Source organism: Brevibacterium sp. CBA3109 (assembly GCF_040256645.1).
In the GTDB taxonomy this organism is placed as follows: domain Bacteria; phylum Actinomycetota; class Actinomycetes; order Actinomycetales; family Brevibacteriaceae; genus Brevibacterium; species Brevibacterium koreense.
Genome location: NZ_CP158281.1, coordinates 2405989 through 2463659, shown reverse-complemented (window position 1 = coordinate 2463659; position 57671 = coordinate 2405989). Strand labels below are relative to the sequence as shown.

50 protein-coding genes and 2 tRNA genes (2 of these 52 only partly in view) are annotated in these 57671 nt (G+C 63.0%); 29 read left to right on the top strand and 23 right to left on the bottom strand.

Features of this window, described 5'->3' with window-relative positions; translation table 11 throughout:
- Both AAFP32_RS11285 and AAFP32_RS11280 read left to right on the top strand, forming a co-directional pair.
- On the top strand, positions 1 to 1372 hold the 3' portion of the coding sequence (locus AAFP32_RS11285; protein WP_350269219.1) for an ABC transporter ATP-binding protein. 734 nt of this gene lie to the left of the window's left edge; 1372 of the gene's 2106 nt are visible here — the last part of the coding sequence; the start codon falls outside the window, past its left edge; its stop codon occupies positions 1370 to 1372.
- Positions 1373 to 1432: 60 nt separating this feature from the next.
- Positions 1433 to 3130: an ABC transporter family substrate-binding protein gene (locus AAFP32_RS11280; protein ID WP_350269218.1), complete on the top strand. Its 1698-nt coding sequence runs from the start codon at positions 1433 to 1435 to the stop codon at positions 3128 to 3130.
- A 140-nt stretch (positions 3131 to 3270) separates the two neighbouring features.
- On the opposite strand, the gene AAFP32_RS11275 is transcribed toward AAFP32_RS11280, so the two are convergent.
- Positions 3271 to 3834, bottom strand: a complete 564-nt coding sequence (locus tag AAFP32_RS11275; protein ID WP_350269217.1) for a hypothetical protein — start codon at positions 3832 to 3834, stop codon at positions 3271 to 3273.
- A 104-nt stretch (positions 3835 to 3938) separates the two neighbouring features.
- On the opposite strand from AAFP32_RS11275, the gene AAFP32_RS11270 reads away from it, so the two are divergent.
- Complete coding sequence (locus AAFP32_RS11270) at positions 3939 to 4880, top strand: D-2-hydroxyacid dehydrogenase family protein (protein ID WP_350269216.1); 942 nt, start codon at positions 3939 to 3941, stop codon at positions 4878 to 4880.
- Positions 4881 to 4972: 92 nt separating this feature from the next.
- On the opposite strand, the gene AAFP32_RS11265 is transcribed toward AAFP32_RS11270, so the two are convergent.
- Together AAFP32_RS11265 and AAFP32_RS11260 are read right to left on the bottom strand one after the other, a co-directional pair.
- Positions 4973 to 5794: an aldo/keto reductase gene (locus tag AAFP32_RS11265; RefSeq protein WP_350269215.1), complete on the bottom strand. Its 822-nt coding sequence runs from the start codon at positions 5792 to 5794 to the stop codon at positions 4973 to 4975.
- Positions 5795 to 6030: 236 nt separating this feature from the next.
- Complete coding sequence (locus AAFP32_RS11260; RefSeq protein ID WP_101619640.1) at positions 6031 to 6549, bottom strand: adenine phosphoribosyltransferase; 519 nt, start codon at positions 6547 to 6549, stop codon at positions 6031 to 6033.
- Positions 6550 to 6604: 55 nt separating this feature from the next.
- Between AAFP32_RS11260 and AAFP32_RS11255 the strand changes: the two genes are divergently transcribed.
- Positions 6605 to 6985 carry a hypothetical protein gene (locus AAFP32_RS11255; RefSeq protein WP_350269214.1) on the top strand — a complete coding sequence of 127 codons (381 nt, stop codon included), beginning with the start codon at positions 6605 to 6607 and terminating at the stop codon, positions 6983 to 6985.
- A gap of 407 nt (positions 6986 to 7392) precedes the next feature.
- On the opposite strand, the gene AAFP32_RS11250 is transcribed toward AAFP32_RS11255, so the two are convergent.
- The 4 genes from AAFP32_RS11250 to AAFP32_RS11235 form a co-directional block, all read right to left on the bottom strand.
- Positions 7393 to 7815 carry a hypothetical protein gene (locus AAFP32_RS11250; RefSeq protein ID WP_350269213.1) on the bottom strand — a complete coding sequence of 141 codons (423 nt, stop codon included), beginning with the start codon at positions 7813 to 7815 and terminating at the stop codon, positions 7393 to 7395.
- A 60-nt stretch (positions 7816 to 7875) separates the two neighbouring features.
- Positions 7876 to 8121, bottom strand: coding sequence for a hypothetical protein (locus tag AAFP32_RS11245; protein ID WP_101619642.1), 246 nt, complete (start codon positions 8119 to 8121; stop codon positions 7876 to 7878).
- 168 nt (positions 8122 to 8289) lie between these two features.
- Positions 8290 to 10128, bottom strand: coding sequence for an ABC transporter ATP-binding protein (locus AAFP32_RS11240; protein ID WP_350269212.1), 1839 nt, complete (start codon positions 10126 to 10128; stop codon positions 8290 to 8292).
- On the bottom strand, positions 10125 to 11933 hold the full coding sequence (locus AAFP32_RS11235; RefSeq protein ID WP_350269211.1) for an ABC transporter ATP-binding protein: 1809 nt from the start codon (positions 11931 to 11933) through the stop codon (positions 10125 to 10127). Before AAFP32_RS11235 ends, AAFP32_RS11240 begins: the two co-directional genes overlap by 4 nt.
- A gap of 335 nt (positions 11934 to 12268) precedes the next feature.
- On the opposite strand from AAFP32_RS11235, the gene AAFP32_RS11230 reads away from it, so the two are divergent.
- From AAFP32_RS11230 to ilvC, 3 genes are all read left to right on the top strand, one after another.
- Entirely contained in the window at positions 12269 to 14206 is a 1938-nt protein-coding gene (locus AAFP32_RS11230; RefSeq protein WP_350269210.1) for an acetolactate synthase large subunit, read from the top strand.
- Positions 14203 to 14715, top strand: coding sequence for an acetolactate synthase small subunit (gene ilvN, locus AAFP32_RS11225; protein WP_101619646.1), 513 nt, complete (start codon positions 14203 to 14205; stop codon positions 14713 to 14715). The genes AAFP32_RS11230 and ilvN overlap by 4 nt, the downstream gene beginning before the upstream one ends.
- 134 nt (positions 14716 to 14849) lie before the next feature.
- On the top strand, positions 14850 to 15881 hold the full coding sequence (gene ilvC / locus AAFP32_RS11220; protein WP_350269209.1) for a ketol-acid reductoisomerase: 1032 nt from the start codon (positions 14850 to 14852) through the stop codon (positions 15879 to 15881).
- A 66-nt stretch (positions 15882 to 15947) separates the two neighbouring features.
- On the opposite strand, the gene AAFP32_RS11215 is transcribed toward ilvC, so the two are convergent.
- The 4 genes from AAFP32_RS11215 to AAFP32_RS11200 form a co-directional block, all read right to left on the bottom strand.
- Positions 15948 to 17765, bottom strand: coding sequence for an ABC transporter ATP-binding protein (locus tag AAFP32_RS11215; RefSeq protein WP_350269208.1), 1818 nt, complete (start codon positions 17763 to 17765; stop codon positions 15948 to 15950).
- Between the two features lie 3 nt (positions 17766 to 17768).
- On the bottom strand, positions 17769 to 19445 hold the full coding sequence (locus AAFP32_RS11210) for an ABC transporter substrate-binding protein (RefSeq protein ID WP_350269207.1): 1677 nt from the start codon (positions 19443 to 19445) through the stop codon (positions 17769 to 17771).
- Positions 19446 to 19587: 142 nt separating this feature from the next.
- Positions 19588 to 20586: an ABC transporter permease gene (locus tag AAFP32_RS11205; RefSeq protein WP_350269206.1), complete on the bottom strand. Its 999-nt coding sequence runs from the start codon at positions 20584 to 20586 to the stop codon at positions 19588 to 19590.
- On the bottom strand, positions 20583 to 21563 hold the full coding sequence (locus tag AAFP32_RS11200) for an ABC transporter permease (protein WP_420883395.1): 981 nt from the start codon (positions 21561 to 21563) through the stop codon (positions 20583 to 20585). The genes AAFP32_RS11205 and AAFP32_RS11200 overlap by 4 nt, the downstream gene beginning before the upstream one ends.
- A 410-nt stretch (positions 21564 to 21973) precedes the next feature.
- Here AAFP32_RS11200 and AAFP32_RS11195 point away from each other — a divergent pair, with 410 nt between their 5' ends.
- Positions 21974 to 23266 (top strand): GNAT family N-acetyltransferase, encoded by a 1293-nt coding sequence (locus AAFP32_RS11195; protein ID WP_350269204.1) that lies wholly within the window; start codon positions 21974 to 21976, stop codon positions 23264 to 23266.
- Positions 23267 to 23377: 111 nt separating this feature from the next.
- Complete coding sequence (gene serA, locus AAFP32_RS11190) at positions 23378 to 24970, top strand: phosphoglycerate dehydrogenase (protein ID WP_101619652.1); 1593 nt, start codon at positions 23378 to 23380, stop codon at positions 24968 to 24970.
- A 44-nt stretch (positions 24971 to 25014) separates the two neighbouring features.
- Here the strand turns inward: serA and AAFP32_RS11185 are convergent, their stop codons facing one another.
- Complete coding sequence (locus AAFP32_RS11185) at positions 25015 to 25719, bottom strand: phosphatase PAP2 family protein (RefSeq protein ID WP_350269203.1); 705 nt, start codon at positions 25717 to 25719, stop codon at positions 25015 to 25017.
- A gap of 10 nt (positions 25720 to 25729) precedes the next feature.
- Complete coding sequence (locus tag AAFP32_RS11180) at positions 25730 to 26584, bottom strand: CoA ester lyase (protein WP_350269202.1); 855 nt, start codon at positions 26582 to 26584, stop codon at positions 25730 to 25732.
- 189 nt (positions 26585 to 26773) lie between these two features.
- Between AAFP32_RS11180 and AAFP32_RS11175 the strand changes: the two genes are divergently transcribed.
- The 12 genes from AAFP32_RS11175 to AAFP32_RS11120 all read left to right on the top strand — a co-directional run bounded on the left by AAFP32_RS11175 (position 26774) and on the right by AAFP32_RS11120 (position 38731).
- Positions 26774 to 27811 (top strand): 3-isopropylmalate dehydrogenase, encoded by a 1038-nt coding sequence (locus AAFP32_RS11175; RefSeq protein ID WP_350269201.1) that lies wholly within the window; start codon positions 26774 to 26776, stop codon positions 27809 to 27811.
- Between the two features lie 160 nt (positions 27812 to 27971).
- On the top strand, positions 27972 to 29063 hold the full coding sequence (locus tag AAFP32_RS11170) for a branched-chain amino acid aminotransferase (protein WP_350269200.1): 1092 nt from the start codon (positions 27972 to 27974) through the stop codon (positions 29061 to 29063).
- A gap of 195 nt (positions 29064 to 29258) precedes the next feature.
- Positions 29259 to 30698 carry an MFS transporter gene (locus tag AAFP32_RS11165; RefSeq protein ID WP_350269199.1) on the top strand — a complete coding sequence of 480 codons (1440 nt, stop codon included), beginning with the start codon at positions 29259 to 29261 and terminating at the stop codon, positions 30696 to 30698.
- Positions 30699 to 30783: 85 nt separating this feature from the next.
- Positions 30784 to 32262, top strand: coding sequence for an HNH endonuclease (locus AAFP32_RS11160; RefSeq protein ID WP_350269198.1), 1479 nt, complete (start codon positions 30784 to 30786; stop codon positions 32260 to 32262).
- 173 nt (positions 32263 to 32435) lie between these two features.
- Positions 32436 to 32645, top strand: coding sequence for a hypothetical protein (locus AAFP32_RS11155; RefSeq protein ID WP_350269197.1), 210 nt, complete (start codon positions 32436 to 32438; stop codon positions 32643 to 32645).
- Between the two features lie 21 nt (positions 32646 to 32666).
- Positions 32667 to 33074, top strand: coding sequence for a GNAT family N-acetyltransferase (locus tag AAFP32_RS11150; RefSeq protein ID WP_350269196.1), 408 nt, complete (start codon positions 32667 to 32669; stop codon positions 33072 to 33074).
- Positions 33075 to 33192: 118 nt separating this feature from the next.
- Positions 33193 to 35457 (top strand): prolyl oligopeptidase family serine peptidase, encoded by a 2265-nt coding sequence (locus AAFP32_RS11145; protein ID WP_350269195.1) that lies wholly within the window; start codon positions 33193 to 33195, stop codon positions 35455 to 35457.
- Between the two features lie 46 nt (positions 35458 to 35503).
- Positions 35504 to 36592 (top strand): biotin/lipoate A/B protein ligase family protein, encoded by a 1089-nt coding sequence (locus AAFP32_RS11140; RefSeq protein ID WP_350269194.1) that lies wholly within the window; start codon positions 35504 to 35506, stop codon positions 36590 to 36592.
- The gene (locus tag AAFP32_RS11135) at positions 36589 to 36882 is read left to right on the top strand and encodes a hypothetical protein (protein ID WP_350269193.1); all 294 of its coding nucleotides are present in this window, start codon (positions 36589 to 36591) and stop codon (positions 36880 to 36882) included. The genes AAFP32_RS11140 and AAFP32_RS11135 overlap by 4 nt, the downstream gene beginning before the upstream one ends.
- Before the next feature lie 41 nt (positions 36883 to 36923).
- The gene (gene thyX, locus AAFP32_RS11130) at positions 36924 to 37709 is read left to right on the top strand and encodes an FAD-dependent thymidylate synthase (protein WP_350269192.1); all 786 of its coding nucleotides are present in this window, start codon (positions 36924 to 36926) and stop codon (positions 37707 to 37709) included.
- Position 37710: 1 nt separating this feature from the next.
- Entirely contained in the window at positions 37711 to 38289 is a 579-nt protein-coding gene (locus AAFP32_RS11125) for a maltokinase N-terminal cap-like domain-containing protein (protein WP_350269191.1), read from the top strand.
- A gap of 7 nt (positions 38290 to 38296) precedes the next feature.
- A complete protein-coding gene (locus AAFP32_RS11120; RefSeq protein WP_350269190.1) occupies positions 38297 to 38731 on the top strand; it encodes an HIT family protein in 435 nt (144 codons plus the stop codon).
- Positions 38732 to 38751: 20 nt separating this feature from the next.
- Here AAFP32_RS11120 and AAFP32_RS11115 read toward each other — a convergent pair whose 3' ends face one another.
- From AAFP32_RS11115 to AAFP32_RS11085, 7 genes are all read right to left on the bottom strand, one after another.
- The gene (locus tag AAFP32_RS11115) at positions 38752 to 39804 is read right to left on the bottom strand and encodes a zinc-binding dehydrogenase (protein WP_350269189.1); all 1053 of its coding nucleotides are present in this window, start codon (positions 39802 to 39804) and stop codon (positions 38752 to 38754) included.
- Positions 39805 to 39871: 67 nt separating this feature from the next.
- Positions 39872 to 40747 carry a 3-methyladenine DNA glycosylase gene (locus tag AAFP32_RS11110; protein WP_420883394.1) on the bottom strand — a complete coding sequence of 292 codons (876 nt, stop codon included), beginning with the start codon at positions 40745 to 40747 and terminating at the stop codon, positions 39872 to 39874.
- A 107-nt stretch (positions 40748 to 40854) separates the two neighbouring features.
- On the bottom strand, positions 40855 to 43647 hold the full coding sequence (gene hrpB, locus AAFP32_RS11105) for an ATP-dependent helicase HrpB (protein ID WP_350269188.1): 2793 nt from the start codon (positions 43645 to 43647) through the stop codon (positions 40855 to 40857).
- Positions 43648 to 43659: 12 nt separating this feature from the next.
- The gene (locus tag AAFP32_RS11100; protein ID WP_350269187.1) at positions 43660 to 44430 is read right to left on the bottom strand and encodes a GMC family oxidoreductase; all 771 of its coding nucleotides are present in this window, start codon (positions 44428 to 44430) and stop codon (positions 43660 to 43662) included.
- Positions 44431 to 44919, bottom strand: coding sequence for a GMC family oxidoreductase N-terminal domain-containing protein (locus tag AAFP32_RS11095; protein ID WP_350269186.1), 489 nt, complete (start codon positions 44917 to 44919; stop codon positions 44431 to 44433).
- Between the two features lie 36 nt (positions 44920 to 44955).
- On the bottom strand, positions 44956 to 45195 hold the full coding sequence (locus AAFP32_RS11090) for an NAD(P)-binding protein (protein ID WP_350269185.1): 240 nt from the start codon (positions 45193 to 45195) through the stop codon (positions 44956 to 44958).
- Between the two features lie 51 nt (positions 45196 to 45246).
- On the bottom strand, positions 45247 to 47010 hold the full coding sequence (locus AAFP32_RS11085) for an aldehyde dehydrogenase family protein (RefSeq protein ID WP_350269184.1): 1764 nt from the start codon (positions 47008 to 47010) through the stop codon (positions 45247 to 45249).
- Positions 47011 to 47184: 174 nt separating this feature from the next.
- Here AAFP32_RS11085 and AAFP32_RS11080 point away from each other — a divergent pair, with 174 nt between their 5' ends.
- The 6 genes from AAFP32_RS11080 to AAFP32_RS11055 all read left to right on the top strand — a co-directional run bounded on the left by AAFP32_RS11080 (position 47185) and on the right by AAFP32_RS11055 (position 52552).
- Positions 47185 to 48318 (top strand): helix-turn-helix domain-containing protein, encoded by a 1134-nt coding sequence (locus AAFP32_RS11080; protein ID WP_350269183.1) that lies wholly within the window; start codon positions 47185 to 47187, stop codon positions 48316 to 48318.
- A gap of 199 nt (positions 48319 to 48517) precedes the next feature.
- A complete protein-coding gene (locus tag AAFP32_RS11075; RefSeq protein WP_101619664.1) occupies positions 48518 to 49324 on the top strand; it encodes a fumarylacetoacetate hydrolase family protein in 807 nt (268 codons plus the stop codon).
- A 151-nt stretch (positions 49325 to 49475) separates the two neighbouring features.
- A complete protein-coding gene (gene gltX / locus AAFP32_RS11070) occupies positions 49476 to 50888 on the top strand; it encodes a glutamate--tRNA ligase (protein WP_226830009.1) in 1413 nt (470 codons plus the stop codon).
- A gap of 50 nt (positions 50889 to 50938) precedes the next feature.
- The gene (locus AAFP32_RS11065; RefSeq protein ID WP_420883372.1) at positions 50939 to 52159 is read left to right on the top strand and encodes an alpha/beta fold hydrolase; all 1221 of its coding nucleotides are present in this window, start codon (positions 50939 to 50941) and stop codon (positions 52157 to 52159) included.
- A 210-nt stretch (positions 52160 to 52369) separates the two neighbouring features.
- Positions 52370 to 52441 (top strand) — tRNA-Gln (locus tag AAFP32_RS11060).
- Positions 52442 to 52479: 38 nt separating this feature from the next.
- Positions 52480 to 52552, top strand: a tRNA-Glu gene (locus AAFP32_RS11055).
- A 291-nt stretch (positions 52553 to 52843) separates the two neighbouring features.
- On the opposite strand, the gene AAFP32_RS11050 is transcribed toward AAFP32_RS11055, so the two are convergent.
- The 3 genes from AAFP32_RS11050 to AAFP32_RS11040 form a co-directional block, all read right to left on the bottom strand.
- Positions 52844 to 53686, bottom strand: a complete 843-nt coding sequence (locus tag AAFP32_RS11050; protein ID WP_350269182.1) for a DUF4282 domain-containing protein — start codon at positions 53684 to 53686, stop codon at positions 52844 to 52846.
- Positions 53687 to 53757: 71 nt separating this feature from the next.
- Positions 53758 to 54738, bottom strand: a complete 981-nt coding sequence (locus tag AAFP32_RS11045) for an aldose epimerase (protein ID WP_350269181.1) — start codon at positions 54736 to 54738, stop codon at positions 53758 to 53760.
- A 126-nt stretch (positions 54739 to 54864) separates the two neighbouring features.
- On the bottom strand, positions 54865 to 55581 hold the full coding sequence (locus AAFP32_RS11040; protein ID WP_101619669.1) for an IclR family transcriptional regulator: 717 nt from the start codon (positions 55579 to 55581) through the stop codon (positions 54865 to 54867).
- 196 nt (positions 55582 to 55777) lie between these two features.
- On the opposite strand from AAFP32_RS11040, the gene leuC reads away from it, so the two are divergent.
- Entirely contained in the window at positions 55778 to 57268 is a 1491-nt protein-coding gene (gene leuC / locus AAFP32_RS11035; protein WP_350269180.1) for a 3-isopropylmalate dehydratase large subunit, read from the top strand.
- Positions 57269 to 57281: 13 nt separating this feature from the next.
- Positions 57282 to 57671: the 5' portion of a 3-isopropylmalate dehydratase small subunit gene (gene leuD, locus AAFP32_RS11030; RefSeq protein WP_350269179.1), read on the top strand. The gene runs 210 nt beyond the window's last position; 390 of the gene's 600 nt are visible here — the first part of the coding sequence; its start codon is at positions 57282 to 57284; its stop codon lies beyond the right edge, outside the window.

Genomic DNA, 57671 nt, shown 5'->3' with positions numbered 1-57671 from the left:
TCGCCTGGTGGAGACCGGGCCGGTCGAACAGGTCTTCGCCCGCCCGCAGATGCCCTACACGACCGGGCTGCTGCGCTCGGTGCCGAACCTGGCGACAGCCGGAACCCAGCGACTCGTTCCGTTGGAGGGCAAACCGCCATCACTGTCGAACATGGTCCCGGGGTGTCCCTTCGCTCCGCGCTGCCCGATCGCCCTCGACAAATGCCGTGAAGTCGAGCCTGAGCTCATCGTTCATGGCACGCCCGGCGTCGCCGCTGCATGCCACAGGGCCGATGAGATCGCCTCGGGGAAGCTGTCCGCCGGCACCATCTTCCCGCGGCCAGAACCTGTTGAGAAGCGAGTGAAGAACGATGAAGCCGAACGGGTCCTCGAGATCACCGGGCTGCAGAAGCACTTCCCGCTGCTCAAAGGAGCCGTTTTCAAACGGCAGATCGGCACCGTCAGAGCCGTCGACGGCATCGACCTGGAGATCAGGGAGGGACAAACCCTCGGCCTGGTCGGAGAGTCAGGCTGCGGCAAGTCTACGAGCATTGGTGAGGTTCTCGAGATGGTGGCGCCCCAGAAGGGCAAGATCGTCATCAATGGAGTCGACGTGTCCGAGCTGTCCAAGCGCGATCGTTTGGCCATGCGCAAGGACGTCCAGGTCGTGTTCCAGGATCCGATGGCCGCGATCGACCCGCGGTTGCCGGTCGGCGAGGTGATCGCGGAACCGCTGACAGTCCACAAGGTCCCGGCCAAACAGCGCACTGACACCGTCGCCGAGATGCTCGAACTGGTGGGCCTCGACGCGAACATGGCCGATCGGTATCCGCACGAGTTCTCAGGCGGGCAACGTCAGCGCATCGGCATCGCCCGGGCGCTCGTGACCAACCCGAAGCTGCTCGTCCTCGACGAACCGGTTTCGGCCCTCGACGTGTCCGTACAGGCCGGTGTCATCAACCTGCTCGAGGACCTGCGCGACTCACTCGGGCTGTCCTACCTCTTCGTCGCCCATGACCTGGCAGTCGTGAGGCAGATCGCCGATCACGTTGCGGTGATGTACCTGGGCCGGATCGTCGAATTCGGCGCCTCCGAAGATCTCTACGACAATCCGCAGCATCCCTACACTCGAGCGTTGATGTCGGCGATTCCGGTGCCCGACCCGGTGGTCGAACGATCGCGTGAGCGAGTGCTCCTGTCCGGCGACCTTCCGAGCCCGACCGACGAGATCTCCGGGTGCAATTTCCGCACTCGGTGCCCGCTCTTCGCGCTGTTGCCCGAGAGCGAGCAGGACAGATGCACACACGAGGATCCCCAGCCTCGGCGGGCGGAGGCGAACCTGGTGGCCTGTCACTTCGCTGAACGGATCCATGAGCTCGACCACTCGGACTGAACGAACCCGACACAGTACTCATCCATCGATCACCACACAGAGAACAGGAAAGAGGAACTCATGAAGATGAGAAACAAAGCGACAGTGGTTGTCGCTGCGACTGCGGCATTGGGGCTGGCCCTCTCCGGTTGCCAACAGGACAACAAGGACTCCAAAGGAGTCGACAGCGACAAGGCGAACGAGGAGATCTCAGGCTTGCCGTCCGTTGACTACCAGAAGGCCGGCTACGATGAGATCGCCGATGGCGGAACGCTCACCTATCCGATGACCGAGATCCCGGCCAGCCTCAACTATTACCACGCTGACGGCGCGCACGTGGACAACAACAATCTCTACGGCACCTCACTGGGTGGGCCGATCAAGATCAAGGACGATGGCAGCTGGGAAGTCGATAAGAACTACGCCGAGAGCGTGGAGATCGCCAGCGAAGATCCGCTCGTCATCGACGTCAAGCTCAACGAAGACGCTGTCTGGGAAGACGGCACCCCGATCGACGTCGAGGACTACAAGGCATTCTGGAAGACGCAGAGTGGTGAGAACAAGAAATTCGAGGTCGCCTCGACCAAGGGCTACGAGGACATCGAGAGCATCAAGTCCGGTGACGACAAGTACGACGTCGAGGTGACGTTCAAGACTCCCAACATCGACTGGCCCAACTACATCGGCGCCTTCGTGCCCAATGAGATCGCAGAAGACCCCAAAACGTTCAACAAGGACTACGTCAAAGACGTGCTGCCCTCGAACGGACCGTTCAAGGCTGACAAGGTCGACAACAAGGCCGGCGTCATCACCATGGTCAAGAACGACAAATGGTGGGGCCAGGAACCCAAACTGGACAAGGTCATCTTCAAGGTCGTCTCCCAGGCGCAGCAGGCCCAGGCCTATGCGAACAAGGAGATCGACCTCGTCGACATCGGCACCGACGGTGACTCATATGAGACGGCCGGAAAGCGCGAAGACGGCGAAATCTTCAAGGCGCAGGGCATGCAGTGGACTCACGTGACCCTGAATGCGGAGAAGGGCGCGCTCAAGGAGCAGGAGGTCCGCGACGCGATCGGTCACGCCATCAATCGTGAGGCCATCGCCCAGGCAGCCATCGGGCCTGTCGAAGCACCGGTGACACTGGTCAACAACGTCACCTTCATGCCGGGCCAGGACGGATATCAGGACAATGCGGACGGAAGCCTGGATTTTGATCCGGAAGCGGCAAAGAAGATCCTCGACGACGCAGGCTGGGCCGAGGGAGACGATGGAATCCGTGAGAAGGACGGTGAGAAGCTGAAGTTCAACATCGTCGTTCCCGCCGACACGGCTTCGAATGCCCAGCGCGCGGAGCAGGTGATGAAGGACCTCAACGAGATCGGCTTCAAGATCAAACTCGAGACCGTCCCGGTGGCCGCGTACTTCGCCGATCACGTGCTCAACGGCAACTTCGACATGGCTACGTTCACCTGGCAGGGCACAGCCTTCCCGATCTCCTCGGGTTCGAATCTGTTCTACCCGGCCGATTCCGAGCAGAACCACTCGAAGATCTCCAGCGACGCGATCGGTGAGAAGTTCAAGGCCGCCTCGGCGACACTGGACCAGGAGGAAGCCAAGAAGCTGGCAAACGAGGGCGATGCCGAAGTGCTGAAACTCAAGCCCCTGATCCCGTTCTACCCGACCCCGTATGTCTGGGGCGTCAAGGACGACATTGTGAATCTCGGGCCGCGTCAGCTCGAAACTCCCGATTGGACGAGCATCGGGTTCAAGAAGTGACCCTGAGACTCCTCGTCTGATCCGAAAGATGTGATCGCCACGATCACCCTCAGTCGCCGGCCCCGTGGACTCACGTTCTCCCACGGGGCCGGCTCTTCTTGTGCCCTCAGGCCGCCTTGGTTCTCGAGACCGCTTCAGCGCTACAGGCGGCTGAAGATGTCGAGCAGTATGAGGACGAGAGTCACGCCCACGACGCCGAGGTTCCACACCGTTGTGGTGGTGCCGGTGGTGTTGGTTGCGGTGGTCGAGTCCTGATGCTGATTCTCCCAGCGTCGGAGCAGTTCGAAGGCAGGGTGGTTGTCGACCGACTCCGGTCGTGTGCCACCGGTAAGCCCCGAGTCGACTTTGCGGCGCGGCATCCCGGGCGCATTCCACGGACGGTATGTGCGTGCAGCCCCGTTCGGTGCGATCGCCGAGATGGAGACGACCGTGCTCAGCCTGATGTCGGTGATGTCGGAGAAGGGCACTGTGGTGGTGCGCAGGATCTCGCGGATCACGACCTGCTCGGACCCGACGATGACAGCGGGGCGCCACAAAAGGATGAAGACCAGCCAACCCACCAGTGCCAGCGGTGGGAGGAACGCTCCGACGGTGTCCCAGGAGCCGCGCATGATCGCATCGATGAGAAGCAGTGCGAGGAACGCCCAAACGATGATGGTGATGATGGGGCCGCTGCGTTGTCTGAGGATGATCGGTGCGCTCACCGTCTTAGCCTATCGGCTATACGATGAAAGACAGGGACCGCTCCGGACTCGTGCGGCTTCGGTGCTCTGCTCCCGACCAAAGCACCGAGGATGGAAGGACAGGCATGCACATCGTTGTGCTCGATGACTACCAGAATGTGGCGGCAGACTATGCGAATTGGCAGGCGCTTGGGGCGCAGGTCGAATTCGTCTCCCGTCCGATCCTCGACACCGCGGATCTGGTGCAGACAGTGGCCGGCGCCGAGATTGTCGTCGCCATGCGTGAGCGCACCCTCTTCTCCGCTGAGCGTTTGTCGCGGCTGCGAGACCTGCGGCTGCTGGTGACCACGGGCAGGGTCAACGCCTCGATCGATCTGGACGCTGCACGAGCGCAGGGGATCACAGTCTGCGGGACCGAGTCGACCGCCTCGGCGACTCCGGAGCTGACCTGGGGGCTCATCCTCTCCGTTCTGCGCAGCATCCCAGCCGAAGATGCCGCGATGCATTCCGGCGGCTGGCAGTCCACCGTGGGCGGTGACCTCTTCGGGCACAGGCTCGGCGTCATCGGACTGGGCAGGCTGGGCAGCCAGGTCGCTCGTGTCGGTGCCGCCTTCGGCATGGACGTCGTGGCCTGGAGCCAGAACCTGGATGCGGCGCGTGCAGCCGATGTCGGGGCACATGCTGTGAGTAAGGAGGAGCTCTTCGCCACCTCCGATGTGGTGACCCTGCACTACAAGCTCAGCGAGCGCAGCCGCAGGCTCGTCTCTGCCGAGGAGCTGGCGCTGATGAAGCCGACGAGCATCTTCATCAACACCTCGCGGGCGGGCCTCGTTGACATGGAAGCACTGCAAGACGCACTGGCAGAAGGTCGTATTCGCGGCGCGGGGGTCGACGTGTATGACACCGAACCGCTGCCGGCCGACCACCCTCTGCGCAGCACTCCGAGGACCGTGCTGACCCCGCACCTGGGCTACGTCACCGATGACACGTACCGAATCTTCTTCACTCAGGCAGTCGAGGACATTGCCGCGTGGATGGCGGGGGAGCCGGTTCGTCAGCTCACCTGACGCGAAAAGGCCCGCCAGAGAAAACGACAAGGCCCGCCGGGAGCAAAGATGCTCCGCGACGGGCCTTGAACGATCAACGTCAGGTCAGAACTTCAGTTCACATCGGCCGGGTCACCGGAGACGCGACCGCCGTTCTCCAGCGAATCGATGGAGGCCACCTCGGCGGCGGTGAGTTCGAAGTCGAAGACATCGAAGTTCTGGGCCATGCGGTCACGGTTGTTCGACTTCGGGAAGACGACATGTCCGCGCTGCAGGTGCCAACGGATGATGGTCTGCGCCCAGGACTTGCCATGGGCCGACGCGATCTCGCCGATGACGGTGTCTGCGTAGTCGACCTTGCCCTGTCCCAGCGGTCCCCAGGCCTCGACCTTGATGTCGTGCTCGGCCAGCAGCGGACGGGTCTCGATCTGCTGGAACTGCGGGTGGCATTCGATCTGGTCGACGGTCGGGATGATCCCTGTGTCGAGGATCTGGGGCAGGTAGCGGTGGTCGAAGTTCGACACGCCGATCGAGGTGGTCAGACCCTGCTCGCGGTAGGAGGGGAAAGCTTCCCAGGTCTCGACCGAGTTGTTGTTCTCCGGTGTCGGCCAGTGGATGAGGTAGAGGTCGACGTGGTCGAGGCCGAGCTTCTCGAGGCTCTCGCCCAGGGCGCGCTTCGATTCCTCGGCACCGTGACGGTCGTTCCACAGCTTGGTGGTCACGAAGAGTTCATCGCGGGCGATGCCGGAGTTCGCGATCGCGCGGCCGACACCTTCCTCATTGCCATAGACAGCGGCTGTGTCGATGTGGCGGTAGCCGACCTCGAGAGCGTCGGTGACGATGCGCTCGGTCTCCTCGGGATCGACCTTGAAGACGCCGAAGCCCAGCTGCGGGATGGTCTTGCCGTCGTTGAGTTTGAGTGTGGGAACCGTCAAGGTGCCGCCTTTCGTCACGGGTTTGATGGTCTGTCGTTCTGCGGTCTGGCGGGCGCCGCGGTGGCGGTGCCTCTGCGAGCTTATAACGCCGTGAAGGTGCCTGTGCATTCCTGACAGCCGGATCTGACCGGCGTGATCCGAGTCTCGGGCGCTCTGTCGAAGAGTGAGACCGAGGATTGAGCCGCCTCGGTGTGGGAGCTCAGGGTGGCCGGCGGAGCCGTCAGTCTGTGGAACCGTCAGTCGGTGAAGACTGTGTGCACATCCCCGGTCAGCGAGCGGCCGTCGAGCGCTTCGAGCTCGAGGACGACTGCCGACCCGATCACATCGGCGCCGAGTTCCTTTACGAGCGCCTGAGCAGCAGTGAGCGTCCCACCTGTGGCCAGGATGTCATCGACGAGCAGAACGCGCTCGCCCTCTTTCAGAACGTCTGGGCCTTCGATCGTGGCCGTCCCGTACTCGAGCGAGTACGACACTGCTGCCGCCGGTCTGGGAAGCTTGCCGGCCTTGCGAATCGGCAGAATGCCCACGCCGGTCATCGCCGCGATCGTTCCGGCGAAGAGGAAACCCCGAGCCTCGAGACCGCCGACGATGTCGAACTGTCCCTCGAACGGTGCGATGAGCGCCTCGGTGACGGCACGCATGGCGGCACCATCTGCAAGCAGGGGAGAGATGTCACGGAAGTTCACCCCTGGCTCCGGATAGTCGGGAATCGAAGCGATGAGGGTCTTCGCGCGGTGGAGATCTGTATTCGTCACGGGCCAACGATACTCGGTGGGCCGTATCGTAGTGGACACCGGAATGGAGGACTCCATGGGAACCGATCGACAGCCTGAGTCACTCGCCGAGGCCTTCGCCCAGGTGCCTCGCGAATTGTTCCTGCCTGAGGATGAACGACGCTTCGCCTCCAGCAATGTGGCGCTGCAGATCGGCGATGGACAGATGCATTCTCAGCCGAGCACGGTCGCCGATATGCTCAAGCTCCTTGGCCCACGACCGGGTGACCGCGTTCTCGATCTGGGTTCCGGTTCGGGATGGACGTCCGCTCTCCTCGGTGTCCTCGTCGGCCCTCGCGGGCGCGTGACTGGTGTGGAGCGTCACCGTCAGCTCATCGAGCGCGCGCGGGCGTCGCTGGGTCATGGTCATTCCGGTGCAGGGCGTGATGCTGCGTGTCGTGGTCACCGGATCCGGTGACCACAACGTCTCCATCACGCAGCACGGACAATATCGATTCGTCCCATTCATCCGCGACTGATCGCGTTACTCCTTGGGCAAGTCGTAGACTTCGTCAGCCACCAGCTACGTGAACCCACAAAAGCACAGTGCAGGCGGTGTGCTTTTGCAGGTTGGGGTATCTGAAGTGAAGTAATCCGTTGTAGTTTATTGTCATTTAATGACGATAGGTGCAATATTGACGCATGTACCAAGTATTCGACACTGCTCGGTTGCTCAGGCTCGGACTTTCTGAGCGTGATATTCGCAAGGCGGCAGCATGTTGCTTGGAACGCGTCGCCCGCGGTCGATTCGCTGTCCGACGAAGATGTGACAACGAACGGCATCGGCGAGTTTGGGAATCTGTCGACCAGGAAGATGCAGATCTTCTAGTGAATAAGAACGATTTTCGCGATGTCCTCGAACGACTGAAAGTTCTCATCAGAGCTCGCGCAGATAGAGTGAGTGACCGCCAGCAGAGCGCGGGTGGCCGAGTGCGAAATGAAGTCTTCTCCCATATTTCGGCCGCTCTCCTGTGGACGCTTGAGGTCGCTCGGCCGGTCGAGGGGCGCGTAGAAGTGATTCGGCCGGGCATCAGCCGGCGCCACGCAAATCTGATCGTCAGGAGACGAACGCTCCCGCCGGAGCATGTTGCCAGAATCGGAGATGTCGCCGTCACCACTCTTGCTCGGACCCTCATCGATGTCGCCCGAGACTACGGCTTGGACGTGAGTGTTCCTATGCTCGACGATGCATTGCGACGAAGCCAAGTGTCGAAGGCTCAGCTCTTCGACGTGGTGCAAGCTGCCCATGAGGTGAGGAACGAGAATCGTGTCTCTGAGGCGATCAGCTTGACGGATCCCCTCAGAGAGTCACCTGCCGAATCGATTGTCGCAGTTCGGTTCTTCGAAAACGGAATCCTCGATTTCGAGTCTCAGGTCGAAGTCCGCGATGCGCAGGGTCGCTTCATAGCCCGTGTCGATTTCCTGCATCGAGGGGCGATGATCATCGTGGAGTTCGACGGACGAGGCAAGTACTTCCTCGACGATCGTGATCACAGAGCGGCCTTTGACAGAGAGCGTGAGCGTGAGCGGCAGCTGAGAGCGCTTGGCTATCATGTGGTGAGGATCTTTTGGAAAGATCTATTTCGTCAGCAGAAGTTCACCGAGCTGGCTCGACTCCTAAGGGCACGTATGGCTCGGCCACCAGCTACGTGAACCCACAAAAGCACAGTGCAGGCGGTGTGCTTTTGCAGGCTGAGGTAGCTGAGAGCAAGCAACTGCCAATCACACCAGCGAGTCCCGCCACGCCTTGTGCAGCTGGGCGAACTTGCCCGCCCCTGAGATCAGCTCGTCCGGCGTGCCGTCTTCGATGATGCGCCCGGAGTCCATGACGAGGACACGGTCGGCGATCTCCACGGTCGAGAGCCGGTGGGCGATGATGATTGCGGTGCGTCCTTCAAGCACTGTCGCCAGAGCCGTCTGGACCAGCCGCTCGGAGGGGATGTCGAGGTGAGCGGTCGCCTCGTCGAGGACGACGATGTCCGGGTCGGCTAGGAACACGCGGGCGAAGGACACGAGCTGACGCTGTCCCGAGCTCAGTCCTCCGCCGCGTTTCTTCACATCCGTGTCGTAGCCGTCGGGCAGATTGCGGATGTAGGGATCCAGGCCGACGGCCGTGGCCGCGGCGAGTACCTCGTCATCTTCGGCATCGGGATTGCCGATGCGGATATTGTCCGCGATCGTGCCCGCGAACAGGAACGACTCCTGGGTGACCATGACGACGCTCTTACGCAGCTGCGCATCGTCGAGGTCACGCAGGTCCACCTCGTCGATGGTGATCCGACCTTCGCTGGGATCGTAGAAGCGGGTGACCAGCTTGACCAGAGTCGATTTGCCCGCGCCCGTGGCTCCCACGAGTGCCACGATCTGGCCGGCTGGGATGCGCAGGTCGAACCTGGGGAGGACATCAGGGCCGTCGCCGTAGGAGAAGCGGACGTGGTTGAGGTCGATCGAGCGCCCGCTGGGTGCTTGAGCCGATTCCTCCGCCGAGGCGGTGTCCGAGGCGTGTGCGGGCAGGGGCTTCGGACTCACCGGTGCGACCACCTCGGGGTCGGTGTCGAGGACGGCCGCCATCTTCTCCAGCGCCGCCGAGGCGGACTGGTAGAGGTTGAATGACTGAACAAGTTCATCAAGGGGACCATAGAACCGGCGCAGGTAGAGGATGAACGCCGCGAGCACTCCGATCTGAGTCCATCCCTCGATGACGAGCCACGCGCCGACGATGATGATGACCGTCTGAGTGACATTGCCGACCAGCCGCGTCCAGCCCGCGAACCAGGCGACGCCGCGCAGGGCATCGGTGTTGGCGTCACGGTACTGTGTGTCCTCGTCCTTGAGCGTGCCTCGGCGATCGGGCTGCCGGCGATAGGCCTGAACCGCACGGATCCCGCCCATGGTCTCGACGAAGTGGACGATGACCTTTGCGATCGAGGTGCGAGTCCGACGGTAGGCATTCCGCTGCGAGCTGTGCGCAGATTTCGTGATGAAGAACAGCGGAATGAATCCGAGGAAGACCACGAGTGCCAGGGGAACGTCGAGGACGATGAGGGTGACGGCGATGAACGCCATCTCGAACAGAGCCAGCGCCGTGTCGAAGAGAGAGTAGGTGAGGAACTGCTGCACCGACTCCATGTCAGAGGTCTGCCGCGACACCAGCCGGCCCGAGGTCGACCGCTCGTGGTAGCCCAGATCGAGACGCTGGATATGTCCGAACAGGCGGGAGCGGAGACTGTAGACGACCTTCTGGGCAGTGATGCCGACCAGCCTCGTCGAAGCGAAAGCGAGCACCGCCGAGGCGATCGCGGAGATGACGAAGGCCGATACCGCACGAATCAGCGGTCCCGGATCGCCCTCGATCGCTTTCGGAACACCAGTGTCGAGTGCATCGGCGATGAAGATCGGACCGATGACGAGGAACAGTGCGGTGAGGATGACGATGACGAGCAGGAAGATCGCCATCGGAAGATGGGGGCGGATCAATGAGAGCAGAAGTGCACGGGCCTTGATCGCGATGTCTGGCGGAAGTGCCTCGACCTCGTCCTCATTGAGACGTGGAATGCTCAAAGCGCGCCTCCTTCCGAGGTGTGCCTGGCCGAGAAATGCTCTGACGCAGAGTGCTCGGACGATGAGTGCCCGGCCGTCGCAGCCGCACCCATGAGTTCACGATAGAGCGGTGAGGATCCCAGCAGCTCATCATGGGTGCCCAGCGCGACAATACGTCCCTCGTCGAGGACCGCAACAGCATCGGCCAACGCCGAGGTGGACGGGCGGTGGGCGATGATCAGCGTCGTGGAATCGGGCAGGATCTCCCGCAGCGCCCGTTGCACCCGATCCTCGGTGTCGACGTCGACCGCAGACAGAGGGTCGTCGAGGACGAGGATGCGGGGCGCACCGATGACTGCGCGCGCCAGTGCCAGGCGCTGGCGCTGTCCACCGGACAGGGACAGCCCCTGCTCGCCGACCTGCGTATCGAGCCCCTCCGGCAGCCGCTCGACGAAGTCCTTCGCGGCCGTGATCTCCAGGGCCCGCCAGATCGCGTCGTCGTCGACCCCGGGTGCGCCCATGCTCACGTTCTCGGCCACCGAGGTGGAGAACAGGATCGGGTCCTCGAATGACACGGACACCAGGTTGCGCACCTCGTTGACGGGCAGCTTGCGAATGTCGGTGCCATCGACGCGCACGGATCCGCCGGTGACGTCCTGCAGGCGCGGCACCAGGGAGGCCAGGGTCGTCTTGCCCGATCCGGTTGCTCCGACGATGGCCAGGGTCTGGCCCGGATCGATGTGCAGATTGAGGTTCTTCAGGGTGTCGCGGTCGGTGTCGGCGAAGTGGAAGTCGACATCCTCGAAATCCAGTTCGCCCCTGTAGCGACCCACATCGGGTGCATCCTCGATCCGACCGTCGGCGTCGGTGATGTCGTGCCTGATGTCGATGACCTCCCAATACCTGGCCGCAGCAGTCAGGGCCATGAGGGCATCGGCGAGGAGGAAGCCGAGCATCTCGATCGGCATTCGCATCACCATCGAGATGGTCACGGCCGCGACGACGGTGCCGATCGACGTCCACCCCTGCACGACGCCCCAGGTGCCGACGCCCACGATTGCGGCCTGGGCGAGTGTGGGCAGGAGGATGAGCACACTCCAGAACCAGGAGTCGAGCTTCGCCTTGCGCACTTCGAGGCCTTGGAACTTCCGCGACATGAGGGAGAACCGCTGTGCCGCCCAGGGGGAGCGGCCGAAGGACTTGAGGATCCTGATCCCCTGAATCGACTCCTCGACCTCGGTGGTGATCTCACCGACCGTGTCCTGGGAGCGCCGGGAAGCCTCGCGGTACCTCTTCTCGAAGACCGTCACCGTCGCAATCGTCGGTACGGCCATGATCAGCATGATCAGACCGAAGACCGGTTGCAGGACGGTGAGGATGATGGTGCCGATGATGATTACGAGTGGAGTCACCACGAGGAAGGGGATCCCGAAGGCGAAGAAGCGGCGCAGCTGTGACAGATCGTTGATCGCGCGCGAGAGCAGCTGTCCCGACTCCCAAGAATCGTGGATGGCCACCGAGGTGTACTGGAGCCGGTCGAAGAGACGGGAGCGCCAGGTGATCTCCCACTGCGCGACCACCGGAGCCACGAGGAGCCTGCGACCCCACAGTGCCACCGCCTCGGCGATGCCGATGAGGAGGACCCCGAACACGGGCAGCCACAGTCCCGGCAGATCGCGGTGGGCGATGGGGCCGTCGATGATGTGACCGGTGATCAGGGGGATGACCAGTTGGATGCCGTTGGCCAGGAGGGTAAGGGCGAGTACAGCGATGTACACGCCGATGCGAGAACGCAGATCGGGCCAGAAACGTAGGAGGGGGCGCACGTGTCAAGAGCCTAGTCGGAGCGCGTGTCGTAGTCCATGGCTTGCACAATCGAGCTTTCCCTTGCTTCGTGGGTGCGATCGCGGGTCGCTCTTCATTGATCTCACGCCTCAAGCGATACGAGTCCCAATCTTCGAGACGATCCATTGCAACGTTTGACACGCTTATTGCCAGAGGTGAACTATTGAGGCATGACTCACCTTCTTGTCGTCGTTATTACCCAGCGCGCGGATCTTCCGTAGCCTGTCAACACGACATGTTCCGCGCGCCCCTACCGAAACCGGAGGGGCTTTTTTCATGCGGAGACAAGATGGATCACTAGGAAGGATACGAAACGATGGCAGCCACGCCCTCGGCCCAGTCAGCGGGAACCGGCACCGCGCCCAGCGCAGCCCCGGTGACCGCGACCCCGTCAAGCATTCGACGCAACTCGACCCCTGAGGTCCTCACCGGAGCGCAGGCGATCGTTCGCAGCCTTGAGCTCCTCGAGGTCGAGACGGTCTTCGGCCTTCCCGGCGGCACCATCCTTCCGACCTACGATCCGCTGTTCGAGACCGATAAGATCCGCCACATCCTCGTTCGTCACGAACAGGGAGCCGGGCATGCGGCCGAAGGCTATGCCTCCGCTTCGGGTAGGCTGGGCGTGTGCATCGCGACCTCGGGCCCGGGTGCGACGAACCTCATCACGGCGCTCGCCGACGCCCATATGGATTCCGTCCCGGTGCTGGCCATCACCGGTCAGCAGAGTTCGAAGCTGCTGGGCACCGATGCCTTCCAGGAAGCTGACATCGTGGGAATGACGATGCCGGTGACCAAACACAGCTTCCTCGTCACCAAGCCCGAGGATATTCCCTCCGCGATCCTGCACGCCCATCACATCGCGACCACAGGTCGGCCCGGTCCGGTCCTCGTCGACGTCACCAAGGACGCGCAGACGGGCACCGCTCCCTTCGTTTGGCCCGATGAGCCGCAGCTGCCCGGCTACCGTCCGATCCTCAAGCCCCATGCGAAGCAGATTCGCGAAGCCGTCCGACTCATCTCGGATGCCCAGCGCCCCGTGTTCTACATCGGCGGCGGTGTCATCCGCTCCCAAGCGGAGAAGGAACTGCTCAAGCTCGCCGAGGCGACCAACATTCCCGTCGTCACGACCCTGATGGCCCGCGGTGCGTTCCCCGACTCGCACCAGCTGCACCTCGGGATGCCGGGTATGCACGGCACCGTGCCCGCCGTGACCGCCTTCCAGAAATCTGACCTCCTCATCACCATCGGCGCCAGGTTCGATGACCGGGTCACCGGCAACCTCGATTCCTTCGCGCCGAATGCGCAGGTCATCCACGCCGACATCGACCCAGCGGAGATCGGGAAGAATCGTGACGTCGACGTCGCCATCGTCGGCGACGCCCGTGAGGTCCTTGCGGAGATGCTCAATGAGATGCGCAGCAAGTTCCCCAAGGCTCTCGAGCGTCAGCGCGAACCCTGGTGGCGCTTCCTCAACCGCCTCAAGACGACCTACCCGCTGGGCTACGCCACGCAGGATGAGCTCTGCGATCCGCAGTACGTGATCTCGCGGATCTCCGCGCTGACCGGACCCGAAGCGGTCTACGCAGCCGGCGTGGGCCAGCACCAGATGTGGGCCGCCCAGTTCGTTGAGTTCGAACGCCCCAAGTCGTGGCTGAATTCCGGTGGCCTCGGCACCATGGGCTACTCGGTGCCTGCCGCGATGGGCGCGAAGGTCGCCGAACCGGACCGTGTGGTGTGGGCCATCGACGGGGACGGATGCTTCCAGATGACCAACCAGGAGCTGGCGACCTGCGCGCTCAACGACATTCCGATCAAGGTCGCGATCATCAACAACTCTTCACTGGGCATGGTCCGTCAGTGGCAGACCCTGTTCTATGACGGCCGGTACTCCAACACCGATCTCAACACGGGCCATCAGTCGATCCGGATCCCCGACTTCGTCAAGCTCGCCGAGGCGTACGGCTGCCTGGCCCTGCGCGTGGACAGCAACGACGACGTCGATGCTGCGATCAAGACGGCGCTGGAGACCAACGACCGGCCTGTGGTCCTCGATTTCACTGTCCCGCCGGATGCCATGGTGTGGCCGATGGTCGCCGCCGGTGTCTCCAATGACGAGATCGAATACGCGCGCGGCGTTCGCCCGGAGTTCGATGGCGAAGGCGACGAACAGGCCGAGAACCTGATCGCGGACGCTGGCACTGAAGAAGACGGCACGGTTCGCTCCGTGGCCCAGATCGAAGGAGGCCTGGAATGAACAACCGGCACACGCTCTCAGTCTTAGTCGAGAACAAACCGGGCGTGCTCACCCGCTTCACCGGACTCATCGCCCGCCGCGGCTTCAACATCCACAGCCTCGCCGTGGGCGTGACCGAACACGATGAGCTCTCGCGCATCACCGTCGTCGTCGACGTCAAGGACGTGCCTTTGGAGCAGGTGACCAAGCAGCTCAACAAGCTGGTCAACGTCATCAAGATCGTTGAGCTCGAGCCGGCTTCGTCGGTGCGTCGAGCCCACGTCATCTACAAGGTCAAGGCCAACGCCACCACCCGTCCGCAGGTTGCGGCGGCAGTGGAGATGTTCCGCGCCAAGATCGTCGACGTGGGACCCGACTCTGTCAGTGTCGAAGCCACCGGCGAGCTGGGCAAGGTCGAGGCCCTGCGCGAGGTCCTCGAGCCATTCGGGATCAAGGAGATCGTCCAATCGGGAACCGTGGCCATCGGCCGCGGATCGAAGTCGATCACCGACCGCGCTCTGCGCAGCTGAACCCTGTGGCCCGGCACAGCTGATGTCTTCGTGTTCCACTAAGTGGAACGTCAACCATCTCAACAAGTGAACAGCAGTACCGAACTGTGAAACAATGGGGGAGTACCCCAAACCTCTGAAGGAGCAAGAGAACTATGGCAGCAGAACGCTATTACGACGACAACGCAGATCTGTCCGTCATCCAGGGCAAGAAGGTTGCCGTCATCGGCTACGGCAGCCAGGGCCACGCGCACTCGCTGAGCCTGCGCGATTCCGGTGTCGAGGTCCGCATCGGCCTCAAGGAAGGCTCTGCCAGCCGCGACAAGGCCGCAGCTGAAGGCCTCGAGGTCGGCACTCCTGCAGAGGTCTCCGAATGGGCCGACCTTGTTGTGATCCTCGCTCCTGACCAGGTTCAGGCCGAGATCTACAACGCAGAGATCGCTCCTCATCTGACGCCCGGCAACGCCCTGCTCTTCGCTCACGGCTTCAACATCCGCTTCGACTACATCCAGCCGCCTGAGGGCGTGGACGTCATCATGGTCGCACCCAAGGGTCCCGGACACGTTGTGCGTCGCGAATACGTCGATGGCCGCGGTGTGCCCGTTCTCGTGGCCGTCGAAGCCGACGCCTCAGGCAGCGCCTGGGAGCTCGTGCTCTCCTACGCCAAGGCAATCGGCGGACTGCGTGCCGGTGGCATCAAGACCACCTTCACCGAGGAGACCGAGTCGGATCTCTTCGGCGAGCAGACCGTTCTCTGTGGTGGCACCTCCCACCTCGTGCAGTACGGCTTCGAGGTCCTCACCGAGGCCGGCTACCAGCCGGAGATCGCCTACTTCGAGGTTCTCCACGAGCTCAAGCTCATCGTCGACCTCATGGTCGAGGGTGGAATCGCCAAGCAGCGCTGGTCGATCTCCGACACCGCTGAGTACGGCGACTACGTCTCCGGACCGCGCGTCATCACCCCGGACGTGAAGAAGAACATGGAAGCCGTCCTCGCCGACATCCAGAACGGCAAGTTCGCCGAGCGTTTCATGAACGACCAGAAGAACGGTGCGGCCGAGTTCAAGGAACTGCGCTCGAAGGAAGAGACGCACCCGATCGAGACCACCGGCCGCGAGCTGCGCAAGATGTTCGCATGGCTCAAGGATTCCGACGACGACTACACCGAGGGCACTGCCGCTCGCTGATCGTCTCTGAACGATGAAGGTGCCCCGAAAGCCGATCGGCTTCCGGGGCGCCTTTGTCTTGCAGCTTCAGGCGGCCAGTCTGGCCGCGCGACGAGCTGCCTGGATCTCGGGGTCGGGGACTGGCGCGGAGTCGATGAGTTCGCGTGTGTAGGCCTGACTCGGATTCATCAGCACCTGAGAGCTCGGCCCCTGTTCGACGATCGCCCCGTGCTGCAGGACGACGACAGTCGACGCCAGCTGTTCGACCACTGCGAGGTCATGGCTGATGAACAGACAAGCGAATTTGTGGATCTCGTGGAGGTCGGCCAGGAGTCTGAGGACTCCTCGCTGCACGGAGACGTCCAGCGCTGATGTGGGCTCATCGGCGATGAGCAGCTTGGGCCCAAGTGCAAGTGCTCGGGCGATCGCTACGCGTTGGCGCTGGCCGCCGGAGAGCTCGTGCGGATACCGTCCGGCGAAATCGCCCGGCAGACGCACATCGTCAAGGAGGCTCGTCACCTGAGCTTCGATGTCTCGTCGACCGCGATCGGTGTGGACTCTCATGGGTTCTGCGATCTGTGCCCCGACCGAGCGGCGCGGGTTGAGAGATCCGCGCGGATCCTGGAACACGACGCCGATCTCCGACCGCAGCCTCCGCTGCTTTCGAGTCGGACGCGTACTCACGCGACCACCGTCGACGAATGCCCGACCGGAGGTCAGCCCTTGGCCTCCGGTGAGTACGTTGGCGATCGTTGACTTGCCCGAGCCGGATTCGCCGACGAGACCGGTGATCGACCCTGCGGGTATGGCGAGGTCGACCGAATCCATTGCAGTGACTTGGCGTCCCGAGCTGCGGTGGACGACAGTTGCGGCGGTCAGTTCGGCGGCCAGAACAGCGGGAACGGCAGCAGGCGAGGATTCTGCCCAAGCCGTTGCCGAACCATACGGATGCGCAGTCGGAGAGCCCAGACGATCGTTCACCTCGGCGGTGGAGGCCGCGATGACCGCATTCAGCCGCGGGACCGCGTCGAGGAGTTCACGCGTGTACTCGGACTTCGGGCGGTCGAAGATATCGCGAACTGCACCGGTTTCGACGATGCGTCCCGACTTCATCACGGCCACACGATCAGCAATGTCGGCGACCACACCCATATCGTGGGTGATGAGGAGGACGGCCTGGCCTTCCTCGGTGGCCTGCCGGCGCAGCAGATCGAGGATCCCGGTCTGGACTGTGACGTCGAGAGCGGTGGTCGGCTCGTCGGCGAAGAGCACTTCGGGGGAATTGATGGTCGCCAGCGCGATCATCGCCCGCTGCAGCTGTCCGCCGGAGAGCTCGTGTGGGTAGGCCCGCATGACTTGGTCGGGATTGTTCAGTCCCGACTTAAGCAGCTGCTGCCGTACTCTCTCGCCGATCGAATCATCGGACTGGGCCCCGTCGGTGGGAGACGTCGGGGTACCTTCGGGCAGGGTCGTCTGAGCGCCGCCGGCTGCGGCGGGCTCTCTGCCATGGGCACGGGCCGCCTCGGCGATCTGATGCCCGAGTCGAAACATGGGATTGAACGCTCCCATCGGCTCCTGGAAGACAACACCGACGCGTGCACCGCGAACTCGGCGCAACGCTTTCGCGGTGAGACCGACTAGCTCGGTGTCCTGTCCTTGGCGAGCTTCTCTGCCTTCGCCGATCAGACGCTCTGGCCCGGTCAGACGCACCGAACCGGTCTGAGTGGCCGATCCGGCCAGGCCGAGTGCCGCCAGCGCGGTCACCGACTTGCCCGAGCCCGACTCGCCGACGAGGGCAAGGATCGAGCCCGGCACGAGCTCGAGGGACACGCCCTCGGTGATGGTTCGGGCCCCGAAGGAGACCGAGTGATCGGAGAATTCGAGTGCTGCAGAAGTGTTGGCCATGGGTCAGCCTTTCAGTGAGGCCTTGAAATAGACCGGGTACGCGGGGAAGTCGCCGACGACGAAGTTCTCCACAGCGGATCCGTACAGGAAGGAGTTCTTGTTGTAGGTCAGCGGCACTATGGGAGCATCGTCCATGATCCGCTTGTCAGCCTCGGCCCAGATCTTCTGTGCCTCTTCCGGTTTGACGGTTTCGGTCGCCTTCTTGATGAGTGCGTCCACCTCGTCGTTGGAGTAGCGGGAGATGTTGTAGTTGCCGTTGCCGATCTGCGAGGAGTCGAAGAGCGGCTGGATGTTGCCATTGGCCGATGGGAAGTCCGGCTGCCACGAGCTCAGCGCCAGGTCGTAGTCGCCCTTGGTGTCTGTGGCATCGGCGGAGAACGTGTTCGCGTCCACGGACTTGATCCTCACCTTGACGTCGATGCGGGCCAGAGCCTCCTGGATCGCTTCGGCCTGCGCGACCGAGGTGGCGTCGTTCTTCACCAGCAGCTTGAGCGTGCCCAGATCAGCACTCGACTCCTTGAGCAGAGACTTGGCCTTGTCGATATCACCGCTGGGATCTGCCTGATAGAGGTCATAGTCCTGACGGCCGGGGATCCCTGGCGTGATGAGCGTCGAGGCGAAGTCGCCTGAGATCTCTCCTCCGCCGGCGATGCGATAGGTGTCCTTGTTGACCGCATAGTTGATGGCCTGACGGACCTTGACGTCGTCGAGTCCCTTGCGCTCGTTGTTCATCGCGAGGTAGGACAGGGCGCCCGGGCCTGAGGTGACGAGACGGGACTTCGCACTCGGGTCGCTCTGCACCTGTGCCAGCTGCGCGGCCGGGACGAAGCTGGCGGAGAAGCCGTTCTTCGCATCTCCGGAATCGGAGATGAGAGCCTGAGCGGTCACCGAGGCATCCTGGCCGAGTTTGAACACGACCTCATCGGGGCCTGCGGTGCGCACGGGGTCGGTCTTCTCGTCCCAGTACTTGTTGCGCGTCAGCACGGCTTCGGAGCCGGATTTGTTCGATTCGACCTGGTAGGGGCCTGACGAGATCGGGTCGAGGCCGTACTTGCCCGGATCGTCTTTGTCCTCGGGGACGGGGGAGAAGGCCGGCATGGAGGCGATCCACGGGAAGTCGCCGAAGGCTGACTTGAGGTGGAAGACAATGGTCTTGTCATCGGGAGTCTCGACGGACTTCAGCTCCTCGCCCTTGAACGGGCCCTGATAGTCAGCGCCGCCCTTGAGCAGCGTCTTGTGGTAGCTCAGGCCACCGGAGAGTTCGGTGGAGAAGGACCGTTCGATGCCGTATTTGATGTCCGCCGAGGTGATCGCGGAGCCGTCCTCGTACTTGAGGCCGTCCTTGAGGGTGAAGGTCCAAGTCTTGCCGTCATCACCGATCTGTCCGGTGTCGGTGGCGAGGTCGGGAACGACCGTGCCCTCCTGGCCGGGCCTGATGTCCCACGTGGTCAGACGACGATGGACGTAGGCCAACGATGTGATCGCCAGGCCCTGGCTCTTGCCGGGATCGAAATCGATGTCGGAGTCCTCGGCGAAGATGTTGAGGGTCCCGCCCTTGTGCGTCTCGCCCAGAGTGTTCGTACTCTTGTCGCCGTCGTTGTTGAGCTCTGGGTTGGCGTTGCAGCCGGTGAGGATGAGTCCCAAGGCCAGTGCTGATGCGATCAGTGCTGATTTTCTCATGGTGTGCCTTTCTCAAGCGTTCCAATCGGGGCGGTGATGGTGGGCCCGAAGGTTCGCTGTGTCCGTGTGTGTCGTCATGGTCCGGTGATGGTGTGGCTGCGTCGGTCGGCGCGTGTACCCGCCGTGCGTGTGGATGCGTGGGTCAGCGGCGAGCCCCGATTCGTGGGTCGAGGATCGAATAGCTGAGATCGGCAAGCAGATTCGCGATGACCACGATCGCCGCGGCGAAGAGAGTGACGCCGACGATGACCTGGATGTCGAGGTTCGACACGGCTTCGAGCAGCAGTGTGCCGACGCCGCCGAGGCCGAAGACCTTCTCCGTGATCACTGCCCCGCCCAGGAGCCCGCCGATGTCGATCGCGAAGAGCGTCGTCAGGGGCAACACCAGATTGCGCAGCCCGTGCTTGCCGATGACGACCGGTTCGCTCAGCCCCTTGGCCCGGGCCGTGCGGATGTAGTCCTGGCTCATCACCTCGAGCATCTGGCCGCGAGTCAGCCGTGCATAGATCGCTGCATTGGCGATGGCCAGGACGATCCAGGGAAGGATCAGGTGGAAGGCCCACATCGCAGGGTTCTCGGTCAGCGGCACATATCCGCCGATGGGCAGGACGTTGAGAGTGAAGCCGAAGAGCAGGATGCCGAGCAGACCCAGCAGGTAGGTGGGCGCTGAGATGCCGGTGATGGCGGCTCCCATGACCACGTTGTCGGTGGCAGTTCCGCGCTTGAGAGCGGCGATGAGGCCGGCGGCGATCCCGCCGATGGCCCACAGGACTGCCGCACCCAGAGTCAGTGAGACGGTGATCGGCAGTCGGCTGAGGATGAGCGACGTGACCGAGTCGCGCAGACGGAACGAATAGCCGAAGCAGGGGGCATCGCAGTGGATGGCAGCGGCACCCGTGCCGAAGTCACGACCGACGACGATTCCGCGAAGGAAGTCGAAGAGCTGCTTCCACCACGCCTGATCGACACCCAGATAGCGTTCGACTTCGGCGAGGCGGTCTGGCGAACATGGCTTTCCGCACGAATACTGCGCGGGATTGCTGGGCATGAGGTAGAAGATCGCGAAGCACGCGGCCGCGACGATGAAGAGCACGATGAGTGCCCCGAGCAGACGGTAGATGACGAATTTGACGCGGCTCACGGTTGTCCTCCTGTGCTCACGGGTTCGATCGGTGCCGCATTCTCGTTGCGCGCCTCAGCTGGGTCGAGCGCATCACGGAGACCATCACCGAACATGTTGAAGCCCAACGTCACGAGGAACAGAGCCATGCCGGGGAAGATCAGGTACATGGGATCGACCTGGACCCAGGAGATCGCGTCGGAGATCGAGCGACCCCACGACGGGGTGGGCGGATTGACGCCGACCCCGAGGAAGGACAGCGCCGCCTCGGCACCGATCTTGCCCGGGATCGACACGGTCGTGAAGACAATGATCGTGGCCAGAATGTTCGGGAAGATCTCGCGGATGATGATGCGGGCGCTTCCGGTTCCCTGGGCAGCTGCGGCACGGACGAACCCGCGCTCCTTGAGCGAGAGAGTCTCGCTGCGCACGACGCGGGCGATCGAGGGCCACCCGAAGAAGCCGATGACGAGGATGAGGAGCAGGGTGCGGGGGACACTCGCGGGGACGGTCGCGGACAGTGCGATTGCGAAGATGAGGAATGGGAAGCCGAAGATCACGTCGGTCAGACGCGAGAGCAGGCGATCGGCGAAGCCGCCATAGAACCCGGCGACGAGGCCGACGATCACCCCGACGACGATCGAGACGAGGGTGGCGGCCAGGCCGATGAGCAGGGATACCTGAGCACCATAGGAGACGATCGCGAACAGATCACGACCAGTGCGAGGCTCGACGCCGAACCAGTGCTGGGTGCTGATCCCACCGAATGGCCCTGCCGGTGCGGTGTCGGGTCCGAGGAGGTCCGAATTGTAGGAGAGCGGGCTGTTGCCGGTCAGCGCTGAGAAGACCGGGGCCAGGAGCGCGAGAAGAATGAAGACGAGCACCAGGACGAGGCCGGTCACGGATGCGCGCGAACGCAGGAGACGAGCCCAGACGCTGTCTCGGCGAGTGCGCTGCGCTGGAACTCGCTCGGCAGGTCCTTGTGAGGCTGCTGTCATCGCCATCCTTCGATTCTGTTCGGGTCATCCGGCGGAGAGTGGTCGCAGCCAGGGTCGCTGAACTGCTCAACAATTATTACTCCTGAACTCGTCCTGAGCAAAGTCACCAAAGTCATTGAACGTAACTTCGAGCCTCAGTAACTTAGTGTCCTGCGCAGGTACAGCGATTCAGGTGCACAGGTGAGAGCAGGATCACAGGCTCGAGATTGCGAATCTGCTCAACGATGAAGGTTTTTGCAGTTTATCTGCGTCGGGGAACGCGGCGTCGGAGGCTGACTCACTGCTCGGGCCAATGGCTCACTGTTGGGCACAGTGGCCGTTCGTCTCCGCGGCTCGGTTCAATACGACGATTCGGCCTTTTCCTGCGTCGGCAGGGTGCATGAGGCGTGAGGTGAATTACTGTGGAGAACGTGACGAACTACAGATTCGAAAACTTCAAGCCCGCCTTCGACGAATCCACCGGTGCCCCTGATGAGCGCACCCAGGGGTACTTCGCGTCGACGAGTGTGGGATTCCACGATGTCCGCTCGACAGACGATGCCCTGAAGAACCGCGTGGGGCGGGCCATCGCTGACGGCCGGAATCTCACCGCCGTCTATGCGAAGCAGGAATACGAGCACGCCCTCGACGCGGGAATTCCTGTGGCGACCTTTGCGTGGTTCGAGAAGCTGGTCAACGTGGGTGGTGGGCGTCTGGTGCCCGGACACCTGATCACCTGGGTGACGGTGCGGCCGACGCATCGCCGGCGTGGACTGCTGCGGTCGCTGATGACGACCGACCTCGCCGAGGCGAAGGCCGACGGATACCCGTTCGCCGCACTGACTGCGACCGAGGGTGGGATCTACTCCCGCTTCGGCTTCGGCGTCGCCACCTGGGCGCATTCCATCGAGGTCGACACCTCACCCGGATTCAAGATGGTCCACGAACCCGACCGTCGGGTCGAGATGTGTCTGCCCAGTGAGCTGCGCGAACTGGCCCCGAAGATCTACGGGGAGTTCATGCGCACCTCGCCGGGTGCGATGGAGCGCCAGCAGACCTACGTTGAGCGTGCCACCGGAGCGTTGAACACCGACACTGGTGAAGCCGACCGTGGCGTGCGTGCTGCCCTGCACTTCAATGAGCAGGGCGAGGCCGACGGCTACGTGTCCTATAAATTCGCCGGTTGGTCGAAGAATCCGCCGACGATCGAACTCATCGACTTCGTCGCAGTCACCGACGCCGCCTATGCCTCCCTGTGGTCATTCCTGGCCGCCATCGACCTGTCGACGAGAGTGACATTCGGGGAATCGGCCGAGGATTCGCCGCTGCCCTGGCTGCTCACCGATTCACGCCGGGTCAGGACCGTGTCCACGGAGGACAACATCTGGATCCGGATCCTTGATGTCAAGGCAGCACTCGAAGCCAGGCCCTGGTACGTGCCCGGCACATTGGTGCTCGAGATCGATGACTCGCTGGACTTGGCCGGTGGTCGTTTCACGATCACCTCCGACGGTGAGAACGCCGTCGTCGAAACCGCCTCCGATTCGACCCCTGCCGATTTGAGCCTGGGCATCGCGGAGCTTGGTTCCCTCTACTTCGGCGGTGCCGACCCGGTGATCCTCGCTCGGGCGGGACGAATCGACGAGAACGTGCCCGGAGCAGCGGTGCGCGCCAGTGCGATGTTCAGCCTGGGACGGATGCCGTACTCGCCCAACGGTTTCTGAGATCTGCACCTGAGCCGAGTCGAGACTCACTTCCCAGAATTTGAGACCTTGTGAAGGCATTCACAAAGTCTCATAAGATGGACGCGTCCCACACGCTTCAGGAGGAACTCAGTGCCCAAGCCCATCGTGCTCATCGCCGAAAAACTGTCACCGGCCACCATCGATGCCCTTGGCGGGGACTTCGAGATCCGTCAGACCGAAGGTGCTGACCGTTCTCAGCTCCTCAACGACATCGTCGATGTCGACGCGATTCTCGTCCGCTCCGCCACTCAGGTCGATGCCGAGGCGATCAGTGCCGCGAAGAAACTCCAGGTCATCGCCCGGGCCGGCGTCGGACTCGACAATGTCGACGTCCCAGCCGCCACCTCGGCGGGTGTCATGGTCGTCAACGCTCCGACCTCGAACATCATCTCCGCGGCCGAGCTCACCATGGCCCACATCCTCGGGTCGGCACGTTACTTCGGCGCCGGCAACACCTCGCTCAAGGCGGGGGAGTGGAAGCGTTCGAAGTACACGGGCGTGGAGCTCTACGAAAAGACTCTCGGCATCGTCGGACTCGGCCGCATCGGCGGACTTGTGGCCGAGCGTGCTAAGGCATTCGGCATGCGTCTGGTCGGCTACGACCCCTACATCACGCAGGCGCGGGCCGCGCAGATGGGCGTCGAGGTCGTCGACCTGCCCGGGCTGTTGGCCGTCAGTGACTTCGTCACCGTCCACATGCCCAAAACTCCCGAGACCATCGGCATGATCAGCACAGAGGAATTCAAGTCGGCGAAGCCGGGCGCGCGATTCATCAACGTGGCCCGCGGCGGCATCATCGACGAGGAGGCGCTGGCCGAGGCGGTCGCAGCAGGTGAAGTCGGCGGTGCCGGCATCGACGTGTGGAACACCGAACCACCTGAGCACTCGGCGCTGATGGAACTCGACGCCGTCAACGTCACGCCCCACCTCGGCGCTTCGACTGCCGAGGCACAGGAGAAGGCCGGCGTTGCCGTGGCCAAGTCCGTACGCAAGGCCCTGGCCGGGGAACTCGTTCCGGATGCGGTCAACGTTGCCGGCGGAGCCATCCACGAGGACGTGCGCCCGGGCATTCCCCTGGCAGAACGACTGGGCCGAGTCGTCAACTCACTGGCGAACTCCTCGGTCACACATTTCAAGGTCGAGGTCAACGGCGAGATCGCGGACAAGGACGTGTCTGTCCTCAAGCTCTCCGCGCTCAAGGGCCTGTTCAAGGACGTCGTGTCCGATCAGGTTTCCTACGTCAACGCCCCGCTGTTGGCGGAGGAGCGCGGAATCGGCGTCGAACTCGTCACCGATCCGTACTGCGAATCATTCCGCAACATCACGCGGCTGACCGCGACGACGAGCGAAGGGCAGCGGATCTCGGTCTCGGGCACCGTGACCGGACCGAAGCTCGTGCAGAAGCTCACCGAGGTCAACGGTTTCGAGCTGGAGATCGAGCTCACCGACAACCTGCTTATCTTCCGCTATGAGGACCGTCCGGGCATCATCGGTCAGCTTGGCCAGGCCCTCGGCGCCAATGACATCAACATCGCGGGCATGCAGGTCTCACCCTCGGCGACCGACAATGATGCACTGTCTGTGCTGGCTGTCGACTCGGCGGTGTCCGAAGCCGTCGTCAAGGCCGTGGCGGGAGCCGTCAACGCCTCTGCATTCAGTGGAGTCTCATTGAGCGAGGACTGAGACAGTCTCTGACTAGGACCCGTTCACCTCTGACTAGGACCCGTTCACCTCTGACGATGAGGCGAACGGGTCCTTATCGCTGCCCAGGTCCACAGCTCGTCGGCGAGTACCGCGGCCGAGGCGCCGATGAATGCTCCGGCGATCGTGTCGGAGAGCCAGTGCACCTGGAGTGCTGTGCGTGACCACATCATCAGCAGGATCCATGCGAGGGCCAGGACCATCGACCAGTGGAACCGCAGACGCACCGGTTCGAGCGGGGGCGCGATCTCGGTCGGAACTGCCTCGGCCAGTTTGATCATGTGGGCTCGGGAGGCGATGAAGGCGAGTCCCAGGGCCAGCGCAGCCGCGCCCATGGAATGGCCCGAAGGGTATGAATAGCCCAGGGAGTCATAGAGCTGTTCGCCGGGGCGGACTCGGGTGACCACGGCCTTGAGCAACTCGGACAGGGCGATTCCCATGAGCATGGTGGTCGCAAGGACACCTGCGGCACGGAATTGTCGCAGAAGGACGAAGATGGCAGCCAGCAGGCCGGTGCAGATCACGGCCCCCGCACCCCCGCCCACCCCGGCGAGGGTGACCGCCAGCCAATACCCGGTGGTGCCTGGCTCAAGCCCGACAAGGTTCAGCCAATCCTGATCAACCGCCGTGGGTCCGGAGACATTGACTCTCAGCCACAGGCCGAATGCGACGACGAGGAGGACCGCCGGCAGGGTCGACCACAGGATCCACGAGGGTTGACGGACCGACATTCGTAAAGGCTCAGGCGTTCCAGAGGCCGTAGGTAGAGGCCAGGGATGCAATCTTCTTCGCGCGAGTCAGGCGTGGGAGGTACGAGCCGTCCGTGATCTCGGAACCGCCCTCGGCTGCTTCGAGCATCTGACGTGCCCAGTCGCGCTCGTCTTCGCTCGGACTCATCGACTCGTTGAGTGTCACGACCTGATCGACGTTGAGCACGAGCTTTCCGGTCATACCCATCATGTGGGTCACCTCGGCGTCCTTGCGGACCTGCTCATCGCTGGCGGCGGCTGCTGAGGGGCCGTCGATCGCTCCGGGCAGTCCACCCATGCGTGAGGCGATGGTCAGGCGTGAGCGGGCGTAGGCCAGCGCCATCGGATCGCCGGAGAAGCCGGTGTCCTTGCGGAAGTCGTTCGTTCCGAATGCAAGACGGAAGGTGCCGGGCGCCTCGGCGATCTTGGTCGCGTTCTCCACGCCCATCGCAGATTCGAGCAGCGCGATGACCGGCAGTCCTGCCTTCGCGCGCATCGCCGTGTAGGAGACCTGCTCGGGCCGTTCGGTCTCCGGCAGCATCACGCCGCGCAGTCCGGGAAGCATGGCAACGGAGGCCAGATCGTCGTCCCAGAATTCGGAGTCCATCTTGTTGATCCGGACCCACGCGGACATGCCGCCCTCAAGAGCGCGCACGACATTGTCACGAGCCTCGAGCTTCTTGTCGTCGGAGACCGATGCTTCGAGGTCGAAGATGACTGAATCCGACTCGGAGATCTGCGCCGCAGAGAAGATCTCCTCCTTAGCCGCATTGACCAGCAGCCAAGAGCGGGAGAGCTTGGCGGGAAGGGCTGCGGCTCGGCGGTTGCGGATGATCGTATCTGTCAATGATCGACTTTCTCTGGGGTTCTGAGGTGTCCCTCCTATCTTCGACCTTCGGAGCGGGAAATTGTAGTCAGGAACGAAGTTTGAGACATGAAATTGTCGATGACGGGATCCGGTGCAGCTGACGACACATCAGTGTCCGGATGGCAGGACGGCCTAGTTGTATAGTGAGATGGGTTCTAATCTGTATCTATGAAGTTTTCAATTGCAGTCATGCCCGGTGATGGAATCGGCAACGAGGTCGTCCCTGAAGGTCTGAAGGTTCTCAAGCGCGCCATCGAGGTCTCCGGAGAACCCGTGGAGCTTGAGCTCAAGAACTACGATGTCGGCGCCAGCCGCTGGCACGAGACCGGCGAGACGATGACAGACGAAGAGCTGGAATCGCTGCGTGGCCATGACGCGATCTTCTTCGGTGCATGCGGCGACCCGAGTGTGCCATCGGGTGTGCTGGAACGTGGTGTGATCCTCAAGATGCGCTTCGGGCTGAGCCACGCAGTGAACCTGAGGCCGTCGAAGCTCTACTCTGGAGTCACCAGTCCGCTGGCGAATCCGGGAGAGATCGACTTCGTGGTCGTCCGTGAAGGCACCGAAGGTTCGTACACCGGGATGGGTGGCTCTGTCCGCACCGATACGCCCCACGAGGTCGCGACCGAGGTCTCGATCAACACCTGGTACGGCGTCGAACGCGCTGTTCGTGACGCATTCGAGCGCGCACAGGCGAGGAACAAGAAACTCACCTACGTCCACAAGCACAACGTCATGGTCCATGCGGGCCACCTGTGGCGTCGGGTCGTCGAGAAGGTCGGCGCCGAGTACCCCGAAGTCACATTCAACTACGAGCACACCGACGCGTGCACGATCTACATGGTCACCGACCCCTCACGCTATGACGTGATCGTCACCGACAACCTCTTCGGTGACATCCTCACCGACCTCGCCGCGGCCGTGACCGGCGGCATCGGACTGGCCGCCTCGGGCAATTTGAATGTCGAAGGTACGGCGCCGAGCCTATTCGAGCCCATCCACGGATCGGCCCCAGACATCGCCGGACAGCAGATCGCCGATCCGACCGCCTCGATCCTCTCCGGTGCACTGATGGCCTCGCACCTGGGGCTCGACGTCGTGGCTAAGTCGATCGAGACCGCTGTCGAGGCCGATTTGGCCGATCGCGACGGAACCAAGCGATCCACCGCCGAGGTGGGCGACGCGATTGCGGCCCGCCTGGGCTGAGGCGGCCCGACCGCCTCGGCGGTGTCAGGGATTCGCCCGTTCGGCAGGGCAGGGACTCAACCCTGTTCGAGGGGACAGGGGCATCACCCCGGTGCGACGCGCACCGGGGTGATGGACTACCCTGTCAGTGTCACTCATCACAAATGAGAAAAGAGTTCTTATGACTAAGTTTGCCGTTCTCAAGAATGTCCAGCCGCAACCCGAGCTGGTGCGAGAGAACATCAAGAAGGACCCCGGATTCGGGCTCTACTTCACCGACCACATGGCACACGTCAGGTACACCCTTGACGATGGTTGGCACGCTCACGAGGTGAAGCCCTACGGTCCGCTGGTGCTCGATCCTGCTGCTGCAGTGTTCCACTACGCGCAGGAGATCTTCGAGGGCATGAAGGTCTACCGCCACGCAGACGGCTCCGTCTGGACCTTCCGTCCCGAGCGCAACGCTGCGCGCATCAACAAATCCGCCGAGCGTCTTGCGCTGCCGCAGATCTCGGAAGAGGATTTCATCGAATCGATCAAGGCGCTGGTCGCACTCGATCAGCAATGGGTTCCCACCCCAGAATCCGAGACCGACGAGTCGAGCCTGTACCTGCGGCCATTCATGATCGCCACCGAGCGATTCCTGGGTGTGCGGCCCAGCCATGAGGTCGACTACTACGTCATCGCCAGCCCCGCCGGTCCGTACTTCTCCGGCGGCATCAAGCCCGTCTCGATCTGGCTGTCGCAGAACTTCAACCGCGCCGGCTCCGGGGGCACCGGATTCGCCAAATGCGGTGGCAACTACGCGGGCTCGCTGGCAGCGCAGAACGAAGCCGCAGCCCAGGGGTGCCAGCAGGTGCTGTTCACCGACGCCGCAGAGAACAAATACATCGACGAGCTCGGCGGTATGAACCTCATGCTCGTGACCAAGGATGGCCGCCTGCTGACTCCAGAGCTCGGTGATTCCATCCTCGATGGTGTCACTCGCCGGTCTCTGCTCGACCTCGCCCCGCAGTTGGGTCTCGAGCCGGAAGAGCGCAAGGTCACGGTCGACGAATGGCGTGAGGGTGCCGCCAATGGCGACATCGTCGAGGCCTTCGCCTGCGGCACCGCCGCAGTCGTGACTCCGATCGGCCGTGTCGTCGGCAGCGATTTCTCGATCGACCACGGTGATGAGCCCGGTGAAAAGACCATGGAGTTCCGCAAGACTCTGCTCGACATCCAGTACGGTCGTGCCGAGGATACGAACAACTGGATGGTTCGCCTGGCCTGAGGCCTGAGGCCTGTGAGCCGAGGAGCCTGTGGCCTGCGAGCCGAGGGGTTGCGGAGGCGATTCGGCTCAACTCGCCCCGCATTGAGAGGGTCGGGTGCCGCGATTTCGATCGCGGCACCCGACCCTCTCAACGTGCCATGCGAATGTCAGCGGGCAGTTTTACGCATAAATGCGTTAAAGGGGTATTGTGGGCCCGTGTCTACTGCAACCTCGGCGTCCACTCCGACCGCTTCCGAAGTCATCGCCAACCTTCCTTGGCGATGGAGAACTCAAGGCGCCATCTTCATCATCGGCGGCCTGGGGTTCATGTTCGACGCTTGGGACGTCGCCCTCAACGGGTTCCTCATTCCGCTGCTCAGCGACTACTGGAGCCTGAGCGTCGGCCAGGCCGCCTGGATCGCTACGGTCAACCTCATCGGCATGGCGCTGGGTGCCTTCATCTGGGGCGGCATCGCTGATGTGATCGGCCGGAAGAAGGCATTCACCCTCACGCTTCTCGTATTCTCAGTCTTCACAGTTGCCGGCGCCTTCTCCCCAGCATTCAGCTGGTTCATCCTGTTCCGATTCCTCGCCGGATTCGGGCTCGGCGGATGCATCCCCGTCGACTATGCGCTCGTCGGGGAATTCACTCCCAAGAAGCACCGCGGGCGCGTCCTGACTGCGATGGACGGATGGTGGCCGATCGGCGCCTCGCTGTGCGCCTTCGTCTCTGCATCCTTGCTGGGAGTGGGTGATTGGCGCCTCATCATGCTCGTCATGATTGTGCCCGCGCTGCTGACAGTTGCCGTGCGTTTCGGAATTCCCGAATCACCTCTCTACCTTGCCTCCGTGGGACGGTATGCCGAAGCCGACGCCATCATCGCCCGCCTCGTCGAGCGCACCGGCGCCGAGGTGACGACCTGGACCCACGATGTCCCCGTAAAGGGCGCGATCGAGGCCACCGGCACGGCCCCGGCGCCGCGGCAGGCATCCGACTCGTCTGGAACTCTCATCTCTGTCAACAAAAAGCTGCGTGCAGCCAGCGGCCAGTTGGTGCAACTGTGGCAGTACTCGGCCAATACGACTCTCGTCTCCTGGGCCCTGTTCGTCTCCGTCCTCCTTGTCTACTACGCGGCACTGACATGGCTGCCGGGCATCCTGAAGAAGCAGGGCATGGGCGATCAAGCAGCGTTCATGGTCACCGGGTCGATGACCGCGGTGGGCATCCTCGGCGTCATCGTCTCGGCTCTGATCGTCGAACGTGTGGGCCGAAAATGGGTGCTCGGCGTGACCTCGATTGTCTCCGCAGTCCTGTTGGTATGCGCTGCCGTGTTCATCGAGGCCTCAGGTTCAGAGCTGACCTTTGCAGCCAGAGCCAGCATCATCGGGTTCGGGTTCGTCGTGCAGATCGCGATTCCCACTCTCTACACCTACGTTTCGGAGTTGTACCCGACCCGTCTGCGAGCTTCGGGATTCGGCTGGGCATCGGCTGCCTCCCGCATTGCCACTGGTATTGCTCCGCTTGTCTTCGGTGCGTTCATGTGGCCGGTCCTCGGACTGACAGTGACTTTCATTCTCACGGGACTGCTCGTGATTGTGGCGGTGGTGCTGATGGGTCTGCTTGCGCGAGAGACCACTGGCGAAGCGCTGGGTTGAGGGTCTTGTCGTTCGAAACCGTCCCTGAGCTGGACTGATACTCGGCCTAAATCTCGTGTCAGTGCCGACGGCTACTGTGATTGGTATGGAAGCAGGAACGGTTTCAGACGTGATCACCGAGATTCGTCGGTGGCGCGAGGTGCTGTCCGACCTGCCGCCTGCGCGCACGGAAACCGAAGCGATCGACAGAATCACTGCTCTGGAAGAACTGACGTCAGTGAGTGCTGCAGCGCAGGCCAGGGAGACGTTGACCTTCGACATGCACCGTCGGAATCGTGAAGCGGAAGAAGGTCTGCCGAGCCGCGGACAGGGCAAAGGCCTTGGTGCCGAGATCGGTTTGGCTCGGAAGGTGTCTCGGGCCAGAGGGAGCAAGCTGCTCGGCTTCGCCCGGTCCCTGTTGCTGGATCTGCCGAAAACCTACGCCTCCTTGAAGAGCGGAGACATCTCAGAGGAGAAGGCGCGAGTCGTTGCGAAGGAGACCGATTGGCTCCCCAGAGACAAAAGGCACGAGGTCGATGACCGGATGGCCGATCGCCTCGCCGAGGTGGGTGTTGGTCGACTGGGCAATGAAGTTCGCGCTCTGGCCCAGCAGCTCGACCAGAAAGCAGCCGTCGAACACCTCGACAGGTGTGTGGAAGAACGTGCCGTCACGGTGCGGCCAGCGCCGGGAAATATGGCGTATCTGACAGCGCTCCTGCCCTTGTCGCAGGCAGTTGCAGCGTATACCAACCTGTCGAAATCGGCACAGTCGATCATCGGAACAGGTCAGGCCGAAGGGCGAACTCAGGGACAGGTCATGGCCGATCTCTTGGTCGAGAGAACCACAGGCCAAGACGGTGCCGAGGCCATCCCTACCGAAGTCCACGTAGTGATGAATGAGGACAGTCTCTTCGACCCAGGAGAAACTCCAGCGTGGTTCCCCGGCTTCGGCCCGATCCCGGCAAAGACGGCACGCGAATTCATCGCCGACAATGAAGCCCCAGTCTTTCTTCGCAGGTTGTACTCGCGCCCATCCGACGGACAGTTGGTCCGGATGGACTCGAAGCGACGTGAATTCTCCGGACTGCTTCGACGCATGGTGGTGATTCGCGATGATGTCTGCCGATCGCCGTGGTGCGATGCCCAGATCAAACACGCAGACCACTCGCAGGCATTCGCCGCTGGTGGTGAGACCGACTGGGAGAATGCTTCAGGGCTCTGCGCAGCCTGCAATTTCCTCAAGGAACTGCCAGGATGGCGACACGAGGCCACGGCAGACGAATTGGTCGTACGAACCCCCACCGGACACCGATATCAGGTCAGCACCAGACCGATCGGAACACCGATGGCAAACTCAAGTGAACTTCCCCGCTCCAACCTCACCAACGAACAGACGTCTGATGAAGCCAACGACCCCAGTCTCTTCACAGTGAGAATTCCACCACTTCGAAAAGTCGAAGCGCCGAGGCTTGAAGGAAAATTCGAATCCCTCAAGGTGGATGTGTGGGAATGTCGGGAGGAGCTGCCGAGCGTGGTGGAAATGTGCCTAGCGGGGCAACTGACCGAATTCGTCTCTGCGGATTGATGACCTCGAGTGTTTGGCGCCTGCGACTAGGCAATGGCCCCCTGGCCACCAGCTAGGTGTCAGACCCATGGCTGCCCAGCAGCTCGTCTGCCGTGCACCAGGTCCTTCACCCAGTGGCGAAAATTTTGTCATGAGTTCAACTGCTCGACTGCCGACGTGGCTAGGGTGGGAGCATGGACGAACATGCCGAGCGTGAAGTTCTCGGAATTTCGCCTACAGAGCTCAACGTTGAACTCGTGTGGGGCGTACCAGGTGGTCTGGGGCAGAGCTGGAAACCCGTGGGCTCAGCGGCTGGAATCCTGGGGGTGCTCCCTCCGCCCCTCGAGGTCGAAGAGCTCTACGCGGCGGCCGCAGCCGAACCGCCTTTGAACGAAGATCCGTAACACGCTGCACTGTTCGGGAGTATGTACGACCTCTCCGTCCGAAACGGTCAGGTCCTCGTCGCAGCGGCGCGCTCTGGTGGGCGCCTGAGATCGATCGCCTACGGCCATTTCTGGTCCTGGGCGGAACAAGACCACGACTGGGCACATGAACTCCGCTCTACTCTCGGCGACGCCGCACTGGCGATCGAATGGTCGTTCGCGCTCAATCTGTTGGCACGCGACCCACATCTGCGCAGGTCGGGACTCGGACGGGCCACGCTGCAGACTTGGCTGGCCGGCATCGGCGGGTACAGCTGCTGGCTCCTGACCAACGACATCGACAGCCCCGCTCGCCGACTCTACGAAAGCCTCGGTTTCTTCGCGCTCGGGCATGGGCCCCAGGCGCCCAATGGCCAACCGGGGCTGGTCATGTTCAGACCACCAGCCTGAGCCGAACCGCTCACGAGGATTGAACTGCTGACCGACGATTGAGCTGCTCTACCGCGGTAGAACCGCTGCGCCGGAGAGCACGCGCTTCGCAACACCCCGCGATCATTAGGATGGTGGCATGCGCAAAGAAGCTACGTCAGACAACCAGCAGACCGAAACTCCCACCGCGGCCACTGAGCCGCAGAACCTTGCCCCCATGCCACACGATGAGAACCTGTGGCTCGAAGACATCCACGGGGACAAGCAGATGGGTTGGGTCAAGGACCAGAACGCGAAGACCATTGCCCGGTTCCAAGACGATCTGTTCGACTCCATCGCCGGGGACATTCGGACTGCGTTGGACTCCGAAGGCAAGATACCGATGGTGGCCAAACGCGGAGATCACTACTTCAACTTCTGGCGCGACTCCACGAACCCCAAAGGCATGTGGAGACGAACCACGTGGGACAGCTACGTCTCCGATTCTCCCGAGTGGGAGGTCCTCATCGACCTCGACGAGCTCGGCGCAGCGGAGGCGACGCCCTGGGTGTGGGCCGGAGCCTCGGTGCGCCGATCGGACAACTCTCGTGCACTCGTCTCGCTGTCGCCCGATGGTGGAGACGCCCACCGGGTACGCGAATTCGATCTGGTGACCAAAACCTTCGTCGACGGCGGCTTCGACCTGCCTTCGGCGAAGACTCGCTTCGCGTGGCTCGACGACGACACGATCATCGTCGCCACCGATACCGGTGAGGACTCTCTCACCACCTCGTCTTATCCGCGTCAGGCACGTGTTCTCAGGCGGGGGCAGGCTATTGCCGAGGCTCCGATCGTGGCCGAAGTGCCCCACGACCATGTCGCCATCTTCGTCGGCAGTGATGTAGGCGCCGCAGGCACCGATTCCACCGACAGAGCGTTCGCCATCGATGCCATCGACTTCTTCAATATGCAATTCAGCTTCATCGACCTCGACGCAGTCGTCGACGAATCCGGGCCAGTCTCAATCGTCGCCTCGGCGTGGGAGAACAACTGGACCGTCGTCGATGTGCCAACCGATGTGGAAGTCGGGTTCGAAAGGGACTTCGTCCTCTTCCGGCCCCAATCCGAGTGGAGTCACGAGAACTTCTCGGTCTCGGCCGGAGGTCTGGCCGTTGCTGACATCGCCGAGGTGAAGGCCGGGACGATCGCACCGACCGTCATCTTCACCCCGGATGAACACTCCGCCCTGCAGTCGTGGACCTGGACACGGGACTACCTGATCCTCGAATTGCTGGCTGACGTGCAGTCACAACTGGTCGTTCTTAACCCGAACGACAACTTCTCGTCGTCTTCGCTGCCAGGAGTCCCCGCCAATCACATGGTCGGGTTGGGAGCCGTCGACAAACACGATGACGCGAGCGCCAACGACTATTGGCTGGTGAGCACGGGGTTCCTGACTCCGTCGACTCTGTCGTATGGGAGCCTGGAGCCTTCGAACGACTACAGCGTGCCCGTCGTCATCAAGTCGGCACCGGCACTGTTTCCCAGCGACGGGCTCTGCGTCGAACAGCACTTCGCCACAAGCGAGGACGGGACGAAGATCCCCTACTTCCAGATCGCCGACAGCGAGCTGGTCCTCGATGGGAGGAATCCGACCCTCCTGGATGGGTACGGCGGTTTCGAAGTCAGCCGGACGCCGGGCTACACCCCGGTGATTGGTATCGGATGGCTGGGTCGAACGACGACTGGGACCTGGCAAGATCCCGCCAGCCAACAGACCGTCACGGCGACTGAAGCGCCGATTCCCGCAGGGCGTCGCGGGGTCTATGTCCTCGCCAATATCCGCGGCGGTGGAGAATACGGGCCCCGGTGGCATACCTCGGCGATGCGGGAGAATCGGATGCGAGCCTATGAGGACTACGCTGCCGTTGCCCGCGACCTCATCGAACGCGGCGTGACGTCCGCGCAGAGCCTGGCCTGCGCCGGCGGCTCGAATGGTGGACTGCTGGTCGGAAACATGCTCACACAGCACCCCGAGCTCTTCGGTGCGATCTCGTGTGGAGTCCCCCTTCTGGACATGCGCCGCTACACCAAACTCAGCGCCGGCTATTCGTGGAAGGCAAAGTACGGTGACCCCGATGTGGCTGAGGACTGGGCATTCATTCAGAAGTTCTCCCCCTATCATCTGCTCGAAGATGGCACTGACTATCCGCCCGTGCTGTTCTGGACGGCGACCTCCGATGATCGGGTCGGTCCAGTGCAGGCGCGCAAGATGGCTGCTCGGATGCAGAATCGCGGCATTGACGACGTGTGGTTCTTCGAAGACACGGAAGGCGGACACTCGGCAGCGTCGGACAACAGGCAGGCCGCCTTCACCCGTGCACTCAGCTACCGATTCCTGTGGAACTCGCTGACAGGGGAGTGAGCAAGCTCATAGCTTCTGAGCGGAGCCTGGGCGTAGCGTTGGAACCATGACGAACGACACGCACGAACCCCAGCGCTTTCACGCCGAGTACAAGGTCATCGGCGGAAAACTCGTGGTCGCCGATGTGGAGACCGACGGGAAGACCATCACCGAGGTCAAGATCTCCGGCGACTTCTTCCTCGAACCCGAAGAAGCCTACTTCGACCTTGCTCCCGCGCTCGTGGGTGCCAGTGTCACCGCGGACAATGCGAATCTGCGTCAGCGCCTCGACACGGCACTTGCCGGATACGGCTCGGAACTGGCGATGCACGGGTTCTCCACCTCGGACATCGCCACAGTCGTCCGCCGCGCACTGGGGTCGGCGGCGAACTTCACCGACTTCGACTGGCAGGTCATCCGCGGCGAGGTGCTGCCCACTCAGGTCAACGTCGCCCTCGACCAGGTGCTGCTGGACGAGGTCGCGGCGGGACGACGGAAACCGACCCTGCGGTTCTGGGAATGGGACGATACCGCCACGGTGATCGGAGCCTTCCAATCCTATGTCAACGAACTCCGACCGGAGGGAGTCGAGAAGTACGGTGTGCAGGTTGTGCGCCGCATCTCCGGTGGGGGAGCGATGTTCATGGAAGGCGGGAACTGCATCACCTACTCGATGTTCGTTCCGCCTGCACTGGTCGCCGGCCTCGACTACGAGGAGTCCTACGTCTTCCTCGACCAATGGGTGCTGGCAGCGTTGAAGAGCCTCGGCGTCGAGGCCTTCTACAAGCCGATCAATGACATTTCCTCGACCGGAGGCAAGATCGGCGGTGCGGCACAGAAGCGACTGCGCGATGGCACCCTGCTCCATCACGCGACGATGAGCTACGACATCGACGCCGATAAGATGGTGGAGGTGCTGCGCATCGGCGAGGCCAAGATCTCCGATAAGGGAGTCTCCAGTGCCAAGAAGCGCGTCGACCCTCTGCGCAGCCAGACAGGTGAGGCCCGCAAGGACATCATCGACGTCATGGCTGAGACTTTCGCCGACCGTTACGGTGCGAGCTTCGATACCTTCACCGCCGATGAGCTGGAGAAGGCACACGCCCTCGTCGCCGAGAAGTTCGGAACCGAGAAATGGACGCACCGAGTGCCGTGAGCATGCGACCAGATGACCGTGTCTCGTGGTGCCGGCTTCTCGATGTCAGAGCCCGGCGACCAGTGCAGGCGGAAGGAACGACGGGACGCGAAGCTGCTCATCATCCCTTCCTCACCGTGTTCTTCGCCGCTGGAATCATCGGCGCACTGCTGTCTGCCACGATCGTCGGTCGCCTGTTCTTCGGCGGCGAAATGGTCGTCGGTCTCGTCCGCGACGGTCGCAGACGAAAGTCGCACCTGCGCAAGCATTCATCGTGGACGTTCGGAACACCTGCGCGTTCGGGTCTGTAGGATTGGAAATCAATCAAGTCATACCCTGCACAAGGAGAGCCATGCGCCAGGTCGAACCGTCAGTAGAACTGCTTGCCAAGCCCAGCATCGACTGGGAATCGATGAGGACATACCTCGACGAGGTGGGCGGAACCAGCTGGGCGGAACGTGTTGAAGAGGCTGATTCTCCCGACGCCGAAGACATCGTCGAGTTCTCCGGTCGCATGTGCTATCGCTCCTGGGAACCGGGACTGAACCCGAACGTCTCCCGCGTCCGCACCGATTCGTCCCAGTACCTGGGCAATGTCATCAAGTCCCAGCACGGTTCGGTGCTCGAACACGCGAACTTCACGTTCGTCCTCCACAACGTATCCCGCGTGCTCACTCACGAACTCATCCGCCACCGCGCAGGATCCGCGTTCTCGCAGGAATCCTTGCGCTACGTCCGCCTGGCTGACATTCCGTTCTGGTTCCCCGAATGGGCACGTGAGGACTCCGAGCTCATGGAACGCTCCCTCAAGGTCCTCGACACCCTCGAAGAGCATCAGAAGTGGATGACCGAGCACTTCGAACTCGACGAAGCCAGCACCAAGTTCTCCCACAAGAAGCACATGACCTCCTTCATGCGCCGCTTCGCACCCGAGGGACTGGCCACCGGCATCGTCTACACCGCGAACCTGCGCTCCCTGCGTCACGTCATCGAGATGCGCACCGCCAAGGGCGCCGAAGAAGAGATTCGTCTCGTGTTCAACAAGATCGGTGAAGCTATGCTCAAAGAGGCCCCAGCGGTATTCTCCGACTACGAAGTCGTCGACGGGGAATGGATCCCCGGAACACGAAAGGCATGACATGGCTGACATCTACAACGCTGAACTGAAACCAGGAAAACTCGACGTCATCTCTGCCTGGCTGACCCAGCAGGCATGGGCAGCCGAGGCCGATGTGGCCCCAGATTCGCTGAAGACGATCAGCTCCTACCGGTTCGACGATCCAGCCGGTGAGGTGGGAGCCGAGGTTCATATCGTCGCCGCCGGTGATCGTGTCTTCCAAGTGCCTCTGACCTATCGCGGTGCTGAGCTGGCCGGAGCCGAGACATACCTGATCTCGACCATGGAGCATTCCATTCTCGGCAAGCGCTGGGTCTACGCCGGGATGGGCGACCCTCACTTCAGGCAGCGACTCGACCACACGATCGCCACCGCTGGAACTTCGGCAAAGCAGTACCGCGTCGACGACGAAGGCAACAAGGTCGACGAGATCACCGAGGTGGCTCATACTTGGGGCACAGGACCATTGGCCGGCGCCGAAGACGTTCAGGTGCTGTACGAACTCAACCTCAACTCTCCGGCTGAGGGATCCGACGCCGGACTGCTCCTGGGTCGCTGGTCGGGCCAGGAAGCTCCTGTCGTCCTCGCCGTGATGGTGTGACGAACCGATGAGTCAGGATTGCCTGTTCTGCGCGATCGTTGCAGGTGACGTCCCGAGTGCGAAGGTTGCTGAGACCGAGACGACCTTCGCATTCATGGACATCCAGCCGGGATCTGACGGGCATCTGCTCGTCGTCCCGAAGCATCACAGCACCGACTTGCGCGACATCCCGTCGGCCGACCTCGCCGAGGTGGCGATCGAGTCACAGCGCATTGCCAAGCATGTCTTCGACGCTTGGGACGCCGACGGGGTGAACCTGCTCAACTGCTGTGGAGAAGATGCCTGGCAGACGGTCTTCCACTTCCACATGCATGTCATCCCGCGCTATCGCGACACGGGCAAGGATCGGCTCAGACTGCCGTTCGAACCCGGTGTGCGCGGTGACGCTGAGCTGATCGAAGACCTGGCAACCTCGATGAGGTGGGCACTGGAGGACCGCTGAGCCAGCTCAGCGGTGCGCGTTCACAGGTTCAGGTCGATGACGGTCATCCCCGAACCGGTGTTCGCCCCCAAAGCCTCCATCGCGGCAGGGGCGTCTGCGAGGCCGATGACGTTCGTGACCAGGTCCTGTGGGCGCAGTTTGCCGTCGATGACGAGGTCCACCATCTCCGGGTACTCGGCCGCGGCCATCCCGTGGGAGCCGAGGACGCTGAGCTCAAGGCCGATGACACGTCCCATATCGATGACAGGCGGTGCAGTCAGCAGTCCGATCTGTACGTGCCGACCCAAGGGTGCCAGCGAGGCGATCGCGGCAGCGATCGTATCCTCGCGGCCGAGGGCATCCACGCTCACAGCCACACCATCGGGGCACTGGTCCAAGACCTGTGCGACCACCTCGGCGGAGAGGTCGACTGAGTTTTTGCCGGCGGCGTTGACCGTGTGCGCGGCTCCGTGTGCGCGGGCCCGGTCGAGGGCAGCATCGCTGACGTCGATCGCGATCACCCGGGCGCCGATGGCACGGGCGACCATGATGGCAGACAGGCCGACTCCGCCGCAGCCGAAGACGGCGACCGTTTCGCCCTCGAGAAGCTTCGCCCGCACCCGCAGTCCGTGGAATGCTGTGGCGAACCGACAGCCGAGTCCCACCATCGCCGAGGCGGGGAGGTCGTTGGGAACCGCGATGAGGTTGGCATCGGCGTTGTGGATGGCCACCTGATCCGCCCACGAGCCGAAATGAGTGAACCCGGGCTGAGTCTGTTCGGGACAGACCTGAGCATTGCCGCCCTGGCACCACCGGCAGCGACCGCAGCCGCACACGAATGGCACGGTTACGCGCTGGCCGGTGTGGAAGTCCGTGACCTCTGGCCCCGCCGAGGCGATGCGTCCGACCAGCTCATGTCCGGGCACATGGGGCAGCGTGATCGTCGAGTCGTGGCCTGACCAGGCGTGATGGTCGCTGCGGCAGACTCCGGTGGCTTCGACGTCGATGACGACACCGGAGGAGGGAGTGGAGGGTGACTCGATGTCTCTCAGCTGGGGGAGGACAGAGAACTCTTCATAGACGATTGCGCGCACACAGTGATCCTATGCATTGCCGTTCCTGCTGGACAGCGGCGTCCACACTGTGTGCTGCCCGACGGTACTATCGGGCGTAGATTCCGACGTGTGTCAGTGCATCGAGCAGTCGTTGCCGCAGAGCCTGTGCGCGTTCGGAGAAGGCCTTCTGACGGTCCATGTATTCGGCCTTGCCCTCGGCGGTTTCGATGGCGACGACACCATAGCCCCAACCGCGCAGATCGTAGGGTGAGGCCTCCATATCGAGGGTGCGGATGCCCAGCGCCAGGTCAAAGCAATCGACGACGAGGTCGGAGGGAGCCACGGGGCCGATCTTCATCGCCCATTTGTACAGGTCCATTCCTGCGTGCAGACAGCCGGGCTGCTCATTGGCCACCATGGACTCGCGAGTGGGCTGCAGAGTGTTGCGTGGCCGGGCGGGTTCTGTGAAGAAACGGAATGCGTCGTGGTGCGAGCACTGGATCCGGTGGCCCTCAACGACAGCGTCGGTGGCCTCATGACTCAAGCGCAGGGGCACCTGCTGGTGGCGACGCTGCTCCTCGCTGAGCTTGTAGACCATCGCCCATTCGTGGATGCCGAAGCACCCGAAGTTCGCCTCACGATGCAGCGTCGACTGGAGCAGGGAGGCGATGAATTTCGCACCATCGCCTCTGTCACTGCGCCAGGACTCGACATCCACCGTCGCGATCGTGCCCGCAGGGTTCGTCGTATACCAGCGCCGGTCGAAGCAGTCACGGTCGGCTTCGGTAGCCAATTCGAGTTGCACACCGGGGCCGGGATGCCACTTGGCCAACTGACCCGTCTTGAACGGGTAGTAGGTGAACAGAAAGTCCTCGACCGGGTGCTTCTCGCCCTTGAGGCGGCGGGTGAGGTGCGCATCGGTCCGCTCTGCGATCCTCGCTGCGTGGTGATCACGCAGCGCGCGCCACGTGGGTGCGCTGATCGCAGCACCGGCAGACCCTGCTCCAGCACCAGCACTTGCACCAGCAGCAACACCATAGGCAGCACCGGGGAAGTCGGTGCGCTCAGCAGGCAGCGAGGCGATAGAAGTCACCGCTTCATTGTTCCAGACCGCTTGGTTCCGCGCATCGGGGGTGCTGTGAGCGGATCCTCGGGCCATGGATGCTTCGGATACCGTCCCCGGTTCTCCGCCCTGACGTGGGAATACGCATTTGCCCAGAAGGAAGCGAGGTCGCTGGTGACCGCCAGCGGTCGACGGGCGGGGGACAGGAGGTGGATTACCACAGGGACCCGGCCCTCACACACGCTCGGTGCCTTTCGCAAACCGAAGCACTCCTGGAGTTTGACCGCGAGAACAGGCCCCTGTTCGGATTCGGGATCTGACTCCATGTGGTCGGGATCGGGATAGTCGAGGCGAATCCGTGAACCGCTGGGCACCTCTATGCTCACCGGCGCCAGCTCGTCGAGATGTGATGCCTGCGGCCAGGGCAGGAGCGTCCGCAGAGCAGAGACCAGATCGACCTTGCCCGGATCCGCCCCACGTGCGATCCGATCCAGGGCGGCCGGGCACCACTTCGTCAAGCTCTGGGACAGTCGCGGCCAGGCCACATCCGGCCACGGCGCACCATAGACGGCGTGCAGCAGTCCCAGCCGGGACCGCAGCTCTTCGAATGCCTCGCTGGGTCGCAGAATCTCACGAGCGCCGCGCTGACGCACCGACCGTGCGATCGCCGATCGGGCCAGATCCGCGCTCGCCTTGATCGGTGTGGCGGTGAGTTCGATTCCGCCGAGGCGGGTCCGGCGCACTGCACGCACCTTCCCTTGGTCGAAGGTCGCCGTCTCCTCGGTCGCCATCAGCCCGGCGCCTGCGAGTTCAGCGGTGTCCTCGTCGATGACCACAGCAGCCCTGATCACGGCGCGACCGCCGGAGAGTCCGACATCGGAGATCGCCAACCACGGGCTGCCCTGCAAAGACGAGTTCCGGGGCAGGGACGCGGCCGTGCCGGATGCCAGCAGATATTCCGACGCTGAGGAACTGCGCAGCCGCCCGATCTGCATGGGGTGGGCGAGTGCAACCACGAGCCCCAAGTCATCGGGTCGCAGAGGACCACCTCGAGCCGAACCGTGGGTTGGAGACTCGTGGACCGCTGAGTCGCGCGCGGCGGAGCCTGGCGGGTCCGAGAACTGAGCGGCCAGGCCGGCGAAGCGCTTCACATCCTGGGTAAACCGGCGGTCCTTGCTTCGTCGCAGCTCGCGCAGGGTGGCCACGAGATCGGCGCCCGGGGCACGCTGCTCGGATTCGATGACGGCGATCGCTTCGGCCGCCGCGGTCGGGGACAGCATTGCGGCTCCGTCGAAGAGGCCTCGGGCAGACCACACGGAGGCCGGAATTCGGGCGATCGCCCGCCCCAGGTCTGTCACAGTGATCGAAGCGTTTTCAAGCGCCCCGGTCTCAGTGCCCGCCTCGTCCTCAGATTCTGCAACCTCGATCGCGCCGAGTGCCACAAGATTCTCCACGGCCAGGCGGTACGGGCCGACGGGCATCGGATCCGGCAGCAGATTCGTGTCGCCGCCCCACACGGCGAGGGTCAGGACCGCCGAGGTGAGATCGGAGGTCGTGATTTCCGCAGGCGTGTGCTCGGGCAGACTCGCCCAATCCGTTTCGGACAGGCAACGATAGACCGTGCCCGGGCCCAACCGTGAGGCACGACCGGCCCGCTGAGTTCCCGAAGCCTTGGACTCACGGGTCGTGACCAGTCCCGACATTTCACGGCGAGTGTCCAGCCGCGGGCCTCTGGCCAGTCCCGAATCGACGACGATGCTCACTCCGGGAACCGTCAGAGCCGACTCTGCGACCGACGTCGACACGATCACACGACGATGGCCGACCTCGGCGGGATGGGGTCGTAGGATCGCATCTTGGTCCTTGGCAGGAGTGCGCCCGAGCAGAGTGTGAACCTGTGTTCGGGCATCGGTGTGAAGTGATCGGGTGATCCGTGAGGCGATCTCCTCAACTTCCCGCGCACCGGGGGCGAATACGAGGACGTCGCCCCTCGTGTGCCTCGTCAGGGCATCGACGGTAGTTCGCGCCACGTGATCGAGGAAGTCCCAGCTCACCCCGCGTGCATCCAGAGGCCGCTGCTGTCCCGGTGCCCACCTGACGTCGAGGGGGTGAACCTCGGCGGCGACCGAGAGCAGCACGGCAGGCTCGTCGACACCGTCAGCACTGTCGCCCGAGCCCAAGCACCTCGCCCACATCCTGGCGTCAAGGGTGGCCGACATCACGACGAGGCCGAGGTCGTCACGCAGATCGATGAGCTCCCGGCACAGTGCGAAGGTCAGATCGGTGTCGAGCTGTCGTTCGTGGACCTCATCAAGGATGACCGCTGAGACGCCTGTCAACTCGGGATCGCGCAAGAGCCGACCCAGCAGCACTCCCGTGGTCACGAACTCGATCCTCGTATGCGCCGAGGTCCGCGACTCGCCGCGAACCGTGAACCCGATGTCCTCGCCGAGGCGGGTCCCCGTCAGCGTCGCCAGCCGCCTGGCCGCTGCTCGGGCCGCCATGCGTCGCGGCTGGGTGACGATGACACGGCCCGGTGTCTGGGCCGGTGGTGCGTGCCGGGCCAGATGCTCGGCGATGAGCGGCGGCACCAAGGTGGTCTTGCCGGTTCCGGGAGGGGCCTCGACGACCAGGCGGGGGAAGCCGCCGATGTCAGAGTTCTGCAGCTGGTCGATGAGCACAGTCGCCGGCAGGCCCGCGGCAATTCGCGACAGGGCGAATGTGTAGGGGACGTCGGGGGACTGATGATGGTTCGAGCCACTCGATGACTGCACAGACTGCGAACGCTGCGCAGCCTTCGGGGATTGCGGTGGGAGCATGCTTCCAGTGTCTCAGCTGCGCAGCAATTGGGCCGCCCTCTCTCCGATGACGACCGTGGGCGCGTGGGTGTGGCCGCGAATGATCTCCGGCATGACAGAAGCATCGGCGATTCGCAGTCGGTCGACGCCGCGGACTCGCAGCTGCGGGTCGACGACCGAGGCAGCATCAGTTCCCATCCGGGCTGTGGAGGTTGGATGGTAGAGGGTGTGAGAATTCTGTTCCAGAAGGACGGAGAGCAGTTCGTCTGCCGGCAGACGTTCTGCGCCGAGAGGTGAGAGGTGGTGACCGTTCGTCACCCCGGTCATCGACGGGGTGGCGAAGATGTCGGAAGCCATTCTCAGCGCCCGCAGCATTGTGGCTCGGTCAGCACCATTGGGATCGGAGAGGTATCCGGCATCGACGATGACCTTGTCGAGTGGGTTGGGTGATGCGAGGCTGATGGAACCGCGACTTTCCGGTTGCAGCAGAATCGGCCCCAATGAGACTCCGTGGGCGGGTATTCCGTTGAGACCTTCCTGCACATAGGCGACCGGGGCGAAGATCATCTCGACGTCCGGCAGTTCGAGTGCGTCGTCGGTGCGAACGAAACCATAGGCTTCGGCGATGTCCGAGGTCAGCATCCCTTTTCGCCGAGTGAGGTAATTGATGACGTTGCCGATTTTCGTCGCGTCCTTGAGCGTGCCGCCCGCCACCTCGAGGCAGATCAGACTCGTCAGGTGGTCGCGCATGTTCCGACCGACTTCAGGGGCGTCGACGAGGACGTGGATCCCGTGCCGACTCAACTAGGTGGGATCTCCGATGCCCGAGTGCATAAGGGTCTGCGGAGTATTCACGGCCCCACCGCTGAGAACGATCTCTTTGCGAGCAGCTGCTTCGAAGCGCTGATCGCCGACGAGGTAGGACACTCCGGTGGCGGTCTGTCGATCGAAGTTGACTCTCTCCACGTGAGCTCCGGTGCGTATGGTGAGATTGGCACGGGACTTCGCCGGTTCCAGATACGCCTGTGCTGTGTTGTGCCGTGCCCCTTTGAGCTGAGTCACCCGGGTTTGGGTGAAACCATCGGGTTGGGCTGAGTTGGCCTCTTCGACCCGGTGCCCGGCCTCCGTGACAGCGTGGAGGAAGGTCGACGTCAGCGGTCGGGGGTCTCGCTGTTCGGCGACGCTGATGTTCGTCGACCCGAACAGGGGAGCCAGCGCCTGCCACCCCCACTCCGGTCCCGCCAGCCTCGCCCAGTTCTCGTAGTCGGCGGCGAAGCCGGGCACCCACATCATCGCGTTCAGCGATGACGATCCACCCAGAACCTTGCCTCACGGCCAGTAGACAGTGCGACCGTCCAAACCCGGCTGCGGGATCGTCTCGTAGTTCCAGTCGATGGGCGACTTGAACAACTGGGAGAACGCTGCCGGGATCGAGATCTTTGAGTCGTTGTCTGCACCTCCGGCTTCGAGCAGCAGGACAGAGGTGTTGGGGTCTTCGGACAGGCGCGATGCGACGACGGCTCCCGCCGATCCTGCACCGACGATGATGTAGTCGAACTGATCACTCATGAGTGATCCTCCTTCGTCCACGCAGTGCGTGGTGTCTGATGGGTACGGTGATCAGGCTTGGAACGCGGCCAGGAAGATCCCCGGCAGTTTCGCCCAACTGGGTGCTGCAGCGAATTCGGTCAGGGCACGCCCAGTGCGTGCGGCACTGCGTGAGGTGACGAACCACGGTGGTTTGGGAAACAGTGAGAACTCGCCACCGATGACCGATCGCGGGAACGGTCGGAACGGCCCCGAGACCACAGTGCGTTCTGTATGGGGAATGAGCAGACCGTTGTGCACGACACCGATTCCGCTCTGCACATCGTCGAGTGTGTGTCCGGGGAAGGCGCCCCAGGTGGCGGTCGACGTGAGGAAGGCCAGACCTGTCCATGCGTTGATTCCGATCGACCCATAGCGCAGTCGCTCGATCTCGGTGTCGAGGTTCGAACCCAGCAGTTGCCTTTCGCTGGGTGCGATGATGATATTGGCGCCCAAGGTGCCTGCCAGTCTGTCATTGGCATAGTCAACGGCTTTGCGCAGGAATTCCGCCGTGTGCGCCCCTGTATCAGGAGCCGCAGAGCCGGCGTGGATGGGTTTGATGCCGAGTACATTGGCGAAGTACTCGGTGGTCTCGACCTCGGCATCGTCGCTGATGGTCACGAGTAGGCGCTGGCCGTTCGAGAACGAGTCGACCTGGTCGTGGTCGGACATGGCCTGCCGCAGCCGACTCTGGCCGCCAGGGTACCAGGGGGCGCGGTTCTCGATTCGGTCCAAGACGTTCGCGAGTGTGTGCAGAAATTCCTCGCGCTGTGGCCAATCGGCATCAACGACGACAATTTGGGCCGCAATGCAGTTGTGACCTGCATTGTGCAGACGCATAGTGGCGATGTGCTCGGCTTGATAGGTCATATCCGCCTGGGTCCAGCGGCCGGGCACCACGATGACTGGAGAGACTCCGCCGAGTTCGCTGGTGATGGGTTTGGTCAGTTTCGGACCCGAGTCCTGGGCTGTGTGGGCGCCCTCGGACCCCCACACGATCCGGTCATGGGTGATGGCGCTGCCGGTGATGTGGATATGAGCGATATCGGGATGTTCGCAGAGGTATTCACCAACTGCGGCACCGCCTTGGACAACGCGGAGCAGGTTCGCCTCGATGAGTGGGCCGAGGGCCTCCCGATAAACCGACAGCAGCGGTGCCAACGTAGGATTGATCTTGAGGATGCTCGCCCGGTTGTGCGCGACAAGTTCGGTGAGCACATCCAGGGGCCCGATCGACGTGATGTTACCCGCTCCCAGCACGAGGCTGACCCCGCCTGCCGTTCCGAGTCGCTTTGCCCCCAGCCCGGCCTCGGACCTCACAGTCTCGGCGGTGACTCCCGGCAGGGTCCACACTTCTGCAGAGAAACCATGGAACAAGATGGCCTCCCGCAGATGAGTGGGCAGGACCTTCCAGCCCAACCTCCCGCCAGCGATCTCGCGGGTGCCGATTCCATCAACAGGAGAGCGACCCCGGGCCAGCGCACGGACAGACGCAGCAACGGTGGAGAATCCCGCCAGTGCGGCATAGGGGCCCGAGATCCACTCTTCGCCGGTCAACTGCGAATCGGGGTGGAGACCCTTGATATTCGTGGCGGTCCGAGTCCAGCGAGCGACGTTGCGAGCTATCGATTCGTGCGTGCGCTCCAGCAGCTGGGCCCGTTGCGATAGAGAAAGGTTCGCCCATTGCTGGATTCCCGAGTCCAGTGACGCGATCGCGGTGTCCAGCCGGTCACTGTCGAGTGGGTACGCGGGTGGCTGCGTGGGTTCGGTTGGGGATGGTGAAGTGTCAACGGTCATGGTGCCTGCTCCTCGTTGAGCTTGGTCATCGGAAGGACTCATCTCAATGCGCCCGTCTCGCCTACGTCGGTGAAGTCATCGTATCGGTGACCGCGTGACGGTCCATATGGGCGCCGACCCTAAACCTAGACGAAAACATTGTGCGTGAGCACAATCGATGAGTATTCTCATGATGTGAGCATCAATGTTGACACTCGTGACACGGCGCTGGCCTCGACGCTCGACGTCGACCGTCTTTCGCACGCGATCGCCGATGACATCCTCTCGGGGGACCATGCCTATATCGAGAGGAGCATTCCGCGGCAGGGTCTCGTCGACATCGTCGCCGATAATCTGCGATCTCTTCTGACCGCGCTCAGCATCGGAGACCTGGACCTGGCCCCGGCCCGGCGTGCCGGTCGGATCAAAGCCGAATACGGGGTCGAACTCTCCGGTGTCCTCCATGCCTACCGATTGGCGGGACTTCGATTGTGGCGGGCGATAGAGGAATCCTCTGGTTCCGACGATTCGGGCAAGAACACTCTGTTTACGTTGGGCTCCGAGCTGTGGTCGGCCCTTGACGAGCTCTCCACAGTCGCCGCGGAGGCACATCGTGAGGTGACCGTGGCCCGTGAGCGCTGGGCACAGCAGTCACGGTTCGCCGCCGTCGTCGACCTGCTCTCCCCGATGGTGGCTTCCGAACGCCGCGAAGCTGCTGCCCGTCTGCTTCAGGTCGATGATGGCATGCGCTTCTTCGTCCTCGTGATGGACGAGCACAGTCCCGCTCTTGAGATTCTCGGTGCTCGTGCGCACTGGGCCGAGTTCAACGGTGGGCGAGTGTGCCTGTTGGTGCAGCGGGAGGGCGATGACTTCGTTGTGCCCTCCAACGGTGCTCGGATAGGTGTGAGCGAGGAATTCCGGTCATTGGGGCACGCAGTCGAAGCGGAACGCCAGGCGCGTATAGCCCTGCGCTGCATGGGTTCTGCAACCGAAGGAATCGGCCACTACGGGCAGTCTCTGACCGATATGCTCATCGCGTCACAGCCCGCAGAAGCCGAAGTTCTGGTGAGGCGGACCTTCGCCGAGGTGGGGGCTCTCAGCTCTGACAGTCGTGACTTGCTGCTTGAGACCTTTGAGACATGGATTGAGTGCGGCGGTTCGCTCTCGACAGCCGGTGAGCTGCTCCACTGCCATCGCAACACGGTCAACTATCGTCTGCGCAGGCTTGAGACCCTGACCGCTCGATTGACAGCGGATCCCGTCGATCTCACCGTATTGACTATGGCGCTGAGGGCGATTCGACTGCTCGGATGGCCGGAGAATCGCTGACATCACACAGGGGCTTCGGAGCTGCAGACCTCCTGCGACACCCGAGGGTGCAATCCGTGTCGAGCCGCTTCAGCGAGCCCTTCGTGCCCACCCGATGGCGATCTCCGATCGACGATTCAGAAGATGAGCGAATGTGCCTGCCGCCCGGCCACGCAGGCTCCTGTGTGATCACCCGCCCATACTGACTAGACTGGGGCACATGCGTATTGCCAGATTTGTGCACCAGGATGAACCCAAATACGGAGTCGTCGAAGGCGACGTGCCGCAGATTGAGGACGGCACGTGGGACACGTCCGGTCTCAGCCTCGCCGTTCTTGACCAGGACCCGTTCTTCGCTCCAGCCCAGTCGACGGGCGAAAGGCTGAAATTCGACGATGTTCGTCTTGTCAGCCCGATCCTGCCGCGGTCGAAGGTCATCGGCGTCGGACGCAACTTCGCCGATCATGCCGCCGAACTCGGCAATGAGGTGCCCGTCAGCCCACTGACATTCTTCAAACCCAACACCTCGGTGATCGGTCCCGGAGATCCGATCCGATTGCCCGCCATCAGCGAATACGTGTCCTACGAGGCTGAGCTGGCCGTGATCATCGGCCGCGTCGCCAAGGGTGTGAAGGCAGAGAACGCCTATGACCACGTCCTCGGCTACACCGGCGGCAACGATGTGACCATGCGTGACATCCAGAAGTCGGACAAGCAGTGGTCACGGGCGAAGGGCTTCGATACCTCCTGCCCACTGGGACCCTGGATCGAAACGGAACTCGATGTCGACAACCTCGGCATCCGCTCCTGGGTCGACGGGGATCTGAAGCAGGACGGCAACACCGCCGATTTCATCTTCGATATCCCGACCCTCATCGAACACCTGAGCGAGACCATCACCTTGCTGCCCGGTGACGTCATCCTCACCGGCACTCCCGCCGGTGTGGGGCAGATCGTGTCCGGCAACCGTGTCGACATCGCGATCGACGGGCTCGGAGTCCTCAGCAACATGGTCATGGACGCCTGAGACCGGCACCACGCAGCATCCCACCCCGTCACACAACTCCCAGCATTCAAGACTTGCAGCACCCAAGACTCGCAGCACCAAAGACCGAAGGATCACAGTGAGCGTCAAAGTTCGTTTCTGCCCATCACCCACCGGCACCCCGCACGTCGGTATGGTCCGCACCGCCCTGTTCAACTGGGCGTATGCGAAGCACACCGGCGGAAAATTCGTTTTCCGCATCGAGGACACCGACGCCGCCCGTGACACCGAGGAGAGCTTCGGCCAGGTGCTGGAGGCCATGAAGTGGCTCGGTCTGGACTGGGACGAGGGCATCGACGTGGGCGGACCTGACGGACCCTACCGCCAGTCCCAGCGCGGCGACATCTACGCGGGCGTGATCGAGAAGCTCAAGGCCGCCGGACACATCTACGAGTCCTACTCGACCAACGAAGAGGTCGAGGCCCGGCACAAGGCCGCAGGCCGCGACCCCAAGCTCGGCTACGACGGGTACGACCGTGACCTCACCCCCGAGCAGATCGCCGGATTCAGGGCCGAAGGACGCGAACCTGTCTGGCGTGTGCGCATGCCCTCCGAAGACGTCACCTTCACCGACCTGGTCCGCGGAGAGATCACCTTCCGCGCCGGAACCATCCCGGATTACGTCGTCGTCCGCGCGAACGGTCAGCCGCTGTACACCCTGGTCAATCCCGTCGACGACGCCCTCATGGGCATCACCCACGTGCTGCGCGGTGAGGACCTGCTGTCCTCGACCCCGCGTCAGGTCGTGCTCTACGAAGCACTCAAGGACATCGGTGTTGCGGCCGCGACCCCCGAATTCGGTCACCTGCCGTACGTGATGGGCGATGGCAACAAGAAACTGTCCAAGCGCGACCCGGCATCCAACCTGTTCGTCCACCGCGAGAACGGCTTCATCCCCGAAGGCATCATCAACTACCTGGCCCTGCTCGGCTGGTCCATCGGACCGGACCGAGATGTGTTCAGCGTCAAGGAGTTCGTCGAGGCCTTCGACATCCACGATGTTCTGCCCAACCCCGCCCGCTTCGATGTGAAGAAGGCGACGTCGATCAACGCCGACCACATCCGACTCCTCGACGTCACCGACTTCCGTGACCGCCTGGTGCCCTATCTCCAGGCCGCCGAGGTGCTCCCGGAGAAGCCATCGGAGGCTCAGCTGGCGATCCTCAACCAGGCGGCTCCGCTCGTGCAGACGAGGATGAACCTCCTCGGCGAAGCGCCTGACCTGCTCGCGTTCCTGTTCACCCCCGATGCCGAGCTGACCATGGCAGAGGACGGTTTGAAGACCCTGAAGGATTCGGCTCCCGAGGTGCTCGCGGCCTCGATCGAGGTTCTCGAAGGTGTCGAGGACTGGACGACGGACACTCTGCACGAAGCGCTGCAGGCCAAACTGGTCACCGAGATGGAGATCAAGCCTCGATTGGCCTTCGGCCCGCTGCGAGTGGCCGTGTCCGGACGCAAGGTGTCACCGCCTCTGTTCGAGTCCCTGGAGATCCTCGGCAAGGACTCGTCACTGACTCGCCTGCGGGCGCTGGCGGCCCAGCTGTGATGGTGCTCAACCAGGCGAGCTGGACACGTGGAGGACTTCATCTGAGGGACGTGACCTTCGAGGCCCCGTTCGACCACTTCGGTGGGGGAGCGGGAACCATCGAGGTCTTCGCCCGAATCACCGCGACCGAAGCGGACAGCACTAAACCGTTTCTCGTGTTCCTGCAGGGCGGGCCGGGTGTCGAAGCGCCCAGACCCACCACCCCTGTTGGCCAGTCCACCTGGTTGGCGCGAGCACTCGAGGACTTCCAGGTCGTCATGCTCGACCAGCGAGGAACCGGGAAATCGAGCCCCATCGGCTCAGTGAACGGACGCATCACAGGCCTCGACGGAGTCGGTGAGGCCCCCGCAGAGATTGCTGCGGCATTGAGCCACTACCGTGCCGATTCGATCGTCGAGGACGCTGAGGTTCTGCGCCGAGGGTTGGGTGTTGACACCTGGTCGCTGCTCGGTCAGTCGTTCGGAGGATTCACCGCCCTGCGGTATGTGTCGGCGCATTCGGAATCGCTGAGCGAGGTCTACTTCACCGGCGGTCTGCCCGCGATCGGCACCGATCCTGCCACCGTGTACGCCACGACGTGGGAGGGCATGAAGCGGAAGTCGGAGCAGTTCTACCGAGCGTTTCCCGGCGACCGAGACAAGCTCGCCCGCCTCGTCGACCTCGCCGAAGCCGATGGCGGCATCGCGCTTCCCGGCGGGGCACGGGCCACAACGGAACGCATCCGTCTCCTCGGGCACTTCCTCGGAGCCTCCGACGGCCCCGAGGAACTGCACTATCTGCTGGACATGGACCCCGCCTCGGCGGCCTTCCGTCACGACCTGTCTGCCGCACTGCCGTTTTCGGGACGAAATCCGCTCTACGCAGTGGTCCACGAGTCCTGCTGGGCCGACGGCGGCATCACCAACTGGGCCGCTCGTCGGGCAATGCCCGCGGACGTCGAAGCCGATCCGACCCTGTTGGCCGGTGAACATGCCGGACCCGAGTCACTGGCCGAAGACCCGGAGCTTGCCCCCTTCGCCGAGGTGGCGCAGCTTGTGGCAGCACACGAATGGCCTCGACTCTACGATGCTGATGCGCTGCGGGCCTCAACCGTGCGCGGCGGCGCAGCGGTGTACTTCGAGGACGCCTATGTCCCTCCGGAATACTCGTTGGCCACAGCGGACCTCCTCGACGGTGTGAAGCCGTGGGTGACGAACGAGTACGAGCACAACGGTCTGCGCGCTGACGGCTACCGGGTCCTCGATCACCTCATCTGCCTGGCACGGGAGTGAACGATCACCTCATCTGCCTGGCACGGGAGTGAACTCGGTGGCGCGGGAAGCAAATCGGTGGCGCGGGAAGCAAATCGGCGGCGCGGGAGACAATGTTAAGAAGGTCACACCGCAAATAGCCTTCATGGATTTGGAGCTGGGCGGGGGATTTGTGTAGAGTTATATCTCGTTGCTCAGGGAAATTCCTTCGGGGATGTGCCTGAATAACATTGGGGTATGGTGTAATTGGCAGCACGAGTGTTTCTGGTACATTTAGTCTAGGTTCAAGTCCTGGTACCCCAGCGAACAGCATCGGGAGTATGACTCCGAGCTGTTTATTGGCCCCCGTCGTCTAGTGGCCTAGGACGCTGCCCTCTCAAGGCGGAAACGGCAGTTCGAACCTGCTCGGGGGTACGGTTGAGTCCCGCATCGAGGAATCGGTGTGGGGCTCGCTCTAATTCACGGGTGTTCTCCCCGGACGCGTTGGCCGCTCCGAGTCACGCTGACCCCGAGATGGTTCTTCGGTCCCGAGGCACTTGGTCTGTTCCGAGGTGTTTCAGAAACAGCTCGCTCTGAGTCTCAGAGCTCGACTTCAAAGCCGATCCCTGAAACTCAGAGCGAATACTGACGCCGTGCCGGCCGTGCTCTACACCGAGCGTGCTTCACACCGGCCGTGCTCTACACCGAGCGTGTGGCTGACCGCGGTCAGCGTCCCAGGGAGTTCGCGATCTGCCTCGTGTTCTCCGCAGTCTTGACGTTGGCCACGATGAGTTCGAGGGCCAGCCGGACGAAGAGCACCCACAGGGCAGGGAGGATCCAGCCGAAGATGATCGCCAGCAGCAGCGGCCACGGGCTGAAGCTCGGGCCATTGCTCAGATAGCTGGTAGCGGCCCCGGCTGCGGCGCCCGTGATGATTCCGCCGACGATCGATCCCAGCCAGGACAGTGCAGCCACGACGATGGCGATGATGTAGATGAAGCCAGCCCACTTGACCGCAATGAAGTTGTCGAAGCGGAAGTCGAAGAGCGACTTGAAGAAGCCGCTGCCGCCGTGGGGGTTCTGCTGCGATGCAGGTTGCTGGAAATTGCCTACCGGGGCGTGCTGGGAGCCGGCGTAGTTGCCCTGATTGTACGCAGCGTAGTCAGCGCCCTGATAGTGCTGACCCTGCTGGGCTGGCTGCCCGAACTGTCCGTACTGATCTTGAGGATTGTACTGATCCTGAGGATTGTACTGACCACCATGGTTGTACTGTCCGCCTTGATCGAACTGGTTCTGCTGGTTGTACAGTTCGGGCTGCCCGAACTGATTCTGCTGTTCGTTGTACTGCTCGGCCTGGCTGAACTGTGAGCCCTGGCCGTACTGTCCAGATCCGGCAGGTCCAGATCCGGCAGGTGACGATGTGCCATCGACCTGTTCGCCGACAGATGGGTCCTGCTGCTGGCTGAATTCCGGGCTGGCTTGGTGAGAGTCAGGATTAGCCTGATCGGCCGGGATATTCTGATGGTTCTCTGCATCCGCACCGGAGTGCGGGTTCTGTGGTGTCGACATAATCTTCCTTCGCACGAGTTGAATCCGATAGTCGCAACCTATCAGGGCACGATGTTTTTGCTCCAGAGCTCTCAACGCAGGGCGATGGCCCATTCCGCGCTGAGTTCACCGCGGGGGCCGATGGCATTGTGGCCAGAGCCAGAGCCAGAGCCAGAGCCAGAGCCAGTGGCAAAGGCCGTGGGTGGACACGTCATCGGTTCGATGGCGATGGCTCGACGTCGGTGGCCCTGGTCGAGTTCGTCGCCGGTGCAGATCCGCCAGGCCCGGCAGTTCTCATCCATTCCGATGATGACCGTCCTGTCGTCGGCACCTCTCAACCGCACCCGCGACCACCCATCGCCACCGCGCTGCGGGGTCCCGAAGGCATCATCGAGGACTGTGGGGCCAAGACTGCGCAGCGCGCGGAAGTCTTTGCAGAGGAGACAGGACGCTTCGTCGGATCCGTGATCGGCGGGGACGAACGATCCTGTGTCGAAATGTCTGATCGCCTGGGGGATGAGCCTGGCATCGGTCTCGAACCAGGTTTCTGCCGGAACGAGGAGTTGTGCCTGATCGACGCGTTCGGCGCCTGGATAGATCCAGGGACGAAAGCCGAACCCGAAGGGAGCAGGCTCCTGCCCGTTGTTTCGTGCCGAAGCCTGAACCAGCAGCTCACCACTGCTGGCGCTTTCTTCCTCGTTGTCATGGTCGATGAGTGAATATGTCACCTCGATGGACAGCGTGAAGGGGTATCCCGGTGAGTCGGTGAGCTCTGTCCTCAGTCTCACCGAGGCATCATCGCGTTCGGTCACCGCCCAGCGGGTCTCTTCCATGAGCCCATGCAGAGCGGTGCCGCGAGAGGCTTCGGTGATCGGCAGCTGATGGGAACGGCCGTTGCAGTCATAGCGTCCATCGGCGACCCGATTCGGCCAGGGTGCCAGCACAGCACCGTCGAAGGCGGACATCTGGATGACGACTGGACGATCACCGACGGTGTAGTTGAGCAGTGCCGCTCCAGTTGTGGAGACGACCGCGCTGTCATCGCCCAGGGCGAGCTCAATGAGATCGGTCATGCGGCTCCTGCGCAATTGGTGGGCAGATATTCTCTGTGTCCCAGAATTCTACGCGTGATCAGCAGGTGAAAGGGGAGCGAGGGTGCCCGCAGCCGCCAGTGTTCGGTTGCCGGCGCTGCGCTGAAATCAGCCCCTGTTGAGGGCTTCGGACAGCGTGCGCGCTGCGTCGATGATGGACTTCGCGTGCAGGCGGCCGGGCTGACGCGTCAGGCGGTCCACGGGGCCGGAGATCGATACGGCGGCCACGACGCGATTGCTGGGCCCGCGCACTGGCGCTGAGACGGAGGCGACGCCTCGTTCACGTTCGGCGATGGACTGGGCCCAGCCTCGGCGGCGGACACCGGAGAGCATGGTTGCGGAGAAGCGGGCACCGCGCAGGCCCGTGTGCAGACGGTCGGGCTCCTCCCAGGCCAGGAGGACCTGGGCGGCGGAACCCGCGCGCATGCTCAGGGTGGCGCCGATCGGCACCGAGTCACGCAGGCCCACAGGGCGTTCGGCGGCGGCCACGCACAGGCGCAGGTCACCCTGGCGGCGGAACAGCTGAGCGGACTCACCGGTCTGGTCGCGCAGCTGACCGAGGACCGGTCCGGCCGCGGCGAGCAGACGGTCCTCACCGGCGGCCGAAGAGAGTTCGGCCAGGCGTGGGCCGAGGACGAAGCGACCCTGCAGGTCACGACCGACGATGCGATGGAATTCGAGCGCAACGGCCAGGCGGTGGGCAGTGGGCCGGGCGAGTCCGGTCAGTGAGACCAGTTCGGCCAGTGATGCGGGTCCGGCCTCGAGGGCGGAGAGAACCATTGCGGCCTTGTCGATGACTCCGACGCCGCTACCATTGCTTGTCATAGGCACCATTGTGCCCGTCTCAGTGGGCGAGATGCAAGTTCGAAATACGATACGGGCGAGTAGGTTTCCTGTACGCACTCGTTGAGCGCATATTGCGCGCTCGTCGAGCGGTCATATCGAATGTCACCCACGCCCGAACACGGGCCGTCACAGCAGTAAGCATGTACAGGCAGTCTCTGTACCAGCGGGAGGAACCATGCCACGCACTTTGGCCGAGAAGGTCTGGGCCGATCACGTCGTATCCCTGGGCGAAGACGGTGCGCCCGACCTCATCTACATCGACCTCCACCTCGTCCACGAGGTCACCAGCCCGCAGGCATTCGACGGTCTCCGACTCGCCGGGCGCCCGGTGCGCCGCCCCGATCTGACGATCGCCACGGAGGATCACAACACTCCGACCTGGGACATCGACAAGCCCATCGCGGAGCCCACCTCTGCCACGCAGATCGAAACGCTGCGGCAGAATACGCGGGAATTCGGGATCCGTCTGCACAGCCTCGGCGATGCCGATCAAGGAATCGTCCACGTCGTGGGCCCACAGCTGGGCCTGACCCAGCCGGGCACCACCGTCGTCTGCGGCGACTCGCACACCTCCACCCACGGGGCCTTCGGTGCGTTGGCGCTGGGCATCGGCACTTCCGAGGTCGAGCACGTGCTCGCCACCCAGACCCTGAGCCTCAAGGCATTCAAGACGATGTCGATCACCGTCGACGGCGACCTGCCCGAAGGCTCGAGCGCCAAGGACATCATTCTCGCCATCATCGCGAAGATCGGCACCGGCGGCGGTCAGGGCTACGTGCTCGAGTACCGCGGCTCGGCGATCCGGGCGCTGTCGATGGAAGCGCGGATGACCATCTGCAATATGTCGATCGAGGCGGGAGCCCGCGCCGGCATGGTCGCCCCGGACGAAACCACCTTCGAGTACGTCAAGGGTCGTCCGCACGCACCCGAGGGTGACGACTGGGACGGCGCCCTCGAATACTGGAAGACCCTGTACACCGACGCGGATGCGACCTTCGACCATGAGGTCGTCCTCGAAGCCAAGGACATCGAACCGTTCGTGACCTGGGGAACCAACCCGGGTCAGGGGCTGCCGCTGTCAGCGGCCGTGCCCTCACCCGATGACTTCGCCGATGAGAACGACAAGGCATCTGCTGCCAACGCGCTGGCCTACATGGGACTGACACCGGGCACACCGCTGCGTGAGATCGAAGTCGACACCGTGTTCCTGGGATCCTGCACAAATTCGCGCATCGAGGACCTGCGTGCCGCCGCCGAGGTGGTCCAGGGTCGGAAGAAGGCCGAGAACGTCCGCTTCATGGTCGTCCCCGGCTCGGCGAAGGTCCGCCTGCAGGCCGAGGAGGAAGGCCTCGACCGGGTCTTCAAGGACTTCGGGGGAGAGTGGCGCTTCGCCGGCTGCTCGATGTGCTTGGGCATGAACCCGGACCAGCTGGCCGACGGCGAACGCTGTGCCTCGACCTCGAACCGCAACTTCGAGGGCCGACAGGGCAAGGGCGGACGCACCCACCTCGTGTCTCCACTCGTGGCCGCGGCCACAGCCGTGCGCGGAACGTTGTCCTCGCCCGGTGACGTCAAGGATCTGCCCCGCGACGCCGAACCGGTGGCGTGGACTGAAGATAAGCCCACCTTGACACTGACACCCACCCCCACCTCGGCGAACGCGTAAGGACTGACAACCGATGGAAGCATTCAGCACCCACACCGGCATCGGCGTCCCGCTGCGCCGAGCCAACATCGACACCGACCAGATCATCCCGGCGAAATTCCTCAAGCGTGTCACCCGCACCGGGTTCGAAGACGCCCTGTTCTACCGGTGGCGGACCGCGGAGGACTTCGTCCTCAACGACCCCGACTTCTCGGCCGGCTCCGTCCTCGTAGCCGGACCTGACTTCGGCACCGGCTCCTCGCGTGAACACGCGGTGTGGGCATTGAAGGACTACGGTTTCCGTGTCATCCTCTCCTCCCGCTTCGGCGACATCTTCCGCGGCAACTCCGGCAAAGAGGGCCTGTTGGCGGCTCAGCTGGAACAGGACGACATCGAACTGATCTGGAAGATCCTGGAGAACCAC

Bases quoted from the DNA above. Each gene is read 5' to 3' on its own strand.
- leuC (WP_350269180.1), top strand. From the start codon at position 55,778: ATGCCACGCACTTTGGCCGAGAAGGTCTGGGCCGATCACGTCGTATCC.
- ilvN (WP_101619646.1), top strand. From the start codon at position 14,203: ATGAACAACCGGCACACGCTCTCAGTCTTAGTCGAGAACAAACCGGGC.
- AAFP32_RS11245 (WP_101619642.1), bottom strand. From the start codon at position 8,121: ATGATAGCCAAGCGCTCTCAGCTGCCGCTCACGCTCACGCTCTCTGTC.
- AAFP32_RS11175 (WP_350269201.1), top strand. From the start codon at position 26,774: ATGAAGTTTTCAATTGCAGTCATGCCCGGTGATGGAATCGGCAACGAG.
- AAFP32_RS11170 (WP_350269200.1), top strand. From the start codon at position 27,972: ATGACTAAGTTTGCCGTTCTCAAGAATGTCCAGCCGCAACCCGAGCTG.
- gltX (WP_226830009.1), top strand. From the start codon at position 49,476: ATGGTCCGCACCGCCCTGTTCAACTGGGCGTATGCGAAGCACACCGGC.
- AAFP32_RS11045 (WP_350269181.1), bottom strand. From the start codon at position 54,738: ATGACCGATCTCATTGAGCTCGCCCTGGGCGATGACAGCGCGGTCGTC.
- thyX (WP_350269192.1), top strand. From the start codon at position 36,924: ATGCGCCAGGTCGAACCGTCAGTAGAACTGCTTGCCAAGCCCAGCATC.
- AAFP32_RS11250 (WP_350269213.1), bottom strand. From the start codon at position 7,815: ATGGGCAGCTTGCACCACGTCGAAGAGCTGAGCCTTCGACACTTGGCT.
- AAFP32_RS11155 (WP_350269197.1), top strand. From the start codon at position 32,436: ATGGACGAACATGCCGAGCGTGAAGTTCTCGGAATTTCGCCTACAGAG.
- hrpB (WP_350269188.1), bottom strand. From the start codon at position 43,647: ATGCTCCCACCGCAATCCCCGAAGGCTGCGCAGCGTTCGCAGTCTGTG.
- AAFP32_RS11120 (WP_350269190.1), top strand. From the start codon at position 38,297: ATGAGTCAGGATTGCCTGTTCTGCGCGATCGTTGCAGGTGACGTCCCG.
- AAFP32_RS11050 (WP_350269182.1), bottom strand. From the start codon at position 53,686: ATGTCGACACCACAGAACCCGCACTCCGGTGCGGATGCAGAGAACCAT.
- AAFP32_RS11255 (WP_350269214.1), top strand. From the start codon at position 6,605: ATGGGAACCGATCGACAGCCTGAGTCACTCGCCGAGGCCTTCGCCCAG.
- AAFP32_RS11075 (WP_101619664.1), top strand. From the start codon at position 48,518: ATGCGTATTGCCAGATTTGTGCACCAGGATGAACCCAAATACGGAGTC.
- AAFP32_RS11095 (WP_350269186.1), bottom strand. From the start codon at position 44,919: ATGATGTGGGTGCCCGGCTTCGCCGCCGACTACGAGAACTGGGCGAGG.
- AAFP32_RS11280 (WP_350269218.1), top strand. From the start codon at position 1,433: ATGAAGATGAGAAACAAAGCGACAGTGGTTGTCGCTGCGACTGCGGCA.
- AAFP32_RS11125 (WP_350269191.1), top strand. From the start codon at position 37,711: ATGGCTGACATCTACAACGCTGAACTGAAACCAGGAAAACTCGACGTC.
- AAFP32_RS11085 (WP_350269184.1), bottom strand. From the start codon at position 47,010: ATGACCGTTGACACTTCACCATCCCCAACCGAACCCACGCAGCCACCC.
- AAFP32_RS11140 (WP_350269194.1), top strand. From the start codon at position 35,504: ATGACGAACGACACGCACGAACCCCAGCGCTTTCACGCCGAGTACAAG.
- ilvC (WP_350269209.1), top strand. From the start codon at position 14,850: ATGGCAGCAGAACGCTATTACGACGACAACGCAGATCTGTCCGTCATC.
- AAFP32_RS11145 (WP_350269195.1), top strand. From the start codon at position 33,193: ATGCGCAAAGAAGCTACGTCAGACAACCAGCAGACCGAAACTCCCACC.
- AAFP32_RS11230 (WP_350269210.1), top strand. From the start codon at position 12,269: ATGGCAGCCACGCCCTCGGCCCAGTCAGCGGGAACCGGCACCGCGCCC.
- AAFP32_RS11090 (WP_350269185.1), bottom strand. From the start codon at position 45,195: ATGAGTGATCAGTTCGACTACATCATCGTCGGTGCAGGATCGGCGGGA.
- AAFP32_RS11215 (WP_350269208.1), bottom strand. From the start codon at position 17,765: ATGGCCAACACTTCTGCAGCACTCGAATTCTCCGATCACTCGGTCTCC.
- AAFP32_RS11185 (WP_350269203.1), bottom strand. From the start codon at position 25,719: ATGTCGGTCCGTCAACCCTCGTGGATCCTGTGGTCGACCCTGCCGGCG.
- AAFP32_RS11270 (WP_350269216.1), top strand. From the start codon at position 3,939: ATGCACATCGTTGTGCTCGATGACTACCAGAATGTGGCGGCAGACTAT.
- AAFP32_RS11200 (WP_420883395.1), bottom strand. From the start codon at position 21,563: ATGACAGCAGCCTCACAAGGACCTGCCGAGCGAGTTCCAGCGCAGCGC.
- AAFP32_RS11160 (WP_350269198.1), top strand. From the start codon at position 30,784: ATGGAAGCAGGAACGGTTTCAGACGTGATCACCGAGATTCGTCGGTGG.
- AAFP32_RS11150 (WP_350269196.1), top strand. From the start codon at position 32,667: ATGTACGACCTCTCCGTCCGAAACGGTCAGGTCCTCGTCGCAGCGGCG.
- AAFP32_RS11210 (WP_350269207.1), bottom strand. From the start codon at position 19,445: ATGAGAAAATCAGCACTGATCGCATCAGCACTGGCCTTGGGACTCATC.
- AAFP32_RS11040 (WP_101619669.1), bottom strand. From the start codon at position 55,581: ATGACAAGCAATGGTAGCGGCGTCGGAGTCATCGACAAGGCCGCAATG.